This is a genomic window from Pandoraea anapnoica, assembly GCF_902459765.1.
Taxonomy (GTDB): domain Bacteria; phylum Pseudomonadota; class Gammaproteobacteria; order Burkholderiales; family Burkholderiaceae; genus Pandoraea; species Pandoraea anapnoica.
In genome coordinates, this window is record NZ_CABPSP010000014.1 from 173,015 (window position 1) to 220,492 (window position 47,478).

At 61.5% G+C, this 47,478-nt stretch carries 44 protein-coding genes (1 of these 44 running past the window's edge); 35 read left to right on the plus strand and 9 right to left on the minus strand.

Going from position 1 to position 47,478, the window contains the following annotated elements; genetic code table 11:
* The 5 genes from PAN31117_RS21415 to PAN31117_RS21435 form a co-directional block, all read left to right on the plus strand.
* Nucleotides 1-407: the 3' portion of a branched-chain amino acid ABC transporter permease gene (locus tag PAN31117_RS21415; protein WP_039397508.1), read on the plus strand. It extends 508 nt beyond the left edge of the window; the window shows 407 of its 915 coding nt (coding positions 509-915); its start codon lies beyond the left edge, outside the window; the stop codon is at nucleotides 405-407.
* Nucleotides 408-476: 69 nt separating this feature from the next.
* The gene (locus PAN31117_RS21420) at nucleotides 477-1,553 is read left to right on the plus strand and encodes a branched-chain amino acid ABC transporter permease (RefSeq protein ID WP_150739977.1); all 1,077 of its coding nucleotides are present in this window, start codon (nucleotides 477-479) and stop codon (nucleotides 1,551-1,553) included.
* Nucleotides 1,554-1,632: 79 nt separating this feature from the next.
* A complete protein-coding gene (locus PAN31117_RS21425; RefSeq protein WP_174991063.1) occupies nucleotides 1,633-2,967 on the plus strand; it encodes an ABC transporter substrate-binding protein in 1,335 nt (444 codons plus the stop codon).
* A gap of 61 nt (nucleotides 2,968-3,028) precedes the next feature.
* Nucleotides 3,029-3,841, plus strand: coding sequence for an ABC transporter ATP-binding protein (locus PAN31117_RS21430; RefSeq protein ID WP_039397512.1), 813 nt, complete (start codon nucleotides 3,029-3,031; stop codon nucleotides 3,839-3,841).
* A gap of 68 nt (nucleotides 3,842-3,909) precedes the next feature.
* Entirely contained in the window at nucleotides 3,910-5,148 is a 1,239-nt protein-coding gene (locus tag PAN31117_RS21435) for a phenylacetate--CoA ligase family protein (protein WP_150739978.1), read from the plus strand.
* Between the two features lie 329 nt (nucleotides 5,149-5,477).
* Here the strand turns inward: PAN31117_RS21435 and PAN31117_RS21440 are convergent, their stop codons facing one another.
* The 5 genes from PAN31117_RS21440 to PAN31117_RS21460 all read right to left on the minus strand — a co-directional run bounded on the left by PAN31117_RS21440 (nucleotide 5,478) and on the right by PAN31117_RS21460 (nucleotide 11,768).
* Complete coding sequence (locus PAN31117_RS21440) at nucleotides 5,478-6,098, minus strand: 3'-5' exonuclease (RefSeq protein ID WP_150739979.1); 621 nt, start codon at nucleotides 6,096-6,098, stop codon at nucleotides 5,478-5,480.
* Between the two features lie 102 nt (nucleotides 6,099-6,200).
* A complete protein-coding gene (locus PAN31117_RS27935) occupies nucleotides 6,201-6,527 on the minus strand; it encodes a YdcA family protein (RefSeq protein ID WP_150739980.1) in 327 nt (108 codons plus the stop codon).
* 141 nt (nucleotides 6,528-6,668) lie between these two features.
* Nucleotides 6,669-9,254, minus strand: a complete 2,586-nt coding sequence (gene acnB / locus PAN31117_RS21450; RefSeq protein ID WP_150739981.1) for a bifunctional aconitate hydratase 2/2-methylisocitrate dehydratase — start codon at nucleotides 9,252-9,254, stop codon at nucleotides 6,669-6,671.
* Nucleotides 9,255-9,497: 243 nt separating this feature from the next.
* Nucleotides 9,498-10,283 (minus strand): AraC family transcriptional regulator, encoded by a 786-nt coding sequence (locus PAN31117_RS21455; protein WP_150739982.1) that lies wholly within the window; start codon nucleotides 10,281-10,283, stop codon nucleotides 9,498-9,500.
* A gap of 183 nt (nucleotides 10,284-10,466) precedes the next feature.
* On the minus strand, nucleotides 10,467-11,768 hold the full coding sequence (locus PAN31117_RS21460) for an MFS transporter (RefSeq protein WP_174991064.1): 1,302 nt from the start codon (nucleotides 11,766-11,768) through the stop codon (nucleotides 10,467-10,469).
* A gap of 336 nt (nucleotides 11,769-12,104) precedes the next feature.
* Here PAN31117_RS21460 and PAN31117_RS21465 point away from each other — a divergent pair, with 336 nt between their 5' ends.
* From PAN31117_RS21465 to arsH, 7 genes are all read left to right on the plus strand, one after another.
* Nucleotides 12,105-13,859, plus strand: coding sequence for an FAD-binding protein (locus PAN31117_RS21465; protein ID WP_174991065.1), 1,755 nt, complete (start codon nucleotides 12,105-12,107; stop codon nucleotides 13,857-13,859).
* A gap of 76 nt (nucleotides 13,860-13,935) precedes the next feature.
* Nucleotides 13,936-14,901, plus strand: coding sequence for a succinate dehydrogenase/fumarate reductase iron-sulfur subunit (locus PAN31117_RS21470; protein ID WP_150739985.1), 966 nt, complete (start codon nucleotides 13,936-13,938; stop codon nucleotides 14,899-14,901).
* Between the two features lie 24 nt (nucleotides 14,902-14,925).
* Nucleotides 14,926-15,804: a CoB--CoM heterodisulfide reductase iron-sulfur subunit B family protein gene (locus tag PAN31117_RS21475; protein ID WP_150739986.1), complete on the plus strand. Its 879-nt coding sequence runs from the start codon at nucleotides 14,926-14,928 to the stop codon at nucleotides 15,802-15,804.
* A 163-nt stretch (nucleotides 15,805-15,967) separates the two neighbouring features.
* Nucleotides 15,968-16,303 carry an ArsR/SmtB family transcription factor gene (locus PAN31117_RS21480; protein ID WP_150739987.1) on the plus strand — a complete coding sequence of 112 codons (336 nt, stop codon included), beginning with the start codon at nucleotides 15,968-15,970 and terminating at the stop codon, nucleotides 16,301-16,303.
* A gap of 104 nt (nucleotides 16,304-16,407) precedes the next feature.
* Nucleotides 16,408-17,472, plus strand: a complete 1,065-nt coding sequence (gene arsB / locus PAN31117_RS21485; RefSeq protein ID WP_150739988.1) for an ACR3 family arsenite efflux transporter — start codon at nucleotides 16,408-16,410, stop codon at nucleotides 17,470-17,472.
* A 9-nt stretch (nucleotides 17,473-17,481) separates the two neighbouring features.
* Nucleotides 17,482-17,904, plus strand: a complete 423-nt coding sequence (gene arsC, locus PAN31117_RS21490) for an arsenate reductase (glutaredoxin) (RefSeq protein ID WP_150739989.1) — start codon at nucleotides 17,482-17,484, stop codon at nucleotides 17,902-17,904.
* Nucleotides 17,901-18,665, plus strand: coding sequence for an arsenical resistance protein ArsH (arsH, locus tag PAN31117_RS21495; protein ID WP_150739990.1), 765 nt, complete (start codon nucleotides 17,901-17,903; stop codon nucleotides 18,663-18,665). The genes arsC and arsH overlap by 4 nt, the downstream gene beginning before the upstream one ends.
* 12 nt (nucleotides 18,666-18,677) lie before the next feature.
* Here arsH and PAN31117_RS21500 read toward each other — a convergent pair whose 3' ends face one another.
* On the minus strand, nucleotides 18,678-19,598 hold the full coding sequence (locus PAN31117_RS21500; RefSeq protein ID WP_150740026.1) for a response regulator: 921 nt from the start codon (nucleotides 19,596-19,598) through the stop codon (nucleotides 18,678-18,680).
* A 49-nt stretch (nucleotides 19,599-19,647) separates the two neighbouring features.
* A complete protein-coding gene (locus tag PAN31117_RS21505; RefSeq protein WP_150739991.1) occupies nucleotides 19,648-23,067 on the minus strand; it encodes a hybrid sensor histidine kinase/response regulator in 3,420 nt (1,139 codons plus the stop codon).
* 196 nt (nucleotides 23,068-23,263) lie between these two features.
* Between PAN31117_RS21505 and urtA the strand changes: the two genes are divergently transcribed.
* From urtA to PAN31117_RS21580, 15 genes are all read left to right on the plus strand, one after another.
* On the plus strand, nucleotides 23,264-24,535 hold the full coding sequence (gene urtA, locus PAN31117_RS21510) for an urea ABC transporter substrate-binding protein (protein WP_150739992.1): 1,272 nt from the start codon (nucleotides 23,264-23,266) through the stop codon (nucleotides 24,533-24,535).
* A 55-nt stretch (nucleotides 24,536-24,590) separates the two neighbouring features.
* The gene (gene urtB, locus PAN31117_RS21515; RefSeq protein WP_150739993.1) at nucleotides 24,591-25,508 is read left to right on the plus strand and encodes an urea ABC transporter permease subunit UrtB; all 918 of its coding nucleotides are present in this window, start codon (nucleotides 24,591-24,593) and stop codon (nucleotides 25,506-25,508) included.
* A gap of 106 nt (nucleotides 25,509-25,614) precedes the next feature.
* Complete coding sequence (urtC, locus tag PAN31117_RS21520; RefSeq protein WP_150739994.1) at nucleotides 25,615-26,811, plus strand: urea ABC transporter permease subunit UrtC; 1,197 nt, start codon at nucleotides 25,615-25,617, stop codon at nucleotides 26,809-26,811.
* A gap of 3 nt (nucleotides 26,812-26,814) precedes the next feature.
* Entirely contained in the window at nucleotides 26,815-27,558 is a 744-nt protein-coding gene (urtD, locus tag PAN31117_RS21525) for an urea ABC transporter ATP-binding protein UrtD (RefSeq protein WP_150739995.1), read from the plus strand.
* 14 nt (nucleotides 27,559-27,572) lie between these two features.
* Nucleotides 27,573-28,262 carry an urea ABC transporter ATP-binding subunit UrtE gene (gene urtE, locus PAN31117_RS21530; RefSeq protein ID WP_150739996.1) on the plus strand — a complete coding sequence of 230 codons (690 nt, stop codon included), beginning with the start codon at nucleotides 27,573-27,575 and terminating at the stop codon, nucleotides 28,260-28,262.
* A 72-nt stretch (nucleotides 28,263-28,334) separates the two neighbouring features.
* Nucleotides 28,335-29,573, plus strand: coding sequence for a formamidase (gene fmdA / locus PAN31117_RS21535; RefSeq protein ID WP_046292383.1), 1,239 nt, complete (start codon nucleotides 28,335-28,337; stop codon nucleotides 29,571-29,573).
* A 78-nt stretch (nucleotides 29,574-29,651) separates the two neighbouring features.
* Entirely contained in the window at nucleotides 29,652-30,020 is a 369-nt protein-coding gene (locus PAN31117_RS21540; protein ID WP_150739997.1) for an FmdB family zinc ribbon protein, read from the plus strand.
* Nucleotides 30,021-30,096: 76 nt separating this feature from the next.
* Nucleotides 30,097-31,134, plus strand: a complete 1,038-nt coding sequence (locus PAN31117_RS21545) for an aliphatic amidase (RefSeq protein WP_150739998.1) — start codon at nucleotides 30,097-30,099, stop codon at nucleotides 31,132-31,134.
* Nucleotides 31,135-31,237: 103 nt separating this feature from the next.
* Nucleotides 31,238-31,654, plus strand: coding sequence for a MarR family winged helix-turn-helix transcriptional regulator (locus PAN31117_RS21550; protein ID WP_246189205.1), 417 nt, complete (start codon nucleotides 31,238-31,240; stop codon nucleotides 31,652-31,654).
* A 203-nt stretch (nucleotides 31,655-31,857) separates the two neighbouring features.
* The gene (locus PAN31117_RS21555) at nucleotides 31,858-33,192 is read left to right on the plus strand and encodes an LLM class flavin-dependent oxidoreductase (RefSeq protein WP_217429690.1); all 1,335 of its coding nucleotides are present in this window, start codon (nucleotides 31,858-31,860) and stop codon (nucleotides 33,190-33,192) included.
* 83 nt (nucleotides 33,193-33,275) lie between these two features.
* Complete coding sequence (locus tag PAN31117_RS21560; RefSeq protein ID WP_150739999.1) at nucleotides 33,276-34,316, plus strand: ABC transporter substrate-binding protein; 1,041 nt, start codon at nucleotides 33,276-33,278, stop codon at nucleotides 34,314-34,316.
* A 2-nt stretch (nucleotides 34,317-34,318) separates the two neighbouring features.
* Nucleotides 34,319-35,128 carry an ABC transporter ATP-binding protein gene (locus PAN31117_RS21565; RefSeq protein WP_217429692.1) on the plus strand — a complete coding sequence of 270 codons (810 nt, stop codon included), beginning with the start codon at nucleotides 34,319-34,321 and terminating at the stop codon, nucleotides 35,126-35,128.
* Entirely contained in the window at nucleotides 35,125-35,925 is an 801-nt protein-coding gene (locus PAN31117_RS21570) for an ABC transporter permease (protein ID WP_150740000.1), read from the plus strand. Before PAN31117_RS21565 ends, PAN31117_RS21570 begins: the two co-directional genes overlap by 4 nt.
* Entirely contained in the window at nucleotides 35,918-36,736 is an 819-nt protein-coding gene (locus tag PAN31117_RS21575; RefSeq protein ID WP_150740001.1) for an ABC transporter permease, read from the plus strand. The genes PAN31117_RS21570 and PAN31117_RS21575 overlap by 8 nt, the downstream gene beginning before the upstream one ends.
* Nucleotides 36,737-36,780: 44 nt before the next feature.
* The gene (locus tag PAN31117_RS21580) at nucleotides 36,781-37,695 is read left to right on the plus strand and encodes a sulfurtransferase (RefSeq protein WP_150740002.1); all 915 of its coding nucleotides are present in this window, start codon (nucleotides 36,781-36,783) and stop codon (nucleotides 37,693-37,695) included.
* A gap of 146 nt (nucleotides 37,696-37,841) precedes the next feature.
* Here PAN31117_RS21580 and PAN31117_RS21585 read toward each other — a convergent pair whose 3' ends face one another.
* Both PAN31117_RS21585 and PAN31117_RS21590 read right to left on the minus strand, forming a co-directional pair.
* On the minus strand, nucleotides 37,842-38,261 hold the full coding sequence (locus tag PAN31117_RS21585; protein WP_150740003.1) for an Hsp20/alpha crystallin family protein: 420 nt from the start codon (nucleotides 38,259-38,261) through the stop codon (nucleotides 37,842-37,844).
* A 62-nt stretch (nucleotides 38,262-38,323) separates the two neighbouring features.
* Entirely contained in the window at nucleotides 38,324-38,764 is a 441-nt protein-coding gene (locus PAN31117_RS21590) for an Hsp20/alpha crystallin family protein (protein WP_150740004.1), read from the minus strand.
* Between the two features lie 194 nt (nucleotides 38,765-38,958).
* Between PAN31117_RS21590 and PAN31117_RS21595 the strand changes: the two genes are divergently transcribed.
* The 8 genes from PAN31117_RS21595 (at nucleotide 38,959) to PAN31117_RS21630 (ending at nucleotide 47,234) form a co-directional block, all read left to right on the plus strand.
* The gene (locus PAN31117_RS21595) at nucleotides 38,959-39,594 is read left to right on the plus strand and encodes a diguanylate cyclase (RefSeq protein ID WP_150740005.1); all 636 of its coding nucleotides are present in this window, start codon (nucleotides 38,959-38,961) and stop codon (nucleotides 39,592-39,594) included.
* A gap of 173 nt (nucleotides 39,595-39,767) precedes the next feature.
* Nucleotides 39,768-40,085: a co-chaperone GroES gene (locus PAN31117_RS21600; protein WP_150740006.1), complete on the plus strand. Its 318-nt coding sequence runs from the start codon at nucleotides 39,768-39,770 to the stop codon at nucleotides 40,083-40,085.
* Between the two features lie 87 nt (nucleotides 40,086-40,172).
* Nucleotides 40,173-41,795 carry a chaperonin GroEL gene (gene groL, locus PAN31117_RS21605; RefSeq protein WP_150740007.1) on the plus strand — a complete coding sequence of 541 codons (1,623 nt, stop codon included), beginning with the start codon at nucleotides 40,173-40,175 and terminating at the stop codon, nucleotides 41,793-41,795.
* 117 nt (nucleotides 41,796-41,912) lie between these two features.
* Nucleotides 41,913-42,167 carry a hypothetical protein gene (locus PAN31117_RS21610; RefSeq protein ID WP_150740008.1) on the plus strand — a complete coding sequence of 85 codons (255 nt, stop codon included), beginning with the start codon at nucleotides 41,913-41,915 and terminating at the stop codon, nucleotides 42,165-42,167.
* A 1,095-nt stretch (nucleotides 42,168-43,262) separates the two neighbouring features.
* On the plus strand, nucleotides 43,263-43,604 hold the full coding sequence (locus tag PAN31117_RS21615) for a GAF domain-containing protein (protein ID WP_150740009.1): 342 nt from the start codon (nucleotides 43,263-43,265) through the stop codon (nucleotides 43,602-43,604).
* Entirely contained in the window at nucleotides 43,601-44,587 is a 987-nt protein-coding gene (locus tag PAN31117_RS21620; protein ID WP_150740010.1) for a DMT family transporter, read from the plus strand. The genes PAN31117_RS21615 and PAN31117_RS21620 overlap by 4 nt, the downstream gene beginning before the upstream one ends.
* Nucleotides 44,588-44,593: 6 nt before the next feature.
* On the plus strand, nucleotides 44,594-46,204 hold the full coding sequence (locus tag PAN31117_RS21625) for an amidohydrolase family protein (RefSeq protein ID WP_150740011.1): 1,611 nt from the start codon (nucleotides 44,594-44,596) through the stop codon (nucleotides 46,202-46,204).
* Nucleotides 46,194-47,234 carry a CobW family GTP-binding protein gene (locus PAN31117_RS21630; RefSeq protein WP_150740012.1) on the plus strand — a complete coding sequence of 347 codons (1,041 nt, stop codon included), beginning with the start codon at nucleotides 46,194-46,196 and terminating at the stop codon, nucleotides 47,232-47,234. Before PAN31117_RS21625 ends, PAN31117_RS21630 begins: the two co-directional genes overlap by 11 nt.
* The last annotated feature ends 244 nt before the right edge of the window (nucleotides 47,235-47,478 follow it).

Here is a 47,478-nt window from a genome sequence, read left to right on the forward strand (position 1 = left end):
CGTTGCGTGCGGTCGCCGACGACCATCAGGCAGCGCTCTCGCTGGGCATTCCGTTGCAGCGCATCTGGGTGGTCGTGTGGAGCGTGTCGGGCTTCGTCGCGCTGGTGGCGGGCATGTTGTGGGGCTCGCGCAATGGCGTGCAGTTCGCGCTCACGATGACCGCGCTCAAGGCGCTGCCCGTACTGATTCTCGGTGGCTTCACGTCGATCCCCGGCGCGATTGTGGGCGGGTTGATCATCGGTGCGGCGGAAAAGCTCGCGGAGATCTACGTGCCGCAGCTGCTGCAGAGCCAGTTCGGCGGCAATTTCGGTGGCATCGAGGGCTGGTTCCCTTACGTCTTCGCACTGCTGTTCCTGCTGGTACGCCCGGAAGGGCTGTTCGGCGAACGGCACATCGACCGGGTCTGACCGGGAGGCTGACCGCATCGGTCATTCGAATCGGAAAGCACGCGCAAGCATTCATCGCAGAGGCCACACATGTTCTATCGCGAAGCTGGGCAGTTCAAGACATCCTACGTCGCCGACAGCCAGATTTTCCCGATCCGGCAGGACCGGATAGCCGTTTGCAGCCTGCTCGTCGTGGCGTTCGGCATCCTGCCGTGGATCGCCTCCGAGTACTGGCTGACGGCTATCCTCGTGCCGTTCCTGGTGTTCTCGCTCGCGGCGCTGGGACTGAACCTGCTGACGGGCTACGCAGGGCAACTGTCGCTCGGCACGGCGGCGTTCATGGCCGTGGGCGCTTATGCCTCCTACAACTTCCAGTTGCGTATCGAGGGCATGCCGATTCTGGCCTCGTTCGCACTGGGGGGCGTGTGTGCGGCGCTCGTGGGCATTGCGTTCGGTCTGCCGTCGCTGCGCATCAAGGGCTTCTATCTCGCGGTGGCGACGCTCGCCGCGCAGTTCTTCGTGCTCTGGGTGCTCACCAAATTTCCCTGGCTCTCGAACAACAGTTCGTCGGGCGTGATCACGGCGCAGAAGATCTCGGTGTTCGGCGTGGACGTGGATACGCCGGTGCGCAAGTACCTGTTCGTGCTGGGTGTGGTGACGCTGATGGCGCTCATCGCGAAGAATCTGGTGCGCTCGCATATCGGCCGCGCGTGGATGGCCGTGCGCGACATGGACGTCGCCGCCGAGGTCATCGGCATTCCGCTCATGCGGGTCAAGCTACTCGCCTTCGCGGTGAGTTCGTTCTACTGCGGCGTGGCGGGTGCGCTCTATGCGTACTGCTACCTCGGCTCCGTGGAGCCGGACGGCTTCTCGCTCGACCTGTCGTTCCGCATTCTGTTCATGATCATCATCGGTGGCGTGGGCAGCATACTCGGCAGCTTTCTGGGCGCGGCGTTCATTCTGCTGCTGCCGATCTTTCTCGACAGCACCCTGCCGACGATTGCGACCTTCCTGCATTTGCCCTTCACCAACGCCACCGTCTCGCATATCCAGTTGATGGTGTTCGGCGGTCTCATCATCTTTTTCCTGATTGCCGAACCGCATGGGCTGGCGCGGCTCTGGCAGATTGCCAAGGAGAAGCTGCGTATCTGGCCCTTCCCGCATTGAGGTTTGTCAGCCGGCGGCCTTTGTTATCGGTTGCCGGTGAACGTTTGGTCACACACAAAACCACAGATGGAGACACAGCATGAACACGAAACAGTTGACGACATCGTTGAGCTCGCTGGCATTGGCGCTGGCGCTCGGCACGGGGGCGGTGGGGACATCGTTCGCGCAGTCGAACGATCAGTTCATCGCGCTGGCTGACTATCGCGTTGGCCCGTACGGCGCGAACGGGCAATCGTTCTACGGCGGGTTCATCGACTATCTGCAATACGTCAATCTGAAGAACGGCGGCGTGAACGGCGTCAAGCTCACGTGGGAAGAGTGCGAGACCGAGTACAACAACGCCAAGGGCGTGGAGTGCTACGAGCGTCTCAAGGGCAAGAACCCGGTGACCAAGGGCACTGCGTATCACACGATGGCGACGGGCATCTCCTACGCGCTGATCGACAAGACCGCGACCGATCAGGTGCCGCTCGTCATGATGGGCTATGGCCGCACCGACGCTGTCGACGGCACCGTGTTCCCGTGGGCTTTCCCGCTCGTGACGACCTATCAGATGCAGGCGTCCGCCATCATCAAGTTCCTCGCCGACAAGAACGGCGGATCGCTGAACGGCAAGAAGATCGTCTTCCTGTATCACGACTCGGCATACGGCAAGGAGCCGATTGTCGCGATGCAAGCCGAGTCCAAGATCAACAAGTTCAACCTGATCGAGATTCCGGTGGCGCACCCGGGCAACGAACAGGGCGCGCAGTGGCTGCGCATTCGTCAGGAGAACCCGGATTACGTCGTGTTCTGGGGCTGGGGTGTGATGAACCAGACGGCGCTCAAGGCCGCGCAAAAGGTCGGCTATCCGCGCGAGAAGATCATCGGCAGCTGGTGGGCTGGGTCGGAGGAGGACACGATCCCGGCAGGTCCGGCCGCCAAGGGCTATATGAGTGCGACGTGGAACGTGGCGGGTAAGCAGGTGCCGCTGATCGCAGACATCGAAAAGGTGGTCTACGGCGCGGGCAAGGGGAATATGCAGGACCCGTCGAAGGTCGGCTCGGTGCTGTACAACCGTGGCGTCTCGGCGGCCGTGGCGACGGTCGAAGCGCTGAACACCGCGCAGAACAAGTTCGGCAAGGGCAAGGTGTCGACGCCGGTGCAGGTGCGCTGGGCGTTCGAGAACCTGAACATCGACGCGGCGCGCCTGAAGGCGCTCGGGGCGACGGGGCTGCTGCCGGACATCAAGACGAGCTGCGAAGACCACGAAGGCTCGGGCAAGGTCCGCATTCAGCAATGGGACGGCGCCAAGTGGGTGATGGTGTCCGACTGGATCGAAGGCAATCGCCGTCTGATCCACCCGTTGTTCGAAGCGTCGGCCAAGCAGTACGCCAAAGAGAAAGGCATGACGCCCGCCTGCTACAAGGGCTGATGAAGGGTTGAGGATCCGCTGCCGGTCATGGGCACCGGCAGCACCGATTTCGGAGTGATGCATGGAAGCGAGTTTGCGCGTCAACAACATCGAAGTCATTTACGACCACGTCATTCTGGTGCTCAAAGGCGTGTCGCTGATCGTGCCTGAGGGCAAGATCGTGGCGCTGCTCGGGGCCAACGGCGCGGGCAAGAGCACGACGCTCAAGGCCATCTCGAATCTGTTGCATGCGGAACGCGGCGAGGTGACGAAAGGCACGATCGACTATCGCGGGGAACGGGTCGAGCAACTGACGCCCAACGGACTGGTCAAGCGCGGGGTGATTCAGGTGATGGAGGGACGTCACTGCTTCGGGCATCTGACCATCGAAGAGAATCTGCTGACGGGCGGCTATGTGCGGCACGCATCGCGCAGTGCACAGCAGCACGCGCTGGAGCGCATTTACGCCTACTTCCCGCGTCTGAAGACGCGGCGCAAGTCGCAGGCGGGCTACACCTCCGGTGGCGAGCAGCAGATGTGCGCCATCGGGCGCGCCATGATGGCCCAGCCGTCGATGATTCTGCTCGACGAACCGTCGATGGGGCTCGCGCCGCAGATCGTCGAAGAGATCTTTACGATCGTGCGCGACCTGAATCAGCGCGAGAACGTCAGTTTCCTGCTCGCGGAGCAGAACACGATGGCCGCGCTGCGCTACGCGGACTACGGCTACATCCTTGAGAACGGGCGCGTCGTGATGGATGGCGACGCGACGTCGCTGCGCGATAACGAGGACGTCAAGGAGTTCTACCTGGGCATCGCCAAAGACGGGGCGAGCAGTGCGGGGAGCTTCCGAAACGTCAAGAGCTACCGGCGGCGCAAGCGCTGGATTGCCTGAGCGAGAGCGTCATCGAGTGACTCACGCACTCGCGTTTTTTCGTTAATCCTCATCGTTGATCCGTTGATATGAACGATTACTTCGACACGCTGGAAATCCGTGCGCCAGAGGTTCGCGAGAAGGCGTTGCTGGCGGCGCTCCCGGCGCAGGTCTCGCATGCCCGCACGCATGCCGCCTACTTTTCCGAGGCGTTGAGCGATATCGACGCCAGCGAGATCGACTCGCGTGACGCGCTGGCCGGGTTGCCCGTCACGCGCAAATCGGATCTGGCGGCGTTTCAGGTGCGTCATCCGCCACTGGGCGGTCTGAACGCCACGCCCGTGAGCGGCCTTGCGCACGTCTACCAGTCACCCGGTCCGATCTACGAGCCGGACGGGCGCGGCAGCGACTGGTGGCGCTTTGCACGGGCGATGTACGCGGCAGGGCTGCGTCCGGGCGATCTGGTCTACAACACGTACTCGTATCACTTCACGCCCGCTGGCATGATGATCGAGACGGGGGCGGCGCGGCTGGGGTGTTGCGTATTCCCCGCTGGCGTCGGGCAGACGGAACTGCAACTGGAAGCCATCCGGCACCTGAAGCCTGGCGCGTATGCGGGCACGCCGTCGTTCCTGAAGATTCTGATCGAGAAGGGCGAAGCGGCCGGGGCGGACCTCAGCTGCATCCGTCGCGCGACGCTTTCGGGCGAAGCGTTGCCGCCATCGTTGCGCGAGTGGTTCAACGGCCGGGGGATCACTGCGCGCCAGCTGTATGGCACTGCGGATCTGGGGCTGATTGCCTTCGAGAGCGATGCACAGGCGGGGCTGATCGTCGACGAAAACGTGCTGGTGGAGCTGGTCGAGCCGGGCGGCACGAAGCCGGTGCCCATGGGGGAGATTGGCGAAGTCGTGGTGACGAACTTCAACCCGGATTACCCGCTGATTCGCTTCGCGACCGGTGACCTGTCGGCGGTGGAAGCGGGTATCAGTCCTTGCGGGCGCACGAACATGCGTCTCAAGGGCTGGCTCGGGCGCGCGGATCAGACGGTAAAGGTGCGCGGCATGTTTGTTCATCCCGGGCAAATCGGCGAGATTGGCAAACGTTACCCGGAGCTGGTGCGGCTGCGTCTGCGCGTGGAGGGGCGGGTGGGGGATGACCGCATGCGTCTGCTGTGCGAGACGAACGACACGCCGCCGGATGGACTGGCGGCACGTCTGCAAGAGACGTTGCGCGACGTGACGCGACTGCGCGGTGAGGTGGATTTCGTCGCCGTCGGGTCGTTGCCGACCGATGGCAAGCTGGTGGAGGATGCGCGGGCTTACGACTGACGCCGCGTACTCCTGGAAGTCCCGCAGGCGCGCGTGATATCGACGACATCGACGATATCCGCGCGCTTTCTTGTTTCTGCTTACCGCTTCACGACAGTGCGGTCGGCGACGGTGTGCTGACAGCGTCCGGTGCCTGCGTCGCCCGGCGGCGCTTGGTGCCAGCGAGCAGAATGCCGAGGGCTGCGAGCATGGCCGGTATCGCCAGAATCTTGAACAGCCCGGCGTTGCTCAAGTCAGCTGCGGGCGTGCTGAAATTGCTGCGCGACGATCTGGATTTGCTTGAACGGCATATCAAGCGGTGAGGGAGTCGGTGGGCGGACTGATGCCTGTTACGCCGTTGTGCTTTGCGCGAGTGAGCGCAGCAACGTCGGCACTTTGTCCTTGCTGGTGGTTTGCACGCGTGCGATTAAGGCGTGATCCACGCGCTTGAGGCCGTAGGTGCGTGAGATGTCCTCGTGCATGCGACGCCAAAGGTGCGTCGTCATCTCCGCGTCGACCATCGCCCTGTGGGCACGACCGGTCTTTGGAAGCTGAAGGAGATCGGCGAGGCTGGAGAGGCGGTGATTCCGGGCGTGCGGGTAGAGGCGCCGGGCGGTCAGCATCGTGCAGGCGAAGACGTGGTCCGAGCGCGCGCCCAGCATGGCGAGTTCTGCTTGCCAGAAGCGCTTGTCGAACCCCGCGTTGTGCGCGACGACCGGGCAGTTGCCAACGAACTGCGCGGCCTCGCGCATGACCTGCGAGACGGGCGGTGCGCCCGCGATCATATCGTTCGTAATGCCGGTGAGCGCGGCGACGTCCGACGGAATGCGCCGTCCGGCGTTCATCAGACTCTGATAGCGATCCACGATCTGCCCGTCGCGCAGCAGGATGACGGCGATTTCGGTGGCCCGATCGCCCTGCGTCGGCGACAGGCCGGTGGTTTCAAAGTCGAGGATCGCTACGGTTTGCATGCCACTTCTCAAATGGACGTCGTCCTTGGGAGGACTACGTTGGCCAACATCGGAATTTTGCCGGTGATTTTACAGGGACTTGATGATGTACCGAACGTGGCGTCACTTTCTGAAATAAGACTTCTTCCCGCCGTCGGCATAGCAAAACGTACCACCTCTGGGGCCAGTGCAATAGGTCCCAGAGCGGCACGTGCAGTCGTCATTTCCGGGCCATGATAGCGTCTTGGGCGAAAGGGCCGGGGCGCTAGTGCCCGGCATCGAGCAAATACGTTTCGACGCGCTGATCGAACCGTCGCGGCAAAGAAATTGCTCTCCGACGCACCGTTCTATTCCCCCCTTGCTGCCGGAGCAAGGATAGTTCGCCGCGTGCGCGAAAGCCGAAACGCACATCGCTAAGAAAAGCAGACTGAGACGCATCGTTATCCTCATTTTATCGACGGATCATACGATGACTTTAGAGGCGCTGCGGCCTTGTCCATGAGCGGGGCGTAAAAAAAGCGCCGCAAGCTTCTCGCTGGCGGCGCCTTTTCAAACTACGGTGCAGACGTCGCACCGTAGTCCGGCAAGTGCTTAGATCTGCACCGTGTCGGCAACTTCCTTGAAGTCTTCGATCTGATCGAAGTTCATGTACTTGTAGATCTTGTCGCCGTTGGATGCGAGCACGCCCATGTCGGCCATGTACTCTTCCTTAGTCGGGATCTTGCCCAGACGCGAGCAGATCGCAGCCAGTTCTGCCGAGCCGAGGTACACGTTCGTGTTCTTGCCCAGACGGTTCGGGAAGTTACGGGTCGACGTCGACATGACCGTCGCGCCTTCGCGCACTTGTGCCTGATTACCCATGCACAGCGAGCAGCCCGGCATTTCGGTGCGAGCACCGGCCGTGCCGAACACGCCGTAGTGACCTTCTTCCGTCAGTTGCTTCTGGTCCATCTTGGTCGGCGGGGCGACCCACAGCTTGACCGGAATGTCGCGCTTGCCTTCGAGCAGCTTCGATGCGGCGCGGAAGTGACCGATATTGGTCATGCACGAACCGATGAACACTTCGTCGATGGTCGCACCGGCAACGTCCGACAGCGTCTTCACGTCGTCCGGATCGTTCGGGCAGGCCACGATCGGCTCATGGATGTCGGCCAGATCGATTTCGATGACGGCAGCGTATTCGGCGTCGGCATCCGGCGAGAGCAGTTGCGGGTCGGCCAGCCACTGTTCCATGGCCGTGATACGGCGTTGCAGGCTGCGCGGATCCTGATAGCCCTGCGCGATCATCCACTTGAGCAGCGTGACGTTGCTGTTCAGGTATTCGATGATCGGTTCCTTGTTCAGGTGCACCGTGCAACCGGCGGCCGAACGCTCAGCGGAGGCGTCCGACAGCTCGAACGCTTGCTCAACCTTCAGTTCGGGCAGGCCCTCGATTTCGAGGATGCGACCCGAGAAGATGTTCTTCTTGCCTTGCTTGGCGACCGTCAGCATGCCTTGCTTGATGGCGTACAGCGGGATTGCGTTGACGAGGTCACGCAGCGTGACGCCCGGTTGCATCTTGCCCTTGAAGCGGACCAGCACCGATTCCGGCATGTCCAGCGGCATCGTGCCGGTGGCTGCGGCAAAGGCGACCAGACCCGAGCCTGCCGGGAAGCTGATGCCGATCGGGAAGCGGGTATGCGAGTCGCCGCCGGTGCCAACGGTGTCCGGCAGCAGCATGCGGTTGAGCCACGAGTGGATCACGCCGTCGCCCGGACGCAGCGCGATACCGCCACGGTTGCTGATGAAGTTCGGCAGCGTCTGGTGCGTCTTCACGTCCACCGGCTTCGGATAAGCGGCCGTGTGGCAGAACGATTGCATGACGAGGTCGGCCGAGAAGCCGAGGCAAGCCAGATCCTTCAGTTCGTCTCGGGTCATCGGGCCCGTCGTGTCTTGCGAGCCGACCGAGGTCATCTTGGGTTCGCAGTAGGTGCCCGGACGGACGCCCTGACCTTCCGGCAGACCGCAGGCGCGACCCACCATCTTCTGTGCCAGCGAGAAGCCGCGGCCGCTGTCCGACGGCTGTTGAGCCAGACGGAACAGCGTCGACGGCGCGAGACCCAGCGCTTCACGCGCCTTGGCGGTCAGGCCGCGGCCGATGATCAGGGGAATACGGCCGCCGGCGCGCACTTCGTCGAACAACACGTCGGACTTGACCTGGAACTCGGCAATCACGGCGCCGTTCTTCAGAGCGCGGCCTTCGTACGGACGCAGTTCGACCACGTCACCCATTTCCATCTGCGACACGTCGAGTTCGATCGGCAGTGCGCCGGCGTCTTCCATCGTGTTGTAGAAAATCGGGGCAATCTTGCTGCCGAGGCACACACCGCCGAAGCGCTTGTTCGGGATGAAGGGAATGTCTTCGCCCGTGAACCACAGCACCGAGTTGGTGGCCGACTTGCGCGAGGAACCCGTGCCGACGACGTCGCCGACATAAGCGACGAGGTGACCCTTTTCCTTGAGCGACTCGATGAATTTGATCGGACCGCGCTTGCCGTCTTCTTCCGGGGTGATGCCGGGGCGGGCATTCTTGAGCATCGCCAGGGCGTGCATCGGAATGTCGGGGCGGGTGGTGGCGTCCGGGGCCGGCGAGAGATCGTCGGTGTTGGTTTCGCCCGTGACCTTGAATACGGTGATGGTCAGGCTTTGCGGGACTTCCGGGCGGCTCGTGAACCATTCGGCGTCGGCCCAGCTTTGCAGGACGGCGCGTGCGTTGGCGTTGCCCTTGTCGGCGAGTTCCTTGACGTCATGGAACTGGTCGAACATCAGCAGGGTTTTCTTGAGCGCATCGGCCGCGACGGTGCCGACTTCGGCGTCCGACAGCAGCTCGATGAGCGGGGCGATGTTGTAGCCGCCGAGCATCGTGCCGAGAAGTTCGGTGGCACGGGCGCGGGTGATCAGTGCGCAGGCCGTTTCGCCCTTGGCGACAGCCGCGAGGAAACCGGCCTTCACGCGGGCGGCTTCGTCAACACCGGCGGGCACGCGGTTCGTGATCAGATCGACCAGCGTCTGCGCTTCGCCAGCGGGCGGGTTGGTCAGCAGTTCGACCAGTTCGGCGGTCTGCTGAGCGGTCAGCGGCAGGGGAGGAATACCCAACGCGGCGCGGGCGGCCACGTGTTCACGATAGTTTTCAAGCATGAGGAGACCTGCTGATGTTGCGTTTCGGGGGAGGTTTTGAGGCCTCCAAGGCTTGTTCCAGTACGGCTTTTGCCCGTGATTTTAGTCCCTATGCAAGGCAAGGTCAAATGTCTTATGTCTTATATAAGACTTGACGAATAGTGATGCTTTTAGGAGGGAACATGCGACATAAGGGCAGGGGGGGGGCGTGCGCCGGGGAGGCGGCAGGACGGCGCAGCAGCCGGTACGGACCGCTACCCCGGATCAGGCGAAGTACTGGCCGGGCGTGCGTCCGAGGGATTTGCGGAACATTTCGATGAAGCCCGTCGTGCTCTCGTAGCCCAGCTCGTTGGCGACCGCGGAGACGGCCCGGCCTTCGGCCAGTCGGTACAGCGCTTCTTGCAGGCGGACATGGCGTCGCCATTCGTCGAACGTCTGGTTGAGTTCGCGGGTGAACAGGCGTGACAGGGTGCGCGAACTGGCCCCGACGTGATCGCCCCATTCCTGGAGTGTCCGGTTGTCGGACGGCTCGCGCAGGAATTCGGTGCAAAGGCGGGCGAGACGTCGTTCACGCGGTATTTCGAGCGACAGCGGGATTTCGTCGCTGAATTCGAGTTCGTCGCGGATGATCTCGAAGAATTTGTCGACGTGACGCTTGCGTAGAAGCGGCTCGTCGGTGGATGCCGCGCGCAGGATCAGTTCGCGCATCAGGTTGGAGACGACAAGCGGCTCGCATGTCTTGGGCAAGTCGGCGACGACGTGCGGCGAGATCAGCAGGTTGTGCATGCCGAACGATGCCCGCAGCCGTACGGCGTGCAACGTCATCGGTGGAATCCAGACGGCGCGCTGTGGAGGGACGACCCAGGTGCCGCGTGGGGTGTCGACGCACATGATGCCTTCGCCGCCGTACAGCACCTGACCATAGGGGTGGACGTGGGGCTCGACGCCGCCCCCAGCGGGGAACTCGAAGGCCAGACCGACCATGGGGGCTGGCGAAATTCGCGACTCGAAGAACTCGACGTCCTGTGCGGTGATGATCCGGGTCTGCATGACGGCCCCCGAGGCGTTAACGTACGGTAACGGACGTTAAGAGACGTTAAAGGAAAGAAATGCTCGTTTCATTCTTTCCTTAACATCCGTCGTCGGACATGGGGGTTAACGTGGGTGGTCTCGGGATCGGGCGGAAGGAGGGGGATAGTCCAGGAGGGCAGCGCTGCCCTCCGGCGCAATGGCTCATTCGAGCGGTTGACCAAGTGTCTCCGGCATGCGGATCACCGCGAGGACCGTCAGCAGATTGAGTGCGATCAGATAGGCGGCAAACCACCCCAGATGGCCGTGATCGGCCATCCAGTTCTGAAGGTAGGGGGCCGTTCCGCCGAAGATCGCGACCGTCAGCGAGTACGGAATGGCCACGCCGGTGGCGCGAATACGTGTGGGGAAAAGCTCGGCATAGACCGCCGGGGCGATGGCCGTCCATGCGGCAAGGACCACCAGTCCGGCGCAGATCGCCAGCGTGAGGCGGGCGAAGGAGCCGTCGATGAGCATTAGCAGGGGCACGATGACGAGCGCCGAGCCGCCAGCCCCCATCAGCAGGTTCAGCCTGCGGCCGATGCGATCGGACAGTGCGCCCCAGAACGGTTGCACGGCCATGTAGACGAGGCAGCCGATGCACAGTGCCCATAGCCCCTGACGGGCATCGACGCCCTTGAAGTGCGTGGCGAAGGTGATGGCCCCGGACATCCAGGTATTGAACGTCAGCGTCGGTCCGGCGGTGAGCGCGATGATTCGCAGCACCGATGCGCGATGCTCCCAGATCGCGTGCGCCATCGGTTGCACGGGCGCACCGGCGCGTGCTTCGTTTTGCTCCTGTTCGAAGGCGGACGTTTCCTTGAGCCTGCCGCGCAGGAACAGCGCATACACCCCGAGGGCCGCACCGAGGAAGAAGGGGATGCGCCAGCCGTAGCGGGTCATCTCGTCCGTGGAAAAGACCTGCGTGAGTATCAGTCCCACGGCAGTCGCGAGCAGCGAGCCGCCCGTAATGGCGATGAACATGCTGCTCGACCAGAGGCCCCGGCGGTGCACGGGGGCGCTTTCCACGAGGAACGTGAACGATGCGCCGATCTCGCCGCCGAGCCCGAAGCCCTGGAGCAGGCGTCCGAAGACGAGCAACGCCGGTGCCATCAATCCGATGGAGGCATACGTCGGCGATACGGCGATGACGAGGCACCCTGCGGCAGTGACGGCCATCGAAGCCACCATCGCAAAGCGACGTCCCCGGCGGTCGGACAGCCAGCCGAAATAGATACCACCGATGGGTCGCAGCAGGAAGCCGACGGCGAAGACGGCGAGCGTGGACAGGAAGGCGGCGGTCGGGTCTTCGGCGTGGAAGAACTGGGTCGAGAAATAGCGGGAAAAGAGTACGAACGACGCGAAGTCGTACCACTCAAGCGCGTTACCGATACCCGCGCCCAAGATGACCGACTTGGCGGGTGAGCCGCGCTCGTTGCGGGCGACGGCTTGCAGGGTCGCATCCATGGTGTGTCTCCTGATGGCTGATTGTCGTTGTGGTTGGTCTTGTTTGTCCTGATGCCCTGACCACATTAGCGCCGCTGCCCTGCCACGCACACCGCGCGCGGGACAACACATATCGCAAAACGGACAGAATTTTTGAGCGGCTCACACGCCCGGCTGCCGATGGCTGTCGTCCGACCATCTTTCTTGGCTCTCCCTGTCGGTTCCCCCACTTTGGCCGCTTTGCTGGATGGCGTGTCCCGATCGCCGCATTGGCGCGGGGCCGGGCTGTCCACAATGGTCACGTTCCATTCAGCAGTTTCAAAAATCCATGACCGGCCCGAGGAGGGCGCTATTGCGATGAGGGTGATCGATTGCGATGTCGTAGTCGTGGGCGGCGGCGGTGCAGGCACCTATGCCGCGCTGCGTCTGCACGACCTGGGGTTGAAGCCGATGTTGATCTCGAAGGGGCTGGTCGGCAAGAGCGGTGCGTCGATCATGGCCGGGGCGGTGATCGTCGGCTCGAAGATGCTCGGCGGCACCGCGCAGAACGCCGCCAGTTCGCTCGAATTCTTCGCGAAGTACTACAGCCACTTTCTGGTCGATCAGTCGTATCTGGCGGCCGCGGGGCACTGGATCGAGAACACGTTCTATCCGGAGATGGAGTCGCTCGGATTGCTGTTTTCGCGCGAGGCCGACGGGCAGATCGCGATGAGTCACTCACCGGTGCGCTGGGCGGTCGCGCCAATGCAGGGGCAGACCGGCATTCTGCTGATGGATATCCGGCGCAAGCAGTTGCAGGCGTGCGGCATTCCGATGCATGAGGAATGCGTGGTGACGGCGCTGCTGCGCAACGAGAACGGCGAAGTTTGCGGGCTGACCGCGCTCGATTACGTGCGCGGCGAGATGTTTGCGGTGCATGCCAAGGCCGTTGTGATGGCGACGGGGCACGCCGACCGGATGGTACGTCGCTCCACGGGAACGCGGGAGCAAACCGGAGACGGCATTGCGCTGGCACTGCGCGCGGGGGCCGAGATGACCAATCTGGAGATGCAGTTCTGGCACATCAGTGACTTTGCGCATCCGCCGACCTGGCAGCGTCTGCACATCTATCCGAATCCGCTTGTCGGCACCGATCAAAGTTCGCGTGTGTACAACGCGCAAGGCGAGTGCTTCTTCGAGCAGTCGCGTGACGCGCCAGCCGCGCTCGCGCCTTACACGCTTCAGGTCAAGAGACTCACGCAACAGGTGTTAGCGGGCAAGGCGCGCTTCAGTGGCGGCTATTACACGTCGTACAGCCACGTCGATGCGGCGGTGTTGCGGCGTTACCAGTACGCCGGTTCGGCGTTCGAGAAGCTGGGGCTCGACATCACGCGCGACAAGGTCGAAGCGCGCACCACCATGCATTACCGGCAAGGCGGCATCGAGTCGGATCCTCATTCGATGCGCACAAGTGTCGACGGATTGTGGGTTGCAGGTGGCGTGGGCGCGCATGTCACGGGGAGTCTGGCCGTCGCGATTTACGACGGTGGGCTGGTCGCCGAGTCGATTGCTGGCAGCTTGCCGGACCGACATCGTCACGACGGCATGACCGAGCAGCAGATTCGGGCGGAAGCGTCGCGGGTGGAGGGGTTGAGGCACAGAGCAGACGCGGGCGGCCGAGCCGCCGACAGCGAGGCTGGGCGGCAGCCACTCGCCCCCATGCACGTCAAGACCGGTATCTGGGACGTGATGGACGAGGCGTACGGACTGATCAAGAGCGGCGACACCATGCGCGCCGGTCTGGCGCGGCTTGCGGCGATGCGCGAGCGCGAGCTTCCGCGCATGACGCCGCCGAGCGCCTCGCGCCGGTTCAACACCGCCTGGCTCGATGCGCTCGACGCCCACAACCTGATCGACGTGTGCGAAGTCACGCTGCAAAGCGCGTTGAAGCGCGAGGAGAGCCGGGGCAGTTTCTACCGCACGGACTTTCCGTACGTCGATAACACCGCATGGCAGTGCAAGAACATCGTCGCGCGCGACGGCGACGCTTACCGGTTTCGACGTGAGCGCTACCCCGAGGGGGCCATCGCGCCCGGATTCGAGCGGCAGGAGTATTTCAGCGTGCCGTGGTGAGCCATGTGAGGCGAGACGGCAGGCGTCGGGACACGGACCGGGTCGGACCGGTCGACTTTGCTGGGAGAGGGGACACATGCATTCGGATGTCAGGCAATTTCGGGGTGACAGCGATAGCGACAGTGAGCTGACGACGGTGACGTTGCACATTTCGCGTTTCGATCCGGAGACGGACACTGCGCCCTATGTCGAGACCTATGCGGTGCCGACGGTGCCGCACATGCGAATCATCGACGCACTGAACTACGTGCAGGAAGCGCTGGGGGTGGACATCGGCTATCGATGGTATTGCGGCACAAAGAAGTGCGGGACTTGCGCCGTGCGGATGAACGGCCGGGAGGTGCTGGCGTGCTGGGAGGCGGCGCAAGCGGAGATGCATATCGAGCCGCTGCGTCATCTGCCGTTGATTCGCGACCTGGCGGTCGACCGGGCACCGGCCGAGGCGAAGCTGGTGTCGTTGCAGACGTGGCTCCAGCGAACGCGTCCGTATGGCGGGTTTCCGGAACCGGTCGATGCCGTAAACGCCGCGACACTCCGGGCGACGATGGACTGCCTGAGTTGTCTGGCGTGCTATTCGGCGTGTCCGGTGCTTGATTTTCCCGACGACATCGCGTTCGCGGGGCCTGCGCCGTTGGTGCATCTGGCCCGTGTTGCGCTGGACGCCCGGGACGACGCCCCCCGTCTGCAAGCCATTCTGGACGAGGCGCATGTCCACCATTGCGTCTCCTGCTACCACTGCGAAGCCGTCTGCCCCGCGCATATTCCGATCGTGAGTGCCGCTATCGAACCGCTCAAGCAGTTGGCCTATGCGCGTGCGCCGGAAGCGTCGCCGCATGCGCGCACGTTCATGGAGATCGTCGAGAGACGCGGGCGCATCGAGCCCATGTTGCTGGTGCTTGGGACGCGGGGCTGGCGCGCGGCGCTGCAACGTCCCGGACGCACGTTGAGGCTGATGCTGCGCGGCAAGGTGCGGCCGCTGGCGGCGCTGTTGCGCCGACCTGTGGAGGGGATCGAGGCCATCCGGCGCATTTTCTTTCGTTGAGTTCATTTCTGGTGAGGCATTGCCATGCGAATCGCTTTTTATCCCGGGTGCAGCGCCCGTACGACTTGTGGTGAGTTATTGATGGCCACGCAGGCGGTGGCCGAACGGCTGGGCATCGAGTTGGAGACGCTCACGTCCGCGACCTGCACCGGGAGCCGCGAGATTCGCGCGGCCGACGCGGAGCGCTTCGTTGCGCTCAACGTGCGGATCATCGCGCTGGCGGAGGAACGCGGCCTAGATCTGATGACGATCTGCAATACCTGCACGCTGAACCTGCTCGAAGCCAAGCAGCGCGTGGACAACGATCCCGCGTTGCGCGCACGCATCGACCGCAAGCTGGCAGAGGAGGGACTGGTCTACCGTGGGACGGCGCGCATCACGCACTTTCTCTGGTATCTGCTTGAGGAAGTCGGGGAGACGCGGTTGCGTGCGCTGGTGAAAACGCCGTTGTCGTCGCACAAGATTGCCGCGTTCTACGGATGCCATATCGTCCGGCCGCCTTCGGTGTACGGCGACACGGATGCACGCGATGTCCAGTCGATTGAAACGCTGGCGCAGATTCTGGGATGCACGACCGTCGACTACTCCGGCAGGACAGCTTGCTGCGGCTTCCATTGTTCGGCCCAGAGCGACGTGATTCCCGTCAAGCTGAGCGGGCGGCATGTGGCGTCCGCGAAAACTGCCGGGGCGGACGCCATTGTCACCCCGTGCCCCCTATGTCATACGGTGCTCGACACCTATCAGGACGACATGGCGCGCGACCTCAATACGCCGCTGGATCTGCCCGTCCTCCACTTGCCACAGCTTGTCGGCCTCGCGCTGGGTATTGAAGCAGCGGCGCTCGGGATCGACAGACATGTGGTGCGGGTGGAGGAGATTCGGTGGGTGCAGAAGTGGGTGTAGTCTGCCTGGAAAGCATTGTGGGATAAGGGATTGCGAATCGTCCTTGGGGAGGGGCGGGCTGGCGGTCGTCTGAACGCTCTCCTGAGGAAGTCGTCGCCAAGCAAGTCCGGCTGTCTCAGGAAATTCATTTGAGGATCTTCCATATTTCGACTATATTCGAAATATGGAAACGAACAACGTACTCAGCGCCCTTGCCGCGCTCGCCCATTCGGTCCGTCTGACGGTCTTTCGCCTGCTGGTTCAAGCGGGGCCTGAGGGATTGCCCGCCGGTCGGATCGCGGAATTGATGGACATGCCCGCATCGTCCTTGTCGTTTCACCTCAAGGAGCTTCATCGCGCTGACCTGCTGACGAGTCGTCAGGAAGGCCGGTCGATCATTTACATGGCGCATTTCGAGACCATGAATGCATTGCTCGGCTATCTCACGGAAAACTGTTGCGGTGGTGTGCCGTGCACGCCCGAGTTCATCTGCAAGCCGGTCTCCGGGTCTGGATCGTGACGTACGTTTGTGTCCGCGAGGGTGAGGCCGATTGTCCGGCGCGTTCGCAATCGTCTGCCATTGTTGCTGGACGACGTGACTGAGCGCTTTCTGAAGGAAATTCGATGAGCTTTACGCAAAAGACCGACCGGATACCGCAATCCGGAGCTATCGGTGTGTTCGAACGGTATCTGACCCTGTGGGTTGCCCTGTGCATCATCGCGGGAATTCTGCTGGGGCAGCGGTTACCGGGCGTTTTTCGCACTATCGGTGCGATGGAGGTTGCTCAGGTCAACTTGCCTGTCGGACTGTTGATCTGGGTGATGATCATCCCGATGTTGATCAAGATCGATTTCGGTGCGATGGGCCAGGTTGCCGGTCATTGGAGGGGCATCGGCGTTACGTTGTTCGTGAACTGGTTCGTCAAACCGTTCTCGATGGCGCTACTAGGTTGGATTTTCGTGCGTCACGTGTTTGCTGACTGGCTTCCGGCGGACCAACTGGACAGCTATGTGGCGGGTTTGATCCTGCTCGCGGCGGCACCGTGCACGGCGATGGTTTTCGTCTGGTCGCAACTCTGCAAAGGGGACCCGTATTTCACCCTTTCGCAAGTCGCGCTCAATGACGCCATCATGGTTGTGGCTTTCGCGCCCGTTGTCGCGCTGTTGCTCGGCCTGTCGTCGATTTCGGTGCCGTGGGATACGCTCATTACATCGGTCGGGCTGTACATCGTCGTGCCGGTCTTGATTGCACAAGCTATCCGCAAAGCGTTGCTGGCTCGCGGGGGGGCCACGTACAAGCGAGTTGTCAGCGCGTTGGGACCGTACTCGATTACCGCGTTACTTGTCACGCTCGTTCTGCTTTTCGGCTTCCAAGGAAATGCCATCGTAGAACAGCCGCTGATCATCTTGCTGCTGGCAATTCCGATCCTCATTCAGGTGGTGTTCAACTCCGGTCTGGCATATCTGCTTAATCGCAAGTTGGGCGTCGCTCACTGCGTGGCAGGCCCGTCGGCGCTGATTGGGGCAAGCAACTTCTTTGAGCTGGCGGTTGCAACGGCGATCAGCCTGTTCGGTTTCAAGTCCGGTGCCGCACTCGCCACTGTTGTGGGCGTATTGATCGAAGTGCCTGTCATGCTCCTGGTCGTGAGCGTCGTCAATCGATCGCAACGCTGGTACGAATCGCAATAAGGAAATGTCATGCCCGTCACCATCTATCACAACCCCGCATGCGGCACGTCGCGCAACACGCTGGCATTGATTCGCAACGCGGGAATTGAACCTACCGTTATCGAGTACCTGGGTTCGCCGCCGGATCGTCAAACGTTGAAAAGCATGATTCACGACGCTGGGCTGTCAGTGCGCGAGGCTATTCGGGAAAAGGGGACGCCCTATGCCGCGTTGGGCCTTGACGATCTGTCGTTGTGCGATGACGCGTTGCTGGATGCAATGCTTGCAAACCCAATCCTTATCAATCGTCCGTTCGTGGTGACGGAACTGGGTGTTCGCCTTTGTCGCCCCTCAGAGCTTGTGCTGGACATTCTGGCCGCGCCGCAAAAGGGCGCCTTCACGAAAGAGGACGGCGAGGTTGTGATTGACGCCGAGGGTCGGAGGATCAAATGAGAACTGATTTTCCGAATGTGCGCGATTCAGCATTTGACGTGCCGGATATCCAAAGACTCGAACCGAGCAGTGTCAGCAAACATGCGCCGCGCATTCTCTTGCTCTACGGCTCCTTGCGCGCGACGTCATATAGCCGCCTGCTGGTTCAGGAGGCCGATCGGATTCTGCGGCGGTTTGGTGCGGAAACACGCATCTTCGATCCCGCGGGGTTGCCTTTGGCCGATAGCGTTGCGGCGGATCACCCCAAGGTGGTCGAGTTGCGAAAGCTCTCTGAATGGTCGGAGGGGCAGGTGTGGTGCAGCCCGGAGCGTCACGGGACATTGACCGCAGTCTTCAAGAACCAGATTGACTGGTTGCCTTTGGAGATCGGAGGCATCCGCCCGACGCAAGGTCGCACGCTTGCAGTGATGCAGGTCAGCGGTGGATCGCAGTCGTTTAACTCGGTGAATGCACTGCGTGTGTTGGGGCGGTGGATGCGCATGGTGACGATTCCGAATCAATCGTCGGTCGCGAAGGCCTATCAGGAGTTCGATGCTGAAGGGCGCATGAAGCCGTCCTCATACTATGACCGTGTTGTCGATGTCATGGAGGAGCTATACAAGTTCACCTTGTTGGTCAGGGACCGGACGGATTACCTCACGGACAGGTACAGCGAGCGCAAGGGGGCCGCACCGGCTGTGGCGACGACGCTTGCCACCGCAGCCATGACGCACGAACGCGACGCACACTTTGGAGATGCCGACAACGGCGAAGTCGGGTGAGCGGGGCGTATGTCACCGCGTGGGATCGGCGAGTGCTTTAACAGCTAGCGCCGTCGCGGCGGTGCGGGTTTCCACCAGGAGTTTTCGGAACAGGTGTTCCACATGCTTGTTCACGGTTCGCGACGCCATGCCGAGAATGTCGCCAATGTCCCGGTTTGTCTTGCCGCGCGACACCCATAGAAGGACTTCGGCTTCGCGTGTGGTCAGGCCGAAGCGAGACGACAGCGCATCGCGGGAAACGGAGTCATCTGTCTCGGAAAGCATGACGATCCATTCACCCGCCGCCGGTGCCGGGGTGGCGGTGACGGAGCGGCGGACGTTGCCTGCCGTGAACTCCTGCACGGCATCCGACCGGGCGCCGTGCGCGAGCCAGTCGACAAACCAGTTACGTAACGCAGCGGGAAGCCGGGCAGTCGCCGACAGCGGGTCCATCGGGGCAACGGTTTGATCGACGTATGCGGCGATCTGCCGTGCCGCTTGCGGGCTGCGCCAGAGAATCGTCCCGTCACAGGACACGATCAGCGCAGCGCGAGCGTTTAGCGACAGCGCCACGTGCGCATAGGCTTGTGCACGCGAACGCAGCACATGAGCACCGATTCGCGCACATACCTCCTCCGGCCGCACTGGTTTCGTCACATAATCGATTCCGCCAACGCGAAATCCCTTCACCACATGCTCGCTTTCCGTGAGCGACGTCATGAATATCACCGGCAGGTGCTCATGTCGATTGTCCCGCTTGATACGCAGGCAAGTCTCGAACCCGTCCATGTCGGGCATCATGGCGTCGAGAAGTACGACATCGGGCGTGACTCGGGACAGGCACTTGAGCGCGGCTTCCCCGCTCAATGCAACCAGCACCGTGTAGCCGTTCGCCCGCAAGGTGTCTGAGAGAAACGCGAGATTGTCGGGCGTGTCGTCCACGATGAGCACAATAGGACGCTCTCCCAGCCATTCAGATGTTTCACTGACATGCATGCGAGGCTCAGATATCGTAGGGGCGGGGCAGGCAGTCAAGTTCATTCTCGAGATCCCTAAGTTGAAAGCGCTCCGCGAGCGCGCGCAGTGCATCGATTTGCCGCACCAAAGCGGGATGATCTTTGCGCGCGGCATCGAGTAGATCCACCACGCCTTGCACATATCCGACGTCGAGATGCTCGCGTATGCCCCGCAATATCGGCTCCGGCAAGGCGAGCCTGAGTTCCCCCACAGACTGCGCAGGCGTGTAAGTCACGTCCGATGTTTTTGAAGAAACCCATTCGAGCGATAGCAATTGTGCAAGCTTGTCGAGCAGCAGGTTCACGCGCAGTGGTTTGGCCAGGTACCCGGCGCATCGTGTCGCACTGGCACGTTCGCGGTCATCGGCGAAGGCATTTGCCGATAGCAGGACGATGGGGGCAGCAGACAATTGGTTCTCGCTGATCAGACGACTGGTCTCGTAACCGTCCATCAGCGGCATGGATATGTCCATGATGATGGCGTCGGCCAAGTTCCCTCCGAGCCATCGCAGTGCTTCCGGGCCACTGGCGACTTCAGCGACATCGAAGCCGAGCGGTGTGAGCAGTTGGACCACGATGCCTCGCTGGTCCGCGAGATCGTCCACCACCAGAATGGTGCGGCGCGGTCCCACATACCCGCAGATGCCTGCCAGTTCCGTGTACATGTCGGGCGGGCTTTGTATGGCCGGCGCGAACAGCTTCACTACAAAGCGTGTGCCACGTCCGACCTCGCTGTCGACTTCCAGACTGCCGCCGAGCGCGTGGGTCAGCAGTCGGCAGATCGTCAACCCCAGACCCGCGCCATGATCGTCCGCATGGGTAGCGTTTCCGCGCTCGAACGGCAGGAACAGCCTCGCCATTTCCTCCTGTGGGATACCGGGGCCAGTGTCGATGACTTCGAGCTTCAGTGTGTCCATGGCGTGACTCACGCGCAGAGTCACTTTGCCCGCAGCGGTAAAGCGAATCGCGTTGCCAATCAGATTGGTAAGAATCTGCCCGAGATACTTCTGATCGCACTTGACCGCGGCGGGAAAGCGGCCGATGACCTGCACATCGAAAGCCAACGCTTTTTCCATCGCGAGAGGACTCATCATCGACGATACATGGGAGACGAAGTCGTTCAGTGAGACTGCCGTAATGTTGAGCTGAAGCTTACCCGCTTCGATGCGTGCAACGTCCAGCAGTCCGTCGACAAGTGCCAGCAGGTGCTCTCCACTTCGATGAATTGTGCGAACGGCGTTATAGCGAGTCGCAGAGAGCTCGTCCCTGGCTTGCATCAGGAGCTGCGCGTAGCCGAGGATACTGTTGAGTGGTGTACGAAGCTCATGACTGAGTCCGGAGACGTAGCGACTCTTGGCCTGATTGGCGGACTCGGCGGCCGCCGTGGCGCGCTTGAGGGCTTCGTCTGTTTTCTGATGCGCTTCGATTTCCTGCATCAGCAAGTCGTTTTGCCGCTGCGACTCCTCTTCCGTGACGCGCCGACTCTCTCGCTCCAGTACGAACCACCATGCTGCGATGCACCCGACAAGTGCGAGTGAAAAGAATATTTTCAAAAAACTGCTTGCGACGACGTCGACTTCGGCGGTGCGGATCGACGCGACGCTTTGCGACCAGATCAGATAGAGCACGCTTGCGAGTACGGCAAGGATCGAAAACAAGAGACTCGCGTATCGAATGAGACGCAGTGCGGTCGGTCCGAGCCGAACATTGGGAAAAATTCGATGCAGCGCATGGTTTGCTTGCGCTGAGAAACGAGCATGCGGTTTGCAGCGATCGTGACAACGCGAATCCAGGGAACAACAAAGCGAGCATATCGTGCCGCCATATGCAGGACAGTGCGCCGTGTCTTCAGGTTCGAAGGCGTGCTCGCAAATCGCACAACGCAGCGACGTCGCGTCGCCGGTCGAATGCGGCTTTCGGGCGAGATAGTATTTGCCGCGCGTTCCAATGGCGATGAGCGGAGCGCAAACGAATGCCGCCCCGAAGGCCAGAAACAGCGACATCGCCTCCCCAAGTTCGCCAAACACCCCGGCACGCGCTGTCAGCGCAGCGACGACACCGAACAGCATTGCGCCGAGGCCCACAGGGTTCACGTCGTAGAGGTGCGCGCGCTTGAACTCGATGTAACGTGGACTGAAGCCAAGCGGTTTGTTGATGACGAGATCGGCACACAACGCACCGACCCAGGCGACAGCCACGTTCGCATACAGCGACAGCACCTTGCCGATAACCTCGAAGACGCCGATCTCGACGAGCAGCAACGCAATCATCACGTTGAAGACGAGCCAAACTACGCGTCCCGGATGACTATGGGTGAGACGGGCAAAGAAGTTCGACCAGGCAAGCGATCCGGCATAGGCGTTCGTCACATTGATCTTGAGCTGGGAGACGATGACGAACAACGTCATGGTCGGCAATGCCCAGCCTGCCAGCCCCACCGGATCGAGCAAGATGTGATAGGCGACGAGATACATCTGCGTGGGCTGTGCTGCCTGGCCGACATCGACTTCGTTTTGAATCGCGACGAAGGCAAGGAATGCGCCGCCGAGCATTTTCAGCGCGCCGGGTACGATCCACCCCGGCCCGGCGGACAGGAGTGCCAGCCACCACCTTTTTTTGTTTTTCGCCGTCAGGGGCGGTAAAAACCGAAGATAGTCAACCTGCTCGCCGATCTGCACGATCAGCGCGAAAACGACGGTCGACGCCTGCCCGAAAGCAATGATGCTGAACGCACGGCCTTGCGGCGCAAATCCGGCAAAGGTGGTCCATTCACGTACCAATCCAGGGTGATGCCACAGTACGGCGACGTAGGGCGAGACGAAAAGCAAGATCCACAAGGGCTGCGTCCAGCTTTGCAGCCGGTTGATGAGTGTGATGCCGAACATCACCAGCGGAATCACGATGAGCGAACTCACGACATAGGCAATCGCCAGCGACATGTGGAAATAGAGCTGCAACGCGAGCGCCATGATGGCCGCTTCGAGCGCGAAGAAGAGGAACGTGAAGATCGCATAGAGGAACGACGTCACCGTAGAGCCGATGTAGCCGAATCCTGCGCCACGGGTGAGCAGATCCATGTCCACGCCGTAACGCGCCGCGTAATAGCTGATCGGCAAGCTTGTCAGAAAAATCAGGATCGAGACGACCGCGATGGCCCAGACGGCGTTCGTGAACCCATAGTTGATGACAAGGCTCCCGCCGATGGCCTCGAGCACCAGAAAGGACACGCCGCCGATAGCCGTGCTCGCGACGCGCGCTTCGGACCATCGCCGAAACGAGCGCGGTGTGAAGCGAAGCGCATAGTCTTCGAGCGTTTCGTCGCCGACCCAGGCGTTGTAGTCGCGCCGCACCTTCACGATGCGCTGCGTGCTGGGCGCACGGGCTAAATTTTGGTGCATCTCGGCCATGACGACGGGAAGACGATCCTGATTGGTGCAAAAAGCGTCGGGTACTAACGGCAAAGCAAATTACATTCCATCGCGCCTCCGAGGGAATACGTCAATCGACGTATTTCGAGCGTCAATTTGGCTCCCTACATTGCGTCCAACCCCTTGAAACCAGCCCGCTGCGCCTTTGCACAGGGCCCAAGACCAGGAGAACGTGATGTCCGCAGACGATCAATTCGATGATGAGCGTATGGCTTCCCCGTTGCGCAGACGACTGCTCGGTGGCCTGGCTGCCGCGCCGCTCATGGCGCTTGGCCTGCCGCGCACGTCGTTCGCGCAAGTGCCGCCGACGGCAAAGGTCAATACGACGGGGCTCGCCGTGACGGACACTACTGTCACGGTCGGTCAGTTGCACTCCGCGACCGGCACGATGGCGATCTCGGAGACGGGGTCGATTCAGGCCGAGCGTCTTGCTATCGAGCAAATCAATGCGATGGGCGGTGTGCTCGGCCGCAAAATCAACATCATTCAGGAGGATGGCGCCTCCGACTGGCCGACGTACGCCGAAAAGTCGAAGAAGCTGTTGGAGAACGACCACGTCGCAGCGGTCTTCGGCTGCTGGACATCGGCCTCGCGCAAGGCCGTGCTTCCCGTGTTCGAGAAGGACAACGGGTTGCTGTACTACCCCACGTTCTACGAAGGTCTGGAGCAGTCCAAGAACGTGTTCTACACCGGTCAGGAAGCTACGCAGCAGATTCTCTGGGCGCTCGACTGGGCGTCGAATACAAAGAAGGCCAAGACCTTCTTCCTGATCGGGTCCGACTACATCTGGCCGCGCACGTCGAACAAGATTGCGCGACGTCACATCGAGCAACATCTGCACGCGAAGGTGGTCGGCGAGGAGTATTACCCGCTCGGTACCACCGAATTCAATTCGCTGATGAACAAGATCAAGCTCGCGCGCCCCGACTGCATTTTCGCGACGGTGGTGGGCGGCTCGAACGTGGCGTTCTACAAGCAACTCAAGGCCGCCGGTATTACGCCTCAGAAGCAGTTCCTGCTCACGCTCTCCGTGACGGAAGACGAAGTGCTCGGCATCGGCGGAGAAAACTTCGCGGGCTACTACTCCTCGATGAAGTACTTCCAATCGCTGGATAACGACAACAACAAGAAGTTCGTTTCGGCGTTCAAGGCGCGCTATGGCGCGAAGTCGGTGATCGGCGACGTCACGCAGGCCGCTTACCTCGGGCCGTGGATCTGGAAAGCCGCATGCGAGCGTGCGGGCAGTTTCGACGTGAACAAGGTTGTGGCCGCTTCGAAGGACATTGAGTTGGCTAACGCACCGCAAGGTTACGCAAAGGTCGACGTCAACCACCACTTGTGGAGTCGCTCGCTGATCGGTGAAGGGCAGGCGGACGGTCAGTTCAAGGTGGTGGCCAGTTCGCCGGAACCGATCCATCCGGATCCGTTCCCGAAGGGCTACATGTAATCCGTCAACCTGCACAGGCGCGATGGCCGCCGGGTCGTCGCGCGAGGAGCGTCAGATGTCCGCCAACGACATTTTCAATATCACGCTGATGCAGGGCTTCGCGGGACTGAGCCTGTTCAGCGTTCTCCTGCTCATGGGGCTCGGGCTCGCCGTGATCTTCGGTCAGATGGGCGTCATCAATATGGCGCACGGCGAGTTCATGACCATTGGCGCCTACACCGTCTACATGTTTTCGTGGGTGACCCAGAACGTCTGGCCGGTGTTTGCGCCGGTGTACTTCTTTTTCGCCATCGTCGCCGCCTTCGTGCTCGCTTTTGGTGCGGGATGGCTCGCGGAATGGGCACTGATCCGTCACCTGTATCGTCGCCCGCTCGACACACTGCTTGCCACCTGGGGGCTGAGTCTTGGTATGCAGCAGGTGTTCCGCTCGACATTTGGCCCCAAGGAGGTCAGCCCCGCGCTGCCCGACTGGCTGATGGGGTCGTGGGAACCGACACCGGGCCTCGATATTCCGATCAGCGGCATGTTTGTGATGGCGCTGGCGCTTGTGATGACAGGGGGCTTGTTGCTCGCGCTTTACCGCTCACGCTGGGGGCTGAGGGTGCGGGCGACGGTCGCAAACCGGCCCATGGCGAACGCTGCAGGCATCAACACGCGCCGCACCGACCGCATGACGTTCGCCATTGGCTGCGGTATTGCCGGGGTGGCGGGGGCGGCGTTCACCGCGATCGGTTCCACCGGACCCACAAGCGGCTCGCTCTACATCGTCGATTCGTTCCTGGTCGTGACGTTCGGCGGCGCTGCGAGCCTGCTCGGTACGGTCGCGTCTGCGTTCGGCATTGCGCAGATGCAGTCGATCAGCGAGTTTTTCCTTTCCGGCTCTATCGCGCGTGTCCTCACGCTGCTGACCGTTGTGGTCATTCTGATGTTGCGCCCGCAAGGCTTGTTCGCGTCCAAGGTCCGGCGCGTCTGACGTGCTTATCCGAATGAAACCCGCTGACAACCGGCGCAGCGCGGGCCAACAAGCGGCGATCTCATCAACCGATCGTCTACCGATCCATCTGTATGGAGAGATGTATATGGAACCCATCCAAACCGCGGCGGGCGGCGTCTCCCTCCGGGCCGAAGCCGGGGAAGCGCATGAAGTGCGCGAATCGCGCGTGGCGCCTCGCGGGTGGCGCGCGCTCGCGGCGCGCTTCGACGCCTCGGGCTATGCGGGCATCGCGATCCTCGCGCTACTGATTGTCGTGGTGTTCCCGATAGCGCTCGACACGTTTCGGCTGAACCTCATGGGCAAGTACCTGACGTACGCGTTCGTCGCCATCGGGCTGGTGATCGCATGGGGTTACGGTGGGGTGCTCAGCCTCGGTCAGGGCGTCTTCTTTGGCCTCGGGGGCTATGCGATGGCGATGTTTCTCAAGCTTGAGGCATCAAGTGCCGCGGCCACGAGTACGCAGACCACCCCCGGCATTCCGGACTTCATGGACTGGAATCAGCTCACGGCATTGCCAGATTGGTGGAGACCGTTCCACTACCTTCCGGTATCGATTCTCGCGGTGCTGTTCGTACCGACTGCGCTCGCCTTCGTCATCGGCTACGCAATGTTCAAACGACGTGTAGGGGGCGTGTACTTCGCCATCATCACGCAAGCTGTCGCCTTGATTCTTTCGGTGTTGATCATCGGGCAGCAGGGCTATACCGGAGGCGTGAATGGCATTACCGATCTGCGCACGCTGCTCGGCTGGGACATTCGGACAGACCATGCGAAGTTGATTCTCTATTTCGTCAACGCAGCACTGCTGATCGTCGCGTTGCTGGCGTGTCGCTGGGTGCAGCGAGGCAAGCTGGGCACGCTCTTGCTGGCCATGCGCGACAAGGAGGACCGTGTGCGCTTCTCGGGATATGACGTCTCGATGTTCAAGGTCTTCTCGTTTTGTTTCGCGGCAACGCTTGCGGCTGTAGGCGGCGCGATGTTCACGCTCCAGGTCGGATTCATGTCGCCGTCGTTTGTCGGCATCGTGCCGTCCATCGAGATGGTGATCTATGCGGCAGTCGGGGGACGGATGTCGCTGGTCGGCGCGGTATACGGCGCAATCCTCGTCAATCTCGGCAAGAGCTGGTTTTCCGAGAGCTTTCCGAACCTCTGGCTGTACCTGATGGCCGCCATGTTCATCGGTGTGGTGATGGCCTTCCCGAACGGTCTGGCAGGACTTTACGAGGCGCATGTGCGCCCGCGCATTCGCCGATTCCTCGGCGTTGAGAAAAGGGAGGCGTGACACATGAGCAACACTGACTTTCTTCTGGCGATTGAAGATCTGAGCGTGTCGTTTGACGGATTCAAGGCCATCGATTCGTTGAATCTGTATCTGGAGCGAGGCGAACTGCGTGTTGTCATCGGGCCGAATGGGGCCGGAAAAACAACGCTACTCGATCTCATCTGCGGCAAGACGAGGGAGACGACGGGCAGCATCAAGTTCCGCAATGAAGAAATCACGAAGCTTGCCGAGTTTCGGCGTGTGCACAAAGGTATCGGGCGAAAGTTCCAGACACCGTCGATTTACGAAAACCTGAGCGTCGCTCAGAACCTCGAAGTGTCGTTTCCACGCGGGCGAGGTGTGCTGGGAGCGCTTTTTTACCGGACCGACGCAGAGGTTGCCGATCGCGTGCGCGCGGTCGCCGATGAAATTGGGCTTGCGGCATTACTCGATCTTGAAGCCGGTCTACTTTCGCACGGACAGAAGCAGTGGCTGGAAATCGGCATGCTGCTGATGCAGGATCCCGAGCTTTTGATGCTCGACGAGCCGATTGCAGGCATGAGCGCGCGCGAGCGTGAGCTGACGGCGGAGTTGCTCGACCGGATTTGCCGTCATCGCTCGATGATCGTCATCGAGCATGACATGGCGTTTGTCGAGCGTATTGCGCATAAGGTCACCGTCATGCATCAGGGGAAAATTCTCGCCGAAGGCCCAATGGCCAAGGTGCAGTCCGATCCGCGCGTGATCGACGTTTATCTTGGGCATTGATCGGAGGACACATCATGTTGGAAGTCGACGATCTCGTCGTCAGCTATGGCCAGAGCGAAGTGCTGCACGGTATCGGCTTTACCGTCGCCAGCGGTGAAAGCGTGGCGGTCATGGGCCGCAACGGCATGGGTAAGACGACGCTGTTCAAATCGCTGATCGGCATGTTGCCCGCCAATCGCGGCACCGTGCGAGTCGGCGGTGTGGATGTCTCGAACGCAGAGAGCTATCGACGTGTGGCGAGCGGTATCGGCTATGTCCCGCAGGGGCGTCAGATCTTTGCTTCGCTCACCGTCGAAGAAAACATTCAGACCGGGCTTGAGTATGCAGGGAGTCAATCGGTTCCCGACGATCTCTACGCACTGTTCCCCGTCTTGTTCGATATGCGCCGCCGCAAAGGCGGCAACCTCTCCGGCGGTCAGCAACAGCAGCTCGCGATTGCTCGTGCGCTCGCCACGAATCCCAAGGTACTGCTGCTCGACGAGCCGACCGAGGGTATCCAGCCCTCCGTTATCAAAGACATCGCGCGCGCGCTCAACCAGATCCGTACGGCACGCAACATCGCCATCGTGGTCTCCGAACAGGTGTTGAGTTTCGCCATGGACGTTGCGGACCGACTGTTCGTGATCGAAGGCGGGCGCTTCGTTCATCAAAGTACGCGCGAAGCCGGTGATACCGACCGTATCCGCGAATACCTCTCTGTGTAACCCGGCGCCAGATGGCGTCATTTCGATTGCCGGTGTGTGCCACATCGACACTTAACATCAGGAGCGAGTGCAATGGCCGAAACTCTCATCAAGGTCGACCTGAACCAATCCGCGTACGAAAACGAGCAGGTGCACAACCGTTGGCACCCGGACATTCCGATGGCGTGCTGGGTCAATCCCGGCGACGACTTCATTCTCGAAACGTATGACTGGACCGGTGGTTTCATCAAGAACGACGACAGTGCCGACGACGTGCGCGACATCGATCTGTCCATCGTGCACTTTCTATCGGGGCCCGTGGGTGTCCATGGCGCCGAGCCGGGCGACCTGCTCGTTGTCGACCTGCTCGACATCGGCGCAAAGTCCGATAGCCAGTGGGGCTTCAACGGCTTCTTCTCGAAGACGAATGGCGGCGGCTTCCTCACCGACCACTTTCCGCACGCGCAGAAGTCGATCTGGGATTTCCACGGGCTCTACACGAGTTCGCGCCATATCCCCGGCGTGAATTTTGCCGGGCTGATTCACCCGGGGCTGATCGGTTGTCTGCCGGATCCAAAATTGCTCCAGACCTGGAACGAGCGCGAAGTCGGCCTCATCGCAACGGAGCCAGATCGCGTTCCGCCGCTGGCCAACCCGCCTTTTGCCGCAACGGCACATATGGGCAAGCTCACGGGCGATGCGCGGAATCAGGCCGCAGCGCAGGGGGCGCGCACCGTGCCGCCGCGCGAGCATGGCGGCAACTGCGACATCAAGGATCTGTCGCGCGGCTCGAAGGTGTTCTTCCCGGTGTATGTCGACGGTGCTGGCCTTTCCGTGGGGGATCTTCACTTCAGTCAGGGCGATGGTGAAATCACGTTCTGCGGCGCCATCGAAATGGCGGGATGGGTGCACATGCGCGTGAACGTCATCAAGGGTGGCATGGCGAAGTACGGTATTCGAAATCCGGTGTTTCAACCAAGCCCCATTACGCCTGCATACAACGACTACCTGATTTTCGAAGGTATCTCGGTCGACGAGCAGGGAGGGCAGCACTATCTGGACGTCACGGTGGCTTACCGTCAGGCGTGTCTGAACGCCATCGAGTATCTGAAGAAGTTCGGTTACTCGGGCGCGCAGGCCTATTCGTTGCTGGGGTGTGCACCGGTGCAGGGGCACATCAGCGGTGTCGTCGACATTCCGAACGCCTGTGCGACGTTGTGGTTGCCCACGCAGATCTTCGACTTTGACATTCGTCCCAATGCCGATGGGCCGATTCGTCATGTGAAGGGGGGCGTGGACATGCCGTGTTCGCCGGATCTGGTGAAGGCCTGACGCAGCGCTCGTCGCCCGCGTTGTCATGAAGGATCGCAGACGACGTTCGCAAACAATATGAGGCATTAGGAGGCTGACATGCCGATTTACGACTTCGAATGTGCGACGTGCGGACCGTTCGCCGTCATGCGACGTATCGCGGATCGCGACACGCCGTGCCACTGCCCGGAATGCGGCAGTGAGGGATCGCGCGTGATCACGGCGCCGTCGCTGGCGTTGATGGGGAGCGCGCGCCGCACGGCACACGCGACGAACGAGCGGGCAGCACACGCGCCACGTCATTCCGGCGACGGGCCTTCGTCTCGTCACCGGCCGGGGTGTAGCTGCTGCTCAAGCCCAAAGGTGTCACTGCCTGGGGCATCCGGCGGGACTGGGTCGATAAGTGGGACCGGTGCGGCGGGCGGGCTGAAACGTCCGCAGGGGCGGCCCTGGATGATCAGTCATTAATGCGTTGACTTGATTCGCTGCGGCCCCACGGGCCGGTTGTGCGAATGGATTGAGACACTTTAAGGAGAAGGAATCCATGCGACATGGGGACATTTCGAGTAGCCGCGACGGCGTAGGCGTTGCGGTCGTCAACTACAAGATGCCGCGACTTCATACCAAAGCCGAGGTATTGGAAAACGCGCGAAAGATCGCCGACATGGTGGTCGGTATGAAGCAGGGATTGCCCGGCATGGATCTCGTGATTTTTCCCGAGTACTCGACGCACGGCATCATGTACGACCGACAGGAGATGTTCGATACGGCGTCGACGGTGCCGGGGGAGGAGACCGATATCTTCTCCGCAGCCTGTCGTAAAGCGAACGTCTGGGGCGTGTTTTCGCTCACCGGTGAGCGACATGAGGATCATCCGAACAAGGTGCCGTACAACACCCTGGTGCTCATCGACAATCGCGGGGAGATCGTGCAGAAGTATCGCAAGATCATGCCGTGGACGCCCATAGAAGGCTGGTATCCCGGTGACCGTACTTATGTGACCGAGGGACCTAAGGGGCTGAAGATAAGCCTGATCATTTGCGATGACGGCAACTATCCCGAGATATGGCGGGACTGCACGATGAACGGCGCCGAGTTGGTGGTGCGCTGTCAGGGGTATATGTATCCGGCCAAAGAGCAACAAGTGCTTGTGGCAAAAGCAATGGCATGGATGAACAACACCTATGTTGCGGTGGCGAATGCGACCGGCTGGGACGGTGTCTATTCGTACTTTGGTCACTCGGCGATTGTCGGCTTCGATGGCCGGACGTTAGGGGAGTGCGGTGAGGAGGAGATGGGGGTGCAGTATGCCGAGCTCTCCGTCAGTGCGATTCGCGACGCGCGCAAGCACATGCAATCGCAAAATCATTTATACAAGTTGCTCCATCGGGGGTACACGGGAAGTATCAATTCGGGTGAGAGCGTGAATGGCGTGGCGCAATGCCCGTTCGGTTTCTATCGAGACTGGGTGATGGATCCCGAAGGCACGCGACGCAGAGTAGAGGCGATCACCCGCAACACGCCTGGCACGGCAGAGTGCCCGATAGACGGCATTCCGCACTCAGTTGAGTCAGGGCATTGAAGGGGACGTTGCAGGCTGACGGGTCGAGTCGCTCTGGTGCGGGCACTGTCCGTGTGCGCCGCACAAGCGTCGACGCTATGGTTCGAATCATACGAATCCGAAGGTGAAAACTCGTAGTTTGGGATTCATGCAGGCAACGCTCGCGCAGACGCGGTATTCGGCGTCGGCTGTTCACGCGATCATGGAAATCGGCGCACGACGTTGCGTGACATCCGCCTATCTGGGCGAATACCTGAAGTTGAATAAGTCGAGCGTAAGCCGAATGGTGCGAAAACTATTGATTGCCGGAGAGCCGAAGGAGACACCCGGTCGAGACGACGCTCGCAAAAAACTGTTGTCGTTGACGCCGCGCGGCAGACGTACGCTTGCCGCGATCCACGCGTTCGGAAGACGCCAGGTCAGTGGCGCGCTGGATCATATGAGTGAAGCGGAACGGGACGCAGTGGTTCGAAGGCTGGCAATTTACGCACGGGCGCTGCAGGCGGTCGGGCAGAGGGAGCCCGACCACCTGACGACGTGACGCGGCATCGGTTTTCTGTATTTGCTTAGCAGCGATTCGAATTTGTTAACAAGTCGGGCACTCATATACTGTTTTCGAACAGGCGGCGCCGTTCTCCGGTGCCGCCTCAAAGTATTGGCAGTGCTACGGGAAGACTGAGACAGGCGTAGCCCAAGGCTCTTCCGCGCGCCGATTGTCGAACATGTCTTTTCGGATATTGCAGTATGTCGAACGCATCCTCGCGTCAAATGCATCTGGCCGCCTATGTCATGGCTGGCCCGGTTTCCGGCCATCACGGCGGCTGGCGTTACCCGTCTGCGCAGCATGACATTCTGTCGGTGCGCTTCTATCAGGAAATTGGTCGTTTGCTCGAAGCCGGCCGCTTCGACATGCTTTTCCTACCCGATATTCAGGCGCTGCCCCGCCGACTGGGCGATAGCCTCGACTCGCAACTGCGTCATGGTGCACTCGGTGCGTTGCGTCTCGACCCCATCGTCGTACTCTCGGCACTCGCCGGAAGTACTCGGCATCTCGGACTTGCTGCGACGATCTCGACGTCGTACTTCACACCGTTTCACGTGGCACGTGCGCTCGCGTCGCTCGATCATCTGAGTGCCGGACGCGTCGCGTGGAATATCGTTACCTCGTTTCAGGACGCAGAAGCCCGCAACTTCGGGCTTGAGGAACAACTCTCGCGCGAAGACCGCTATGACCGCGCGGACGAGTTCGTGGAAGTCGCGTGCAAGCTGTGGAACAGTTGGCGCGATGGCGCTCTCACGCTCGATCGCGAGACGCCCCAGTTTGCCGATCCTGCGCAAGTCAGCCCGATCTCGCATCGGGGCAAGTGGTTCAATGTGGAGGGACCGCTCAACGTCAGCCGTCCGCCGCAGGGCAGACCCGTCTTCATTCAGGCCGGCGCATCGAGCCGCGGACGCGATTTCGCCGCAAAGTGGGCCGACGTCATCTTCGTCACGCACTCGTCGCAGGACTCGGCGCAGACCTTCTATCACGACATCAAAGCCCGAGCCGCACATCACGGTCGCAACCCGGACGACGTGAAGATTCTCCTGGGCATGGTGCCGGTTATCGGCGAGACCGAAGCGATTGCGCGCGACAAGCAGGCGCTGCTCGACGATCTCTGCGATCCGGAGGCCGGTCTCTCGACACTTTCTTATCAGCTCGACATCGATCTCTCGCCGTTCCCGCAGGACGGCGTGCTGCCCGATCTGGAAGTCGGCGGCGTGCAGGGCCATTACAAGGAGGTGGCGGAACTCACGCGTAAGCAGGGCCTGTCGTTGCGCGAGATCGGCAAGCGTTACGGCATCGGGCCGCTGCGCGATTTCAACGGTACCGGGGACGCCGTCGCCGAGGTCATGCATCAATGGTTCGACGCACGCGCCTGTGACGGCTTCATGGTGCAGATGCCCTATCTGCCGGGCGGTGTCGAGGACTTCGTGCGCCTGGTCATTCCCGAGCTTCAGTCGCGAGGCGTGTTTCGCCGGGAATACGCGGGCGACACGCTTCGCGATCATCTCGGCATCGCCCGCCCGTCGCATTGACGTACTGAACATCGCCCCGCATGGCGACCCGAACGGCGACCTGAATACGCCGCAATTTCCCGCTTCTCGCAATTCAACATCTCATGGCACACGACGACACCCAGCGGCACTCGCGCCGCCAATTCATCAAGCAAAGCGCAGCGGTCGCGACAGCCCTGTCGTTTCCCATGATCGCGCGCGCCGCGCCACCGCTGATTCGCTATGCGACGGCGGGTGTGGTCGGTCCCGGCGAGCTCGAAACAGTCATTACCAGCGACTGGTTTAAGGCCAACGTACTCAAACGTCATGGCAAGGAGTATGTGATCGAGACGACGACGGCGCGCGGCACGCCAGGCGTGGCGACATTGCTGGCCGCCGAGCAGGCCGACATCGGTACGCTGGCATTTACGAGCCTGGCGACCGCAGTCGCGCAGGACGCGGTACCGGGCGGCGTGACTGCCATTGCCGAAATCCATCGCGACGCGGTGCAAGGCTATGCGTCCAACCCGTTTGTCGTGCTGACGGACAGCCCGGTGCGCGCCATTGCCGACCTCAAGGGCAAAAGCGTGGCAGTGAACGCCTTCAACGGCAGCGTCGACATCATTCTGCGCATCGCGTTGCAAAAGCACGGCCTCGATCCACGCAAGGATGTTCGTGTAGTCGAGATGCCGTTCGGCAACATCGGGCCGGCGTTGCGCCAGAAGCGTATCGATGTGGGCGTGCTTGCCATGCCGTTTCAGGTCGACGAAGCGAAGAAGGGCGGCATTCGTACGGTGTTCGACGCGGTCGGCGTCGTGCCGCCGTATCCCGTCCTGTTCCAGAGTGCCCGCACGCGCTTCCTCACGGAAAAGTCCGCGGCCGTACGTGCATGGCTGGCCGATTACGTCGACGCGCAACGCTGGATTTACGATCCGGCCAATCGCAAGCAGGTGGTGGCGCTGACGGCGGACCTCGCAAAAACGCCCGCCGCGTCGCTCGATGAGTATTTCCTCACGGCCAAGGACTTCTATCGCGATCCGAACGCGACGATCTCCGCCGCGAGCCTGCAGCCCCCCATCGACGCGATGGCGCAGTTGGGGCTGTTGCCCAAGCCGGTCAGGATTGCGGCGAACGTGGACGCGTCGTACCTCCCGCGCCGGACCTGAGGATGAGCACCGTGCATGACGCCATGGCGGCCATCCGCATCGCCGGTCTGTCGAAGGTCTTCGACAGGGACGGCGAGCGCGTGGTCGCGCTCGACAATATTGCGCTGGATGTCCCGACCGGCAAACTGGTCTCGCTCGTCGGCCCTTCCGGTTGCGGCAAGAGCACGCTGCTTTACATCCTCGGCGGGTTCGTTGAAGCCTCTGACGGGGTATGCACGACCTTTGGCGAGCGGATCACGGGGCCGGGTGTCGACCGTGGGGTGGTCTTCCAGGAATACGCGCTGTTCCCATGGCTCACCGTCGCGGAGAACATCGCGTACGGCCTGCGCCGCAAGGGTACGAGCCGCGACGAGATCGAACGGACGGTTGCGCGTTATGTCGATCTCATCCATCTCAAGGGCTTCGAGCGGCGTTATCCGCGCGAACTCTCGGGCGGCATGCGTCAGCGTGTCGCGCTCGCACGCACCTTCGCCAGCGATCCGAAGATTCTCCTGCTCGACGAACCATTCGGCGCGCTCGATGCGCAAACGCGTGAATTCATGCAGGACGAATTGCTACGCCTGTTCGAACGTTCGGGCAAGACGGCGTTACTTGTCACGCACGACATCGACGAGGCGGTCTATGTGTCCGACACGATCTACGTCATGTCACGGCGGCCTGGCCGAATCGTCAAACGCGTGGACGTCGATCTGGATCGCACGCTCGGGCGCGAGGCGACCATGCTGTCGCAACGCTTTTCCGAACTGCGCAACGACGTCTGGATGTCGGTGCGTGAGCAGGTGAGGGGCGTACCGACGGAGGAGCCGTCATGACATCTGCGCTAGCGGCAGGGCGGCGCTGCGTGCCTGCGTTGACCGGGTTGCTGGCCGTCGCGGTGTTGTTCGTCGCCTGGCAGGCTGCCGCGTCGGCCCATTGGCTGGCCGACGGCTTTGTTCCATCGCTGGCTGACATCTGGCGTGCGACGATGCATCTGGTTCGCACCGGCGAGATCGGGGTCAACCTGTTCGCGACGTTGCGCGCCGGCGCGTGGGGACTTGCCGCAGGCATCCTGACGGGCGTGCCGCTTGGTCTGTCGATGGCGTTGTTGCCTGTCTTCGATCGCATTGTCACGCCCGTGGTGCGTTGCACGTATGCGTTGCCAAAAACGACGCTGATTCCACTGCTGGTGCTGTGGTTCGGCGTGGGCGGCGCGACCAACGTCATTGTCATTGCGATAACTGCGGCGTTGCCGCTGATCGTCTATTCGCTGCGTGGCGCGCGCGAAGTGCCGCGTGTTTTGCTATGGAGCGCGAGCTCTCTGGGAACGTCGCGGGCGGGCTTGCTGTGGCGTGTCGTGTTGCCCGCAGCGTTGCCTCAGATCCTGACCGGCGTGCGGGTGGCTCTCGGGTTCACGCTGCTGGTCGCTATTTCCTGCGAGATGATCGTTGCGAATCAGGGCATCGGGAAATTGATCGGCCAGTACGGCGATCAGGGCAGCTACGACTATTTGTTCGCGGCGCTGTTCGTGACGACGGTCGTGGCGTACGCGCTCGACGCCTCGCTGCGCGGGTCGACAAGTGTCCTGTTGCGCTGGCACGAATCTGGACAACGAGGACAGCGACGTGGCTGACACGCTCGAATTCACGGAAGTCTCCGTCCCATCGGGATCGCCCGGCGCGCGCACAATGGCGCGTCGGCTATGGCACCTGTCGCAGCCCTGGCTGGTGTTGCTCGCGGTGCTCGGCGGATGGCATCTCGCCACTGCCCATGAGTGGGTTCGGGCGGTTTTCCTGCCGTCACCGAGCGTCGTATTCGCGACACTCGTGCATCTCGTCGTCTCGGGCGAGCTCTGGGCGACCTTGGGCACGAGCGTGCTGCGCGCGGTGGTGGGCGTTGTCGCGGCGGGCATCGTGGGCGTTCCGCTCGGATTCGCCATGGCCGAATTTCGCGTTTGCCGCTGGTTGCTTTCGCCTTATGTGGCGTTCGGTTTCCCGCTGCCCAAAATTGCACTGATCCCGGTGTTTACCGTCTGGCTCGGCATGGACAGTCTGTCGAAGATCGCGCTCGTGTTCGCCACATGCGTGTTCCCGTTCATCGTGGCCGCCGAGTCGGGGGCATCGCTGGTCTCGCCGAAGTTGCGATGGGCTGCGCAGTCCCTGGGTACCCGAAAGGGCGCGCTGTTCCGCCACGTGGTTTTGCCCGCCACGGTACCGGCGTTGCTGTCAGGTGTTCGCATTGCATTGCCGATCGGCCTGATTACCGTATTCACCGCAGAGATGGTCACCGGTGGCGGGTTGGGCGAAGCCATCGTGCAGGCGCAGCGCTATTTTCAGTCGGCGCAGGTGTACGCCTACGTGCTGGTCACGATGCTCGTCGGTTATCTGGCCGACGCTGCTATTGCCCGCGTGCAGCGCCGCTTCGCAGCCTGGGCCGAGGCATGAATGCTTGATGAGGGCTAGGACAGGCTGAATTTCTGGAGTTTTCGATGTCGCATGAAGCATCTTCCGCCGGGATCGTCCCGGGGTTTCTGGTCTCGACACAATGGTTGTCGGAAAATTTGCACCGACCGGATTTACGTCTGTTCGATTGCAGCGCCACGATGGTGGTCGATCCCGTGATTCAGCAGCGCGTGCAGCCGGAGCGCGCCGCGTTCGAGGCTGGTCACATCCCCGGTGCCCGGTTCATCGATATCGATGCGCAGCTCTCGGATCGGCACCATCGATTCCATTTAATGCTGCCACCGCCGGAGGCTTTCAAGGCTGCCGTCGAAGCGCTGGGTATCGGCGACGACAGTCTGGTCGTGATCTACAGCACTGGCTCGATCTGGTGGGCGACGCGCGTCTGGTGGATGCTGCGAACGTATGGATTTACGAATGCGCACGTGCTCGACGGCGGGTGGTCGCGATGGATTGCCGAGGGTCGCGCGGTCGAGTTGGGCGCGGGTGTCGTTGGCGAGCGCGCAGCGGGCGTCGAGTTCACGCCGACGCCGATACAGCCCTATGTGGCGCAGCGCGAAGACGTCGAACGTGTTGTGAGTGGCGACGCCCTGACGCGCTTGGTCAACGCACTTCGTCCCGCGCAGTACAGCGGCGAGGAGCTGCCGCGCAAGGGGCGGGCTGGTCACATTCCCGGGAGCATCAATATCCCGGCCGCCAGCTTGCTCGACGCCGCCAGCGGGCGTTTTCTCGATGACGACACGCTGCGTGCGCGCTTCGCAGCGGCGGGCATCAACGATGATGCCTCCGTCATCGCATACTGCGGCGGTGGGGTGTCGGCGAGCCTCGTAGTCTTTGCGCTCATGAAGATAGCGCATCCGAACGTGCACCTTTACGACGCATCGCTCGGGGAGTGGGGCAGTGAACCGGAGCTCCCGATGCAGCTTGAGGTTACAGCGGGTTAGCGGCTCCGTTCCTCACTGCGCTGTTCCCGCGCCGTCACCGCTTCGTCAGCCAGAACACGGACGAAGCGAAACGCCGAATGACGCCGATTGTGCGAATTACGACGGACGAGCGGCCCGCTCGCCCGTCCGATCCATCCCGATGTTACTCAGCCTGCGGTAATCTCGATCCGCCGGGGCCTTGCCTCGTCGCGACGCGGAATCGTTAACCTCAGTACGCCTTCACGCAATTGGGCATCGATGCGCGACACGTCGAAATCCGAGCTCAGCGTGAACGTGCGCGCGAAGTGCGGGTTGCGAATTTCCCCATGCTGGAGTCGCAGCCCCGATGGCGCGGGCACGACCGCCTGCGCCTCGATGCTCAGATTCCCGTCCTGTACCCGCACGTCCAGCGTCTCGCGCGCCACGCCCGGCAGGTCCGCATACAGGGTAATGCCGTGGCTGTCCTCGAAGATGTCGACCGCAGGCGCGAGACGGGTGCGCGATTCGCTGGCCTGCTCGTTATCGTTCTTGGTGGTTGCTGTACCGGCTTGCTTTGTCGGTACGCTCAGTTCGGTGTTGCTGTTCATGATGTCCTCCGTCATTCACTGGGCGGGCGTCATGCCCGTCAGCCTCGATATCTGTGATGTGCTCACTGCACCGAAATCGCGCGGGGCTTCGACGCCTCCGAGCGACCGATGCTGATCTTCAAGCACCCGTTCACGTATCGGGCCTTAACGTTGTCCGGGTCCGCGTGCGGCGGCAGCTCGATTACGCGCCGAAACGCACCCGTGAAGCGCTCTGCGGCATACACTTTCACGTCCTCGGACGTCGCCCGCTCTGGCGCCTTGCGCTCGCCACTGAGGGTGAGCAACCCCTTGTCGATCGACACGTCGATGTGCTCAGGGTCGAGACCCGGTGCAAACGCGACGATCTCGATCGAGTCGTCGGTGCTGCCGATGTTGACGGGGGGGAACAGGCCGGTGCGCGTTGCGCGCAGGCTGGCGGGGAATCCCGTGAAAAGGCTGTCCATCTGCCGTTGCAGGCGGTTGATTTCGCCCAGCAGATCGGTACCGAAAAAGAGATCACTCATGGTTGGCTCCTTACAGGGGCCTGTATGGAGGTCGAACCGGAATACGTGCCCCAGTTCACCCGTCCGCAACAGACCGCAGACTGACAAATCGAAACACGCAGCGCGTGAACCGCGACTGCCTGAGCGAGATTTAAAATAGGTCACCGCGCGAAAATTTCAAGAGGTAGCAACGCATGTTGTTGCAAGGAGGCTTCATGGATTTTTTCGATACCCTGCGTGAACAGATGGATACCGTGAAACTGCCGCTTTATGCAGTTACCGTCACCGCCGTGGCACGGGTCAATACCCCGCTTGTCGCCATCCTTCACTGGCACGGATTCCGACGAGCGACTCCGCTCAAACTGCCCGGCGTCGAGATTCCCGCACGGCCCGTGCCGGGGTCCGCTCTCCAGCTTACGCAACCCTGGCATCGCTTCGAGACCGTCGACGCCGCACTCCTCGATGCGGCGTGGCGACTCGGCGCGTGGGAGGTCGAGCGCATCGAGCGGCGGGCCTGTGCCGTGATCGGTGCGTCCGCCGCCGAGGCACTTGCGTGCCGTCAGGCGTTCGGCGACTACGGCGAGGATGTTCCTGCGGATCAGCACCTGCTCGACGCCGCACCCGAGCGCAAAGCACTCATGCAGATTGCCGCGCGCAAGGGCTACGTGCGGTGGCTGTTCCGTCCGGTCAAGGGCGGAATATGGCGAGCGCTCGACGAGCCGGACGACACGCTCAACGCCGATGGCGGCCGCCCGTTGCCTTGCCCGGTGCTGCCCAAACCGCGTCGGCCGGAGGGGGCGGGTCGCACCGTCTACCGGTTGGGGACCGTTCGCCGCGTCCTGTTGCGTTGAAACATTTTGTTACAAATATATCGTTTCGCGGCCTCTTGAAGCGCGCGCCACGCGCCTTTATTTTGCTTTTCGCCAGACACTGGCACGGCCTGCGCGCCGGGGCAACGCACCATGTTGCCGCTCCGGCGCGAGGCCGGATTCCCTTTTGGTGATCAATCGCTTAGGAGATGGAAATGCAGATTCGTCCCCTCTACGACCGGGTTATCGTCAAGCGAATCGAACAGCAGCGCACGACGGCCTCCGGTATTGTGATTCCCGATTCCGCCGCGGAAAAGCCCGAGCAGGGCGAAGTCATCGCAGTCGGTAACGGTCGGCTGCTGCAGGACGGCACGCAGCGCGCGCTTCAGCTCAAAGTCGGCGACCGGGTGATTTTCGGCAAGTATGCCGGCCAGGCCGTCAAGGTCGATGGCGAGGAATTGCTCGTCATGCGCGAAGAAGACGTGATGGGCGTGCTGGACGCCGATCATGGCGCCGAGCGCAAGGCCGCCTGACATCCCGAAAGGTCGCGAACATCGTCGTTATCCCGTTCATGGGTGGTTCGCGACGTGCTGAGTCGACAACTTTTCCCGGAGTACGACATGAGTGCAAAAGACGTCAAATTTCATGACAGCGCCCGCAGCCGAATCGTCAAGGGCGTGAACGTGCTGGCCGACGCGGTGAAGGTGACCCTCGGCCCGAAAGGGCGCAATGTGCTGATCGAGCGCAGCTTTGGCGCGCCAACCATCACGAAGGACGGCGTGTCCGTTGCGAAAGAAATCGAGTTGAAGGACCGCTTTGAGAACATGGGTGCCCAGGTGGTCAAGCAAGTGGCGTCGAAGACCGCCGACGTGGCTGGCGATGGCACCACGACGGCTACCGTTCTCGCCCAGGCGATTGTGCAGGAAGGCATGAAGCACGTCGCGGCCGGCATGAACCCGATGGATCTGAAGCGTGGCATCGACAAGGCGGTGGCCGCAGTGCTCGAAGCGTTGCGCAAGCTGTCGAAGCCGATTTCGACCAACAAGGAGATCGCACAGGTCGGTTCGATCTCCGCGAACTCGGATGAGGCGATCGGCAAGATCATCGCCGACGCCATGGAAAAGGTCGGTAAGGAGGGCGTGATCACGGTCGAGGACGGCAAGTCGCTCGAGAACGAACTCGACGTCGTCGAGGGCATGCAGTTTGATCGTGGTTACCTGAGCCCATACTTCGTCAACGATCCGGAGAAGCAGGCGGCGTACCTCGACGACGCGTTGATCCTGCTGCACGACAAGAAGATCTCTGCGATTCGCGACCTGCTGCCGATTCTCGAAGTGGCCGCGAAAACGGGCAAGCCGCTGTTGATCGTCTCCGAGGATATCGAAGGCGAAGCGCTTGCCACCCTCGTGGTCAACGCGATGCGCGGCATCCTGAAGGTCGTCGCGGTCAAGGCGCCGGGCTTCGGCGACCGGCGCAAGGCGATGCTCGAAGACATCGCGATTCTGACCGGTGCGACTGTGATCTCGGAAGAGACCGGCAAACAGCTCGAAAAGGCCACGCTCGACGACCTCGGCAGTGCCAAGCGCGTGGAAGTGCGCAAGGAAGACACCATCATCATCGACGGTGCGGGCGACGCGAAGCGCATTGAGGCGCGGGTGAAACAGATCCGCGTTCAGATCGACGAGGCGACTTCCGACTACGACCGCGAAAAGCTGCAGGAACGTGTCGCGAAGCTCGCGGGCGGTGTTGCGGTAATCAAGGTCGGCGCTGCGACCGAAGTCGAGATGAAGGAGAAGAGGGATCGCGTGGACGACGCGTTGCACGCCACGCGCGCGGCCGTCGAGGAAGGGATTGTGCCGGGCGGCGGCGTTGCCCTGCTGCGTGCGCGCTCTGCCGTGTCGAATCTGAAAGGCGCGAATGCCGATCAGGACGCCGGTATCCAGATCGTGCTGCGCGCGCTTGAAGCTCCGCTGCGCGTGATCGCATCGAACGCAGGCGACGAACCGTCGGTCGTCACCGCGAAGGTGCGCGACGGCGAGGGGAACTTCGGCTACAACGCGGCCACCGGCGAATATGGCGATCTGGTCGAAATCGGCGTAGTCGATCCGACCAAAGTCACGCGCACGGCATTGCAGAACGCGGCTTCCATCGCCGGGCTGATCCTCACGACGGACGCGACGGTCGCCGAAGCGCCGAAGGATGAGAAACCCGCGCAGTTACCCGTGCCGGAGCTCGACTACTGAGGCTGAGCCGTCTGATCTGCCATTCACGAGCCAGCTAGTTGTCTGGCTGGCGTAACTCCCGTTCGGCGCGGCCCGCGGCTTTTCGCGTGTCGCGCCGCTTTTCTTACGGAGGGGGTCATGCACCTGAAACTCATCATCGACGCGAGACCGCTCGATATCGAGATCGACGACGTGATCGCCGGACTGCTCGCGCTCCGGCTAGATCTTCCCGAAAATGCAGATCAGCAGGCGGCCATCCTTCAATACCTCAGCGAGAAAGGTTCACCGTGGCTGCTCGACGAGGAACACATGCGAAAGCGGATTTTCCGCCGTCTCATACTCGACATCGCCGACCCGGCGCTCATCATTCGGTATTTGATGGTCGACAGATGAAGCGCACTTTGTCCCGGCGTTGTACGTCGCAGCGCCGGGACGGGACTTGCTCGTTCTCCCCGCGTGGTCTCGATTCCCGAGTGCGAGCTGCGGGCCGAAGCCAGAGCGCGCAGGGTGTCGCAATGAGAGGAGCGTCGTTGCCTCCGCCGAAGCGTCCCGGACGCGTGCATATGTGGATTGCACATGGGCGCGGTTGCCCCGCCATCCTCATCCTTCAGGCGTCCTGAGCCATATGCGTCGCCGCGGGTGAGGTATCGAGGTTCGTATTGACACTCAGAATGACTTCGCCTTCAATCGCTCGATCGTCCACATGCGTTTCCCTGGACGTGGACGCATCGCCAACTCCATTCGCTGGACAGGACACTCGTGGTGCAGAACAAAGCTCCTATTAGGTAACACACGCTGGGCCCGGCAACGCTCGGGGAACGTCGGAGCTCGATCGACAGGTCAACTCAAAGGCAAGCTTCGCCAATCCCAGCACGGGGCAGATCGGACCGACGTTCAAAGCCAATCTTAGACTGAGTGTCCGAGCAATTGCTACGCAGACTCATGCTCATCAATCTGGATTGATATGTCTAGCCAGATCAACGCGTGGGTATATTCGTTGACTCCTGATTTAATTGAATCGAATCGCAAATCGAATGCTTATAGAGCGTCTCCTCAGCATCCCCGCACGTTAGTTTGCGCCGCGAATTCGGCAGACTGTGCGAACAGTACGAATCTGGACGCGAAAAATCGTAGCTTGTGTTTGATGTCCCGGAACTTTTGATTGCCTATCCTCGTACGTAAATTCAACGCGAGGAGACATCTGTGCACAGAAGACAGTTTGCCTTTGCGGGCGTCATATCGGCGGGTTCGCTCTTCGTCGGGAGCCGGTCTGCGGATGCTACGCCAACCGTCGCGGGAAGCCGGGTGTATCGGGACGACATCGCTAGTGCTCTGCTAACGCAGATCCGGCAGGCGGAGTCCGTGACAGCGGGATTTGGGGCGTGGAGCAGCATCGTGCGTCCGATACTGCCATTCGCCCACCTCACGGCGCTAGTGTGCCGGGCTCCCGATGCGGCGGGGGCGGTTGGTGAGCCACAGATAGGCGATGTGCAACGAGTCTTCTCGACCATTCCCACGGCATACCCAGTCGGTGGTTGGAAGCATCTGACGGGCAGCGATTGGGCCCGATACGTGCTGATCGACCAGCGGACGTTGATTGCTTCAGGTCATGAGCGTCTGATGCACTTCTTTCCCGACTACGCACTGCTCGAGTCACTTGGCGTTCGCACACTCGTCAATATTCCCGTTGTCGTCTGCCGTCGCACGGTGGGCGCGTTCGCGCTTCTTCTCGAGACACCGACGGTCGATCAGGATGCGCTGGCACAAGTGGAGGCGATTGCGCTGCTCATGAGCGGCGTCTTTACGCTTGGACAGGGGGCGTCGAGATGAGCCCGGAAGCCGCTAGTCAACTGATGGCAGTGGGGGAGGTTCATGGCACCTGCGAAAGCGCGCGCGGACCATGGACAACGAATCCACAGCATCTGGCGCTATTTGTCGCGATTCTAACGTTGCTTATCTGGAGCACTCTGGCTGTATCGGTCGTCAGTCTAAGCATGGTTCCACCGTTACTCGTCACTGGCATTGCGCTGACTGGCGGCGGTGTCATCGGGTTGCCCTGGATCCGGTGGCGAACGCTCGATTGGCGTGCGGTTGTCATCGGCACGCTTTCGATGTTTGGTTATCACGCGTTGTATTTCCTCAGCTTGCAATGGGCGGACCCCGTCGCCGCGAGTCTTCTCCATTACCTCTGGCCGCTCTTCATCATCCTGTTGACGCCGGTGATGCTACGGGAGCATCGCCTTTCAATCCTGCACGTGCTTGCTGCCGTATGCGGATTTTCGGGCGCGGTGGCATGTATCGCCTCTGGTCCGGCGTTTTCCGATAGCACCTGGGCGGGATTCTGTCTCGCCGCTATCTCTGGCCTGATCTGGGCGTACTACACCGTGTGGTCTCGCAAGCGCAGTTCTGTGCCCACGTCGACCGTCGCCTTGTATTGCTTGCTGGCCGGTGTGCTGGCGCTATTGCTGTATGCGGGTTTGCAGGTCGGTTTAGGCCGCGCGGGTACGGCCTCGATGATCGGGGTAAGCGACTTGAGCGTACAGCAATGGGCAACACTCGCGTTCCTTGCACTTGGCCCGCTGGGGGGCACGTTTTACATGTGGGACTTTGCGATCAAGCGCGGGCGGCCGAGCCAGATCGCGATCCTGGCGTATGCCGTTCCGATTGTCTCAACCTTGTTTGTCGGCCTATTTCTTGGGCGCGGCGTCGATTCGGCGGCGCTTTTGGGTGCACTGCTGGTCAGTATTGCCGTCGCAATAGGCAATCGGGCAGACCGTAACACCCGGACGTCCCCGTCCCACTCCTTGCAATAGCACATCATGACTTCGAACCTATCTGACGCCGGGCATCGAATCGCCATCGGCGAGGAAATTGTCGCGGGCTTCGCCAAGTACAAGTTGCCAGGCGTGGCACCGGCGACGTGCCGAGATCGCGGCGTCGGCCCGCACCGTCGGCTTATCCTGAGAGGGGCCACGCTGATCGATGGGACCGGTGCGCCGCCGTGGGGATATGTCGACGTCGTCGTCGAGGACGGGGTCATTACCGATCTGGTCAGCGTGGGCGCGCCGGGGCTTGCGATCAAACCGGAAAGACGGCCGCCGCCGGGGGAATTCGAAATCGACTGTCACGGCAAGTTCGTGACGCCGGGATTCGTCGACGCGCACGCCCACATCGGGGCACCGTTTCACGCGGCTCGCGGCGTAATGCCGAGCGCAGACTATGTGTACAAGCTTTGGCTTGCGCATGGTGTGACGACCATCCGCGAGGCAGGTTGCTTCAATGGCCTCGCGTGGACGCTGGCTCAAAAGCAAGCGGCTGCCGAGCATCGGATCGCGGCACCGGCTATTTACGCGTATGCCTACTTCCCCGCGATCAATGATTACTTGAAAACGATTCACACACCGGGACAGGCGCGCGAGTGGATTCGCCGTATTGCCGATGCGGGCGCCGACGGCGTGAAGTTCTTCGGTGCGCCGCCAGCCGTGATGGAAGCCGCACTTGACGAAGCGCGTGCGGCGGGGCTGCGGACATGCTGCCATCACGCCACGCTGGCGGTGAGTCGCATGAATGCACTGACCACCGCTCGCTGGGGTCTCACCAGCTCGGAGCACTCATACGGGCTTCCCGAAGCGCTATTCGACGACCGCACCGTGCAGTCGTTCCCCACCGACTATCACTACAACGACGAGTATCTGCGGTTCTCTGCCGCCGGGACGACGTTCTTGCAGGCGGCAAAGCCAGGAAGTGCGAAATGGAACGACGTTCTCGACGCGTTCCTTGAGGTCGGTCACACGTTTGTCCCGACATTAAATGTCTATGACGCCAATCGCGATCTGATGCGAACCCGTCGCGCGGACTGGCATGACCGCTTCACTGATCCAACCCTGATGCGATATTTCGAGCCGCACCGCGGAGGGCACGGGGCTTACTGGTATCGATGGAGTACGCAAAACGAAGTCGATTGGCGCGAGACTTTCCGGCTATGGATGCACTTTCTCCGGGACTACAAGAACCGCGGGGGACGTGTGTGCGCTGGCAGCGATTCCGGCTTCATGTACCAGGTTTACGGGTTTGGCTTCGTACGCGAGCTGGAGCTGCTTCAGGAGGCGGGATTCAATCCCCATGAAGTGTTGCGAGCGGCGACGCAATCCAGTGCGGAGTTGCTGGGCATCGACGAGAGCGTTGGCACAGTGGAAGTGGGTAAGCGCGCCGACCTCCTTGTGCACGACTCAAATCCGCTCGATGACTTCAAGCAACTTTACGGTACCGGCGCGCTGCGGCTTGACGAGGCGAGGCAGGTCGGCGACTGGCGTCGTTGCCTCCGGTACACCATAAAATGCGGCGTCGTGTTCGAAACGGGCCAATTACTCGCCGACGTCGAAGCCATGGTCGCTGAGGCGAAAGCGCGGGAGGCGTTCGATGAAGCCTGAGCCCACGGATTTTGTCATTCTGTCCGGGTTTCTCGGTAGCGGAAAGACGACGCTGCTGTCTGAGTTCCTCGCGCAAGGGGCGGACGAGAGCACGGCAGTCATCGTCAACGATGTCGGGGAAGTGAACATCGATGGGGCGATTCTGGCGGTGCATGACGGTGTTCCCATGGCGACGCTTGGCAATGGATGCGTCTGCTGTAGTCTGATTAACGATCTCCAGTTCACCGTGGAATCGCTGATTGCCTCTCGCCAAGAGACGACGGATGTGCCATTTTCCAGGATCGTTCTCGAGTGCAGCGGGTTGTCCGACCCCGGTGGCGTGATGCGAGCTCTCTCGGCGCTTTCGTCACTGGATATGCGCGTACGCGTTGTGACGACCTACGCGGCTAACAATGAGATCAATCGCGATGATTTCCCCTTGTTGGCAGCACAGGTCTGCGGTGCTCATACGGTGATCGTCACCAAACTCGATCTGTGCCATGAGGCGCAGCGCCTGCATGCGTTGGATGAGATCAGGCTGCTGGCGCCGCTCTCGCGGTGCATCGTGGAACGCGACCGGACGCGCCGCGCAACGGCCGCGTTTTCGGCGGGCACGCAAGCGACGCCCCTCGTCTTCGATTCCGCCATGACACGGATTGGGCTGCCCGGGGGGCATGCACGCGTGAGAGCGTTCACCCTTTCCTGGGAAGCGCGTCTGGACTGGCATGCGTTTTCGGATTGGATGGAGAATGTCGCCGGTTTTCTAGACAGACGGTTGCTTCGCGTCAAAGGCATTCTGCATGTCCAGAATTGCGCGGACGGCGTTCTGATACAAGCCGTAGGACAGCATTTCGATCTCCCGAAGCGCATCGTCGCGCCTTCGTCGCGCTCACAAATTGTGGTCATCGCGTTGGACACGGATGCGAAAGCGTTGCTCGCCATTCCGACACGCCTGCCTCCGCCACAGGTATCAACGTTTTCCAGTAGCACGTCCTCCGGTGACGTTGGATTTCGCTTTACACGTCCGCTAATGCTTTTTCCTTCGTCCTGAGCTCCGCACCGTTTCCCCTCCATCAATGATCCGTTTTCACATGCTCGACTTCCGGTAGTCGTGGCGTCTTGGCGTCGCAATCCACGAGTGGAGCGGCATGGCGATTCTCGCCGCCGTGCTGATTCATCCAAATCAACCAAAAGAAATCTCGTATGGATATTCTGACTCAACAAATCTTGAACGGCCTCGTGCTTGGCAGCGTCTACGCGATCATTGCACTGGGCTATACGATGGTCTACGGCAT

Excerpts from the sequence above, each read along its gene's own strand:
- PAN31117_RS21430 (WP_039397512.1), top strand. The coding sequence starts at position 3,029 with ATGGAAGCGAGTTTGCGCGTCAACAACATCGAAGTCATTTACGACCAC.
- PAN31117_RS21435 (WP_150739978.1), top strand. The coding sequence starts at position 3,910 with ATGAACGATTACTTCGACACGCTGGAAATCCGTGCGCCAGAGGTTCGC.
- PAN31117_RS21630 (WP_150740012.1), top strand. The coding sequence starts at position 46,194 with ATGAAGCCTGAGCCCACGGATTTTGTCATTCTGTCCGGGTTTCTCGGT.
- PAN31117_RS21625 (WP_150740011.1), top strand. The coding sequence starts at position 44,594 with ATGACTTCGAACCTATCTGACGCCGGGCATCGAATCGCCATCGGCGAG.
- acnB (WP_150739981.1), bottom strand. The coding sequence starts at position 9,254 with ATGCTTGAAAACTATCGTGAACACGTGGCCGCCCGCGCCGCGTTGGGT.
- PAN31117_RS21460 (WP_174991064.1), bottom strand. The coding sequence starts at position 11,768 with ATGGATGCGACCCTGCAAGCCGTCGCCCGCAACGAGCGCGGCTCACCC.
- PAN31117_RS21505 (WP_150739991.1), bottom strand. The coding sequence starts at position 23,067 with ATGGCCGAGATGCACCAAAATTTAGCCCGTGCGCCCAGCACGCAGCGC.
- arsH (WP_150739990.1), top strand. The coding sequence starts at position 17,901 with ATGAGAACTGATTTTCCGAATGTGCGCGATTCAGCATTTGACGTGCCG.
- PAN31117_RS21475 (WP_150739986.1), top strand. The coding sequence starts at position 14,926 with ATGCGAATCGCTTTTTATCCCGGGTGCAGCGCCCGTACGACTTGTGGT.
- groL (WP_150740007.1), top strand. The coding sequence starts at position 40,173 with ATGAGTGCAAAAGACGTCAAATTTCATGACAGCGCCCGCAGCCGAATC.
- PAN31117_RS21420 (WP_150739977.1), top strand. The coding sequence starts at position 477 with ATGTTCTATCGCGAAGCTGGGCAGTTCAAGACATCCTACGTCGCCGAC.
- PAN31117_RS21585 (WP_150740003.1), bottom strand. The coding sequence starts at position 38,261 with ATGAACAGCAACACCGAACTGAGCGTACCGACAAAGCAAGCCGGTACA.
- PAN31117_RS21555 (WP_217429690.1), top strand. The coding sequence starts at position 31,858 with ATGTCGAACGCATCCTCGCGTCAAATGCATCTGGCCGCCTATGTCATG.
- urtD (WP_150739995.1), top strand. The coding sequence starts at position 26,815 with ATGAGCAACACTGACTTTCTTCTGGCGATTGAAGATCTGAGCGTGTCG.
- PAN31117_RS21600 (WP_150740006.1), top strand. The coding sequence starts at position 39,768 with ATGCAGATTCGTCCCCTCTACGACCGGGTTATCGTCAAGCGAATCGAA.
- PAN31117_RS21595 (WP_150740005.1), top strand. The coding sequence starts at position 38,959 with ATGGATTTTTTCGATACCCTGCGTGAACAGATGGATACCGTGAAACTG.
- PAN31117_RS21465 (WP_174991065.1), top strand. The coding sequence starts at position 12,105 with ATGAGGGTGATCGATTGCGATGTCGTAGTCGTGGGCGGCGGCGGTGCA.
- fmdA (WP_046292383.1), top strand. The coding sequence starts at position 28,335 with ATGGCCGAAACTCTCATCAAGGTCGACCTGAACCAATCCGCGTACGAA.
- arsB (WP_150739988.1), top strand. The coding sequence starts at position 16,408 with ATGAGCTTTACGCAAAAGACCGACCGGATACCGCAATCCGGAGCTATC.
- PAN31117_RS21440 (WP_150739979.1), bottom strand. The coding sequence starts at position 6,098 with ATGCAAACCGTAGCGATCCTCGACTTTGAAACCACCGGCCTGTCGCCG.
- PAN31117_RS21590 (WP_150740004.1), bottom strand. The coding sequence starts at position 38,764 with ATGAGTGATCTCTTTTTCGGTACCGATCTGCTGGGCGAAATCAACCGC.
- PAN31117_RS27935 (WP_150739980.1), bottom strand. The coding sequence starts at position 6,527 with ATGAGGATAACGATGCGTCTCAGTCTGCTTTTCTTAGCGATGTGCGTT.
- PAN31117_RS21560 (WP_150739999.1), top strand. The coding sequence starts at position 33,276 with ATGGCACACGACGACACCCAGCGGCACTCGCGCCGCCAATTCATCAAG.
- PAN31117_RS21540 (WP_150739997.1), top strand. The coding sequence starts at position 29,652 with ATGCCGATTTACGACTTCGAATGTGCGACGTGCGGACCGTTCGCCGTC.
- PAN31117_RS21570 (WP_150740000.1), top strand. The coding sequence starts at position 35,125 with ATGACATCTGCGCTAGCGGCAGGGCGGCGCTGCGTGCCTGCGTTGACC.
- PAN31117_RS21545 (WP_150739998.1), top strand. The coding sequence starts at position 30,097 with ATGCGACATGGGGACATTTCGAGTAGCCGCGACGGCGTAGGCGTTGCG.
- urtB (WP_150739993.1), top strand. The coding sequence starts at position 24,591 with ATGTCCGCCAACGACATTTTCAATATCACGCTGATGCAGGGCTTCGCG.
- PAN31117_RS21620 (WP_150740010.1), top strand. The coding sequence starts at position 43,601 with ATGAGCCCGGAAGCCGCTAGTCAACTGATGGCAGTGGGGGAGGTTCAT.
- urtA (WP_150739992.1), top strand. The coding sequence starts at position 23,264 with ATGTCCGCAGACGATCAATTCGATGATGAGCGTATGGCTTCCCCGTTG.
- PAN31117_RS21610 (WP_150740008.1), top strand. The coding sequence starts at position 41,913 with ATGCACCTGAAACTCATCATCGACGCGAGACCGCTCGATATCGAGATC.
- PAN31117_RS21425 (WP_174991063.1), top strand. The coding sequence starts at position 1,633 with ATGAACACGAAACAGTTGACGACATCGTTGAGCTCGCTGGCATTGGCG.
- urtE (WP_150739996.1), top strand. The coding sequence starts at position 27,573 with ATGTTGGAAGTCGACGATCTCGTCGTCAGCTATGGCCAGAGCGAAGTG.
- PAN31117_RS21470 (WP_150739985.1), top strand. The coding sequence starts at position 13,936 with ATGCATTCGGATGTCAGGCAATTTCGGGGTGACAGCGATAGCGACAGT.
- PAN31117_RS21565 (WP_217429692.1), top strand. The coding sequence starts at position 34,319 with ATGAGCACCGTGCATGACGCCATGGCGGCCATCCGCATCGCCGGTCTG.
- PAN31117_RS21480 (WP_150739987.1), top strand. The coding sequence starts at position 15,968 with ATGGAAACGAACAACGTACTCAGCGCCCTTGCCGCGCTCGCCCATTCG.
- PAN31117_RS21455 (WP_150739982.1), bottom strand. The coding sequence starts at position 10,283 with ATGCAGACCCGGATCATCACCGCACAGGACGTCGAGTTCTTCGAGTCG.
- urtC (WP_150739994.1), top strand. The coding sequence starts at position 25,615 with ATGGAACCCATCCAAACCGCGGCGGGCGGCGTCTCCCTCCGGGCCGAA.
- PAN31117_RS21580 (WP_150740002.1), top strand. The coding sequence starts at position 36,781 with ATGTCGCATGAAGCATCTTCCGCCGGGATCGTCCCGGGGTTTCTGGTC.
- arsC (WP_150739989.1), top strand. The coding sequence starts at position 17,482 with ATGCCCGTCACCATCTATCACAACCCCGCATGCGGCACGTCGCGCAAC.